The following is a 56177-nucleotide window of genomic DNA, read 5'->3' as shown; positions in this document are numbered from 1 at the left end:
ATATCCGGCTCGACGACGAGATCATCGAACGGGGCTGGGCGCTGAACGAGGCCAGTATCGAGAACGCGGCCCGGATGGGTGTTCTCGAGGTGGTGCTCGAAGTCGACGGGCGACCGGTCTCGTCCTACGGTTGTGACGGGATCCTTGTCGCGACCCCTACCGGATCGACGGCGTACGCTTTCTCCGCGGGCGGGCCGGTGGTGTGGCCGGAACTGGAAGCGCTACTGGTGATTCCGAGCAATGCGCACGCTCTGTTCGCTCGCCCCCTGGTCACCAGCCCGGATTCATTGATCGCGGTCGAATCCGTTGCCACCGGACACGATGCGATAGTTTTCCTGGATGGCAGGCGCACCCTCGCACTGCCGCGGGGCGGCCGGGTCGAAGCGGTCCGGGGTGCCGAGCCGGTGCGGTGGGTGCGGCTGGATTCCGCGCCGTTCGCGGATCGGATGGTGCGCAAGTTCGAGCTGCCGGTCACGGGTTGGCGGGGCCGGCGGCGAACGGAGGGCACACGTGCTGACAGAGATAAGAATTGACGGACTGGGCGTCATCTCGACGGCCACCGCGCAATTCCACGAAGGGCTGACTGTGCTCACCGGGGAAACCGGAGCGGGCAAGACGATGGTGGTCACCAGTCTGCACCTGCTGAGCGGTGCGCGCGCCGACGCCGGCCGGGTCCGGCTGGGCGCGAATCGCGCGGTGGTGGAGGGCCGGTTCACGCTCGACGAGGTGAACGAGTCCGCGCGTGCCGAAGCGGAGCGGGTGCTGGAATCGGCGGCGGCCGTTGCCGACGACGACGGTACGGTGATCGCGATTCGTACGGTCGGTAGCGACGGACGGTCCCGGGCGCATCTGGGCGGTCGTGGCGTACCGGCCTCGGTGCTGGCCGATTTCACCGCGCCGATGCTCACCGTGCACGGCCAGAACGACCAGTTGCGATTACAGCGTCCCGAACAGCAGTTGCACGCGCTGGACCAGTTCGCCGACGCGACGGTGGGGCCGCTGCTGCGGGACTACATCGAATACCGCCGTGCCTGGCTGGATGCCCGGACGACGCTGCTGGAACGCACCGCGCGCGGCCGGGAGATGGCGGCCGAGGCCGAACGGCTCACCCAGTCGCTGGCCGAAATCGACGCCGTCGCACCGGAGCCGGGAGAGGACGAGCGCCTGGTCGCGGAGATCCGGCGGCTCAGCGATCTGGATTCGCTGCGAGAGGCGGCGGCGACCGCGCACGAGGCGCTCGCCGGTCCGGCCGACAACCCCGGCGAAGGGGTCGGGGCACTGGACGCACTCGGCGTGGCCCGCTCCCGGGTGGAGGGCGCCGAGGATCCGGCACTGGCGGCGCTGTCGCCGCGGCTGGCGGAGGCGATCGCGGTGGTGGTGGATCTGACCACCGAACTGAGCGGCTACCTGTCGGGTCTGCCGTCGGACCCCGGCGCGCTGGAATCCATGCTGTCGCGGCAGGCGGAGTTGAAATCGCTGACCCGTAAATACGCACCCGATATCGACGGCGTGATCGCGTGGGCGGACGAGGCGCGGACCCGGCTGGATTCGCTGGATGTCTCGGAGGAGACCCTCGCGGCGCTCACCGTCGAGGTCGAGGCGGGTGCGGAACGGGTGCGGTCCGCGGCGGTGAAACTGTCGCAGGCGCGGACCGCCGCCGCGGGCGATCTGGCGGCGGCGGTGACCGAGGAGCTGAGCGGGCTCGCCATGGGCAAGGCGCGGCTGGAGGTCGAGGTGCGGCCGCTGCCGGCCGGTGCGCAGGATTCCGCGCCGCTGCTGATCGACGGCGCCGAACTACACGCGGGTCCGGCCGGGGTGGACGAGGTGGAGTTCCGGCTGGCCGCGCATTCCGGTGCGCAGTCGCTGCCGTTGAGCAAGAGCGCGTCCGGCGGTGAGCTGTCCCGGGTGATGCTGGCCCTGGAAGTGGTGCTGGCCGGTGCCGAGCATGGGGCCACGATGGTGTTCGACGAGGTGGACGCCGGTGTCGGTGGCCGGGCGGCGGTGGAGATCGGGCGGCGGCTGGCCCGGCTGGCACGTACCCATCAGGTCATCGTGGTGACGCATCTGGCGCAGGTGGCGGCATTCGCCGATACGCATCTGGTGGTCAACAAATCAGATGACGGCGAGGGCGCCGTGAATTCGGGGGTCCGGGCGCTGACCCAGGACGAACGGATCGTGGAGTTGGCCCGGATGCTGGCCGGGCTCGACGATACCGAGACCGGTCGTGCGCACGCCTGGGAGTTGCTGAACACCGCCCGCGCCGAGCGGATGGCGGCGTACTGACCGGTGGTCGGCCCGGTACGCGGTGCCGAGGGGTGCTGAGCACGCTTCGGCGGAATCCGGGGTCACCACCCGGTTCACCGGCTTCCGGGGACCCGGGTTCTCCGGCAGGCGGACCGGGTCACGGTGAGCCGCGGCAGTGGTCCGCTGCCGGCAGCAGATCAGGTCCCGGACGCGGATGCTCGTCCATCACGCGTTCGGTACCGGCGCCGGCGACCACAGCAACGATGTCGCACGCTGAAGCGACCGAAAAATCGGCCCGGCGGCGGCACTCACGCCAGGAGTACCGCTGCCGCGTCCGTCCGAAGCCGGTGACGAACCCGTCGTCGACGCCGGGGCGCTGATCGGTACCGGCTGCCGACCTGCCGGAGGGAGCCCGGCCGTCGGCCGAGCACCCCCCCCCGGAGAGCGGCCCCGGGGCGCGGCAGCGCGGGTCCGATCTGGGGTGCCGGCAGGTCAGCCGACGGCTTTGCGTGCGGCGGAGATGAACTGGTTGATCAAGCCTTTGAGGCCGACCTCGAGTACCTTGGCCGGAACGGGGAGGGTGGGGTCGGAGGTCATTGTGTAGGTGACCCGGGTGCCGTTGTCGGCGTCGGCGAAGGTGATGACGCCGGTATGGCTCTTCACCGGGGCGCCTTTGACGATCTTGTACTCCATCCGCTCGTTCGGCACCAGCGCGGTGATCTCCTCGACCACCCCGACCGGGCCGATACCGATCTTGTGCCGGGCGCCGACGCCTTCTCGTTCGGTGGTGCCGGGTGTGACGAGCGTGACGTTCACCGCAAGGAACGGATCGATGCTCTCGCGGTCGGCGAACAGCCGGTACACGGTCGCGCGCGGGGCGGCGATCACGGTATCGACGGTGGTGCTGGCCATGGAGACTCCTCTTCGTATAGCTGTCCCGGGCAGCTTACGGCGTACGGCAGCGGGTTGCCGTGCCGCGGCGAGGCCGCCCGGCGTGCCCGGTAACCGATCCATAGCCGTTGCGTATCGGATCGCGGCGTGTCTCCACCAATGGTTGAGGGTTTGCGGCGATCATCGCTGCATGAGGATGCTGGCGCTGCTGTCGAAGAATTCGGAGACGCTGCCCGGCCGGACCGGCACCGCCCGGGTCGACCGCGATACCCGGCGGCTGCTCGAACGCGTGGAACCCGGTGATATCGCGGTCCTCGACGAAATGGACCTGGACCAGATCATCGCCGACCGGCTGCTCGCGGCCGGGGTGGCAGCGGTGGTGAACACCTCGCCCTCGATCTCCGGGCGCTATCCCAACCCGGGACCCGAACTGCTGGTGGCCGGCGGCGTGCTGCTGCTGGATACGGTCACCTCCGACGCCTTCGGCCGGATCAAGGACGGCGCGAAGGTGCGGATCGAGAACGGTGTCGTCTACGCCGACCGGCTCACCCGCCGGGAACCCGAGGTGCTGGTCGAATGCCTCGAACTCGACGAAACCGCGGTGGCCGACCGGCTGTCGGAAGCGCGCAACGGTCTCGCCGGCCATCTCGAGGCCTTCGCCGGTGGCACTCTCGATTTCATCCGGACCGAATCGTCGCTGCTCATGGATGGTATCGGGGTGCCGGATCCGGATCTGGACCTGAACGGCCGGCAGGTGGTGGTGGTGGGTGACGGGCCCGGACATGCCGAGGACCTGAAGAAGCTCAAACCCTTCATCAAGGAGTACGCCCCGATCATGATCGGGGTGGGGCAGGGCGCGGAGACCGTCCGGCGCGCGGGCTACCGGCTGGATCTGATCGTCGCCAACCCCGAGTTGCTCCCCGCGAAAATTCTCACCGGCAGCGCGGAGCTGATCGTGCCGGCGGAATTGGACGGTTATGCCGAGGGGCTGGATCGGGTCAAGGAGCTGGGGATCGGCGCGATCACTTTCCCATGCTCCGGGACGCCCGCGGACCTGGCGCTGCTGCTCGCGCATCACCGCGGCGCCGCGCTCATCGTCACGGCGGGTGCGCCCGCCTCCCTGGAAGAATTCTTCGACCGGTGCCGCCGGGACAGCAACCCCGCGACATTCCTGACGCGTCTGAAGGTCGGGGGCGCGATCATGGACGCCACCGCGGTGGCCACGCTGTACCGGAGCCGGGTGCCGGGGACACTGATGGCGCTCCTGGTCCTGGCCGCGCTCGTCGTGCTGATCGTGGCGGTGCTGGCCGCGGGTCACGGGAGCGAGGTGCTCGCGCCGGTGCAGGACCTGCTGCACCGCGCCGATCTGTGGGTGCGGGAGACGCTGAGCCGGCCCGGATAGAGCTGGGCACCGCGCCCGGCGCCCGGAGGCGACGCAGTATCCGGGCGGCTCGCGCAATCACGCAGCATCGCGCGGAACGGGCGGTCCCACACCGCCTGTGCGCAGAAGTGTGAGAGAAGTGGCCGGTGGTGCCTCCCGGGGCGGGGGTGACCGGTATCTGCTCCCCGCCCCGACAGCGGCGCCGGGCGGATACGGCGATCGGATGGTTAACCGGGGGTGGCGGTCGATCGTCGCCCGGGTTTCGTGTTACCGTGAAGACCCGTGGGTCATACACGGATTCAGGCGCGGACAGCCACCAAGCATATTTTCGTCAGCGGTGGCGTGGCCTCCTCACTCGGTAAGGGTCTCACCGCCTCCAGCCTCGGTCAGTTGCTGACCGCGCGGGGGCTACGGGTCACCATGCAGAAACTCGACCCCTATTTGAACGTCGATCCCGGCACCATGAATCCGTTCCAGCACGGCGAGGTGTTCGTGACGGAGGACGGGGCCGAGACCGACCTCGACGTGGGGCACTACGAACGTTTCCTCGACCGGGACCTCTCTCGGGATGCCAACGTCACCACCGGCCAGGTGTACTCGTCGGTGATCGCCAAGGAACGGCGCGGCGAGTACCTCGGCGATACCGTGCAGGTCATCCCGCACATCACCGATGAGATCAAGGCGCGCATCCTGGCCATGCGCGGCCCGGACCTGCAGGGGCAGGAACCGGATGTGGTGATCACCGAGATCGGTGGCACGGTGGGCGATATCGAATCGCAGCCGTTCCTCGAGGCAGCCCGGCAGATACGCCACGATGTCGGCCGGGACAATGTCTTCTTCCTGCACGTGTCGCTGGTTCCGTATCTGGCCCCCTCGGGCGAGCTCAAGACCAAACCCACCCAGCACTCGGTGGCCGCGCTGCGCAGTATCGGTATCCAGCCCGACGCGCTGATCCTGCGCTGTGACCGCGAGGTACCGGCCGGTCTGAAGAACAAGATCGCGCTGATGTGCGACGTGGACGTCGACGCCTGTATCTCCACCCCCGATGCGCCGTCGATCTACGACATCCCCAAGGTGCTGCACCGGGAGGCCCTGGACGCCTACGTCGTACGCACACTCGGACTGCCGTTCCGGGACGTGGACTGGACGATCTGGGGTGATCTCCTCGACCGTGTCCATGCACCGCGGGAGACGGTGGAGGTCGCGCTGGTCGGCAAGTACGTGGATCTGCCCGACGCCTATCTGTCGGTGACCGAGGCGCTGCGGGCCGGTGGTTTCGCACACCGGGCCAAGGTGAAACTGCGCTGGGTCCGGTCCGACGATTGCGAGACCCCGGCCGGCGCGCAGGCCGCCCTGCGCGATGTGGACGCGGTCCTCATCCCCGGTGGATTCGGGATCCGGGGGATCGAAGGCAAGGTCGGCGCCATCCACTACGCCCGTACCCGGGGGCTGCCGCTGCTCGGGCTGTGCCTGGGCCTGCAGTGCATGGTCATCGAGGCCGCGCGGTCGGTGGGCCTCACCGACGCCAACTCCGCCGAGTTCGAACCGGAGACCGAGCACCCGGTGATCTCCACCATGGCCGACCAGGAACAGGCCGTGGCCGGCGAGGCCGATCTGGGCGGCACCATGCGGCTCGGCGCCTATCCGGCGGTCCTGGAGAAGGGATCGGTGGTGGCCCGGGCCTATCACGCCACCGAGGTCTCCGAACGGCACCGGCACCGCTACGAGGTGAACAACGCCTACCGCGACAAGATCGCCGCCAGCGGGTTGCGGTTCAGCGGCACCTCCCCGGACGGGCATCTGGTGGAGTTCGTCGAACTGCCCGCCGATATCCACCCCTTCTTCGTCGGCACCCAGGCCCATCCGGAGCTGAAGAGCCGGCCGACCCGGCCGCATCCGCTGTTCGCCGAACTGATCGCCGCCGCGCTGCGGTACAAATTGGCCGAACGGCTGCCGGTCGATATTCCCGGTGAAGAAGAGCTGGCCGGTACCTCCGAGCGGGTGTCGTGACTTCCGCGAACCCGGCGCCCGGCAGTCACGCCTTCGTGACGGTCGACAGCCGGGTCGTGTACTCGGGGGCGATCCTGGCGCTGCGGGTGGACCGGGTGGAGATGCCGGACGGGCGGGTCGTGGAACGCGAGGTCGTCGAACACCACGGTGCGGTCGCCGTGGTCGCGCTCGACGACGACGGCCGGGTGGTACTGATCCGCCAGTACCGTCATCCGCTCGGCGAGCGGCTGCTCGAACTCCCGGCGGGCCTGATCGATATTCAAGGCGAGGATCCGCTGGAAGCCGCCCGCCGTGAACTCGCCGAGGAAACCGGGCTGGCCGCCCGGGACTGGTCGGTGCTGGTCGATGTCGCGCTGTCGCCGGGTTTCACCGACGAAGCGCTGCGGGTGTATCTGGCGCGCGGGCTCAGCGACACCGAACGACCGGCGCCCGAACACGAGGAAGCCGACCTGGAGTTGGTGCGGATGCCGGTCGCCGAGGCGGTCCGCGCGGCGCTGGCCGGGACGATCGTGAACGCCACCGCCGTCGCCGGTCTGCTGGCGTTGAGCGCGGCCGACGCCGCCGGCCTGCCACTGCGGCCGGCCGACGCGCCGTGGCCGGGCCGGTCGGACGCACTGCTGCGCCGCCAGGCCGCGCAGCGGGACACGGACTGACCGGGGGCCGGCGGTGCGGGAGGTCGATATCTTCCTGGACCATCTGGCCGTGGAACGGGGTGCCGCGCGCAGCACCCTCTCCGCGTACCGCCGGGACCTGTCCCGGTATCGGGAGTTCTTGAGCGAACGTGGTCGCGCCGACCTGGCCTCCGTCGCGGAACGCGATATCACCGAGTTCGCAGTCGCCTTGCGGGCCGGTGGCGCGCAGCATCCCCCGCTGGCACCGGGCTCGGTGGCGCGGGCATTGATCGCGGTGCGGGGATTGCACCGGTTCGCCGCTGCCGAAGGGCTGACCAGCGCCGATGTCGCGCATGCTGTCAAACCACCGATGGTGGGCCAGCGGCTGCCCAAAGCGCTCCCGGTGGATCAGGTGTTGCGGCTGCTGGACGCGGCGGATGCGGGCGCCGGGACCGGGGGCGAAGCCGCGGCGCGCGGATTGCGTGACCGGGCGCTGCTGGAACTGCTCTACTCGACCGGCGCGCGGATCTCCGAGACCGTTGGACTCGATATCGACGACCTCGATATCGACAACCGGGCTGTCGTCCTGCGCGGTAAGGGCGGTAAACAGCGGATCGTGCCCATCGGCCGCCCCGCGCTGGCCGCGGTGGACGCCTACCTGGTGCGCGGCCGGCTCGCTCTCGCGGCCCGCGCCCGCCGGCATACACCCGGCGCGGCGGCCGCGGTGTTCCTGAATGTGCGCGGCGGCCGGCTGTCCCGGCAGAGTGCCTGGCAGGTGCTCCAGCGTGCCGCCGAGCACGCTGGGATCACCGCCGCGGTGTCCCCGCACACCCTCCGGCATTCCTTCGCCACTCATCTGCTCGACGGCGGCGCCGATGTGCGGGTCGTCCAGGAACTACTGGGCCACGCGTCGGTGACCACCACCCAGATCTACACATTGGTCACGGTGGGGACGCTGCGCGAGGTCTGGGCGACGGCCCACCCGCGCGCGCGGTGAGTAGGTGTGTTCTCGGCGCAACGCCGCAGGCCGCGCAGTGAACACCAACACGCCGCGGATACACGCGGCGCTCGAGTGGGGTCAACCGGTAGCGTCTAGGACTAGCCGGACCGTGGCGAAAGCGAGACCGTGCCTTGATCGGCCTCGTTACGCTCTACGAGGTGACGGACGGGTAGGAACGTATAAGGAGCAGCGGATCGTGACGACAGCCGGATCGGCGGACTCGCCCAAGGGCGCCGAGAGCGACGATCGCGCCGCGTCTGTGTGGGGCGCGGGCCCCGAACCCGTTTCTGCCGACGCTGCGCTCGGGCCGACGGGTCGGCCCCTGCGCGCGGTCCCGGATCCGCCCGCGCCGTCGCACGAGGGCAACGCGCTCATCGTGGCGATGTGCAATCAGAAAGGCGGAGTGGGTAAGACCACCTCGACCATCAATCTGGGTGCGGCGCTGGCCGAATACGGCCGCCGGGTACTGCTGGTGGATCTCGATCCGCAGGGCGCGCTGTCGGCGGGTCTGGGTGTGGCACATCACGATCTCGATCTGACCGTGCACAATTTGCTCATCGGCGCGCCGGTGAGCGTCGACGACGTGCTCATGCAGACCAAGGTGGAGAATCTGGATCTGCTCCCCAGCAATATCGACCTGTCGGCGGCCGAGATCCAGTTGGTGAACGAGGTCGGCCGCGAGCAGTCGCTGGGTCGTGCGCTGGAACCGATCCGCGACCGCTACGACTACATCCTCATCGATTGCCAGCCGTCGCTCGGTCTGCTCACCGTGAACGCGCTCGCCTGCTCCGACGGGGTGATCATCCCGATGGAATGTGAGTACTTCTCGCTGCGCGGGCTGGCCCTGCTCAACGACACCGTGGAGAAGGTCCGCGATCGGCTGAATCCGCGACTGAGCCTGTACGGCATCGTGGTGACCATGTTCGACGCCCGGTTGCTGCATTCCCGCCAGGTGATGGCGCGGGTGGTGGAGGTGTTCGGCGAACTGGTCTACGACACCGCGATCGCGCGGACGGTCCGGTTCCCGGATGCCAGCGTCGCCGGTGAACCGATCACCACATGGGCGCCGAAATCCAGTGGTGCCGAGGCGTATCGGGCGATGGCACGGGAAGTCATCCACCGGTCCGGTCGGTGAGCGGGCCGTCCCGGCCGGCATCGTCGACGATCAGCGAACCCGCAGCGCCCGCGGATCCGGCGGGCGAGGCAGCGGAGAAGTCCGGTTTCCATCTGCGGTTGAGCAATTTCGAGGGCCCGTTCGACCTGCTGCTCCAGCTGATCTCGCAACGCCGTCTCGATGTGACCGAGGTGGCGCTGCACAAGGTCACCGACGAGTTCATCGCCTACACCAAGGCGTTGACCGCCGCGTTGAACCAATCGGGCAATACGCTGCGCACGGACAAGATACTGGATCAGACCACCGAGTTCTTGGTGGTGGCGGCGACCCTGCTGGATCTGAAGGCGGCACGGCTGCTGCCGTCGGGTGAGGTGACCGACCCGGACGATCTGGAGTTGCTCGATGCCCGGGATCTGCTGTTCGCCCGGCTGTTGCAGTATCGGGCGTTCAAGCAGGTCGCCGAGTTGCTCGGGGAACTGGAGGCGGCCGCGCTGCGCCGGTATCCGCGCAGTGTCGGTGTGGAGGAGCGGTTCGCGAGTCTGCTGCCGGAGGTCGACCTCGGGGTGGACGCGGCCGGTTTCGCCGAGATCGCGGCGGCGGCGTTCCGGCCGCGGCCGGTGCCGACCGTGGGCCTGGACCATCTGCACGCGCATACGATATCGGTGGCGGAGCAGGCGACGCTCGTGCTGGCACGGCTGCGCGCCCGGGGCGTGGGGGTATGGACCACGTTCGCCGAGCTGGTGGCCGATTGCGCGGCGCCGATCCAGATCGTGGCGCGGTTCCTGGCGTTGCTCGAGCTGTATCGGGGTAAGACGATCGAGTTCGACCAGCCCGACCCGCTGGGCCCGCTCGCCGTGCGCTGGATCGGTGACGACGGGGACGGCGGCGCCGAGCCGGTGGCCATAGAAGAGGACTACGGGTGAGCGAGCCGGCCCGGAGGCGGACGTGCGGAACGGCCGCGCGGGAGTCCGCACGCATCCGCGGGAGGACAGAGCATGAGCGGGTCGGGACCGAAAGGCGGGAGCGCAGCGTGACCACATCGGGTTCCCGCGCATACGCGGAGGACAGAGCATGACCGAGGCTGTGACCGATATCGCGCCCGAGCCGTTGGACGACGACGAATTCCGGGCGGCGCTCGAGGCGTTGCTGCTCGTGGTGGACACTCCGGCGCCGGTGGAGCAGCTGGCCACCGCTCTGGACGAGGCCCCACAGCGGGTGGAGCGCACCCTGCGGGAGATGTCGGCGGAACTGGCCGCCCGGCGCAGCGGAATCGATCTGCGTTTCGCCGGGGACGGGTGGCGCTTCTATACTCGCAGCGAGTACGCACCATATGTGGAGCGTATGTTGCTCGACGGCGCCCGGTCTAAGTTGACCCGGGCGGCTCTGGAGACGCTGGCGGTGGTGGCATACCGTCAGCCGGTGACCCGGGCTCGGGTCAGCGCGGTGCGCGGTGTCAACGTCGACGGTGTGATGCGCACCCTGCTGGCCAGGGGATTGATCACCGAGGCGGGCACCGACCCGGAAACCAACGGCACGCTGTACGGCACCACCGAACTGTTCCTGGAACGGATCGGATTGGCGTCGCTGAGCGATCTGCCGCCATTGGCGCCCCTGTTGCCGGGGGTGGACCTGATCGATGAGATCAACGACAGTCTGGAGACGGACCCCCGCTACACCAGGCTGCGAAAACCCGCCGAGGAGAATCTGAACCTCGGCGCCGAGGATTGACAGGAAAACGTGAAGACACCCGCTCGCCGTGATGGCATACCGGATCGTAGGAAAAGTGGCGACCAGGCCGGCCGGGCCGGTCGCGGCCGCGGCGCCCCCCGTACCGGGGACGCTCGCCGCGGTGACAGTGATACACCCCGTACCGGCCGTGCCGGGGGACCGCGCAGTACCGAACGGGGCGCCCGCAGTGACCAGCTGCCGCGTTCCGGGCGTCCCGCAAGTGCGGAATCGTCGTCCGGCGGACGCGGCGCCCGCACCGCCGGTGGTCGCGGTGACTTCGCGACCCCGGGCCGGGCGGGTTCGGCCGGGACGGGCCGCGGCGGCCCCGCGGGATCGGCCCGGACCGGATCGGCAGGCGCGGGCCGCGGTGGTTCCGCGGGGACGGGCCGTGGCGGCTCGACGGCGGGCCGAAGTGGCGCCGCCGGATCGCGGGCCGGTGGCCGCCCGGGCGGCGGTACGGCCCGTAAGACCCAGAGCGCCCGTTCCGGGAGCGGCGCCCCGCAGCTGAACAATGCGAAACCGGCCCGGCATCAGCATGTGGAATCGGGTGAATCCGGTCACGAGAAGTTGCCCTGGGGCGAGGGCGAACGGCTGCAGAAGGTGCTGGCCAAGGCCGGGGTCGCCTCGCGCCGGGCGGCCGAGGAGATGATCGAGCAGGGTCGCGTCGAGGTCAACGGCCTCATCGTGCGTGAGCAGGGCCTGCGCATCGATCCGGAGAACGCCGTGGTGCGGGTGGACGGGACCCGGGTGGTGGTGCGCGAGGAACTGGTGCACCTGGCCCTGAACAAGCCCAAGGGCTGGCAGTCCACCATGTCCGACGATCTGGGCCGGCCCTGTGTCGGCGATATCGTCGCCGAGCGGGTCGCGGCCGGACAGCGGCTGTTCCATGTCGGCCGGTTGGACGCCGATACCGAGGGGTTGCTGCTGCTCACCAATGACGGTGACCTCGCGCACCGGCTGATGCACCCCTCCTACGAGGTGTCCAAGACCTACCTGGCGACCGTGCAGGGCGAAGTGCACCGTTCGATCGGCAAGATCCTGCGCGAGGGCGTGGAACTCGACGACGGACCGGCCAAGGTGGACCGCTTTCAGGTGCTCGAGGTCGACGCGGGACGTTCCCTGGTGAAATTGGTGTTGCACGAGGGGCGCAAACATATCGTGCGGCGGCTGCTGGACGCGGTCGGGCATCCGGTGACCAGGCTCGTCCGCACCCATATCGGCCCGGTCGTCCTGAACGACCAACGTCCGGGCACGCTGCGCGTGCTGGGGCGCGATGAAATCGGCAAACTCTACGAGGCGGTGTCTTTGTGAACGGTGTGGAAGCTCCGGTGGGGGTCGTCGTGGATCCGGCCCGCGACCGGTCCCTGGTCGTCGCGATGGACGGTCCCTCGGGGACCGGGAAGTCCAGTGTGTCGCGGCGACTGGCGGTACGGCTTTCGGCCCGCTACCTCGATACCGGCGCCATGTACCGGGTCGCCACGCTGCAGGTGCTGCGTGCGGGGGTCGACCCGGCGGATCCCGCCGCGGTGGCCGCGACGGTCACCGATATGCCGTTGCGGATCGGTACCGATCCCGAACGGGAACTGATCGAACTCGACGGCGTCGATGTGCGTACCGAAATCCGCGGAGCCGAGGTCACCGCGGCGGTTTCGGCCGTTTCGGCGGTGCCGGAGGTCCGGGAGCAACTGGTGGCGCTGCAGCGGGAGATCGCGGTGAGTGCGGGCCGGATCGTGGTCGAGGGCCGCGATATCGGTACCACCGTCCTGCCCGACGCCGACGCCAAGATCTATCTGACCGCGTCCGCGCAGGCGCGCGCCCATCGCCGTAATCAGCAGAACATCGCCGAGGGCCGTGGGGACGACTATGCCGGGGTGCTCGCCGATGTGGAACGCCGTGACCGCCTCGATTCGACGCGCGCGGTGTCGCCGCTGCGGCGGGCCGAGGACGCGGTGCAGGTCGACACCAGCGAACTGACCATGGACGAAACCATCGAGGAGCTGTACCGCGAGGTCGGCCGGCAGTTGGACCGGCCGCGGGATCGTGCCGCGGCGCGCAGCCGGGGAGTCGCCAGATGAGCGAGGACACCGTGAGTGACGTACTCGCCGGCGACGGCGTCTGGAGCGACGAATCGGATTGGGAGCTCACCGATCTCGCCGGTGACGCCGAGGCCGCCGAGCATGTGCCGATGCCCACCCTGGCCGTGGTCGGACGCCCGAATGTCGGTAAATCGACGCTGGTCAACCGCATTCTGGGCCGCCGCGAAGCCGTGGTCGAGGATGTGCCCGGGGTGACCCGGGACCGGGTCTCCTACGAGGCCAACTGGGCGGGCCGCCGTTTCTGGGTGCAGGACACCGGCGGCTGGGAACCGGATGCCAAGGGACTGCAGCAGTCGGTGGCGCGGCAGGCCGAACTCGCCATGAACACCGCCGATGCCATTGTGCTGGTGGTCGACGCGGTGGTCGGCGCGACCGCCACCGACGAGGCCGCGGTGAAGGTGCTGCGGCGGGCGAAGACGCCGGTCATCCTGGTCGCCAACAAGGTCGACGACCAGCGTCTGGAGGCCGATGCGGCCGCGCTGTGGTCGCTGGGGCTGGGGGAGCCGCGAATGGTCTCCGCCGCGCACGGCCGCGGGACCGGTGACCTGCTCGACGATGTGCTCGACGTGCTGCCGGAGACACCGCGGGAACTCGGCGGGCCCGGTGGCGGGCCGCGCCGGGTGGCGCTGGTCGGGAAACCGAACGTCGGTAAATCGAGCCTGCTGAACAAGCTGAGCGGTGATGAGCGGTCGGTGGTGCACGATATCGCCGGCACCACGGTCGATCCGGTCGATTCGCTGGTGGAACTGGGCGGCAAGGTCTGGCGTTTCGTCGATACCGCGGGGCTGCGGCGCAAGGTCGCCAATGCCAGCGGTACCGAGTTCTACGCCTCGTTGCGCACCAAATCGGCGCTGGAGGCTTCCGAGGTGGCGATCATGCTGATCGACGCCGCACAGCCCATCACCGAACAGGACCTGCGGGTGATCAGCCTGGTCGCCGACTCCGGGCGGGCCCTGGTGCTGGCGTTCAACAAATGGGATCTGGTGGACGAGGACCGCCGCCTCCAACTCGAGCGCGAGGTGGATCGCGATCTGGTGCGGGTGCCGTGGGCGCAGCGGGTCAATATCTCCGCGCAGACGGGCCGGGCGGTGCAGAAGCTCGTCCCGGCCATGGAGACCGCGCTGGAATCCTGGGACAAACGGATTTCGACGGGCCGCTTGAACACCTGGTTGAAAGAGGTGGTCGCCGCGACACCGCCGCCCATGCGTGGTGGGCGGCTGCCCCGGGTGCTGTTCGCCACCCAGGCCACCACCAGGCCACCGACCTTCGTCCTGTTCACCACCGGGTTCCTGGAGGCCGGCTATCGCCGGTTCCTGGAGCGGCGGCTGCGGGAGGAGTTCGGGTTCGACGGGTCGCCGGTGCGGATCTCGATCCGGATCCGGGAGAAGCGCGCCAAGAAGTGAACTCCGGTGCTCACCCGCCGCCACGGCGGGTGAGCACCGGAGTTTCCGGCCGGTGCCGTAGGTCCGGCCACTACCGCGGGGATGCGCGCCAGCGGTCGCGCCGGGAGAGGGTGTCGGCCAGTGGTAGCTCGTGCCGCGCTGCGTATCCGCGGCGGGCCCGGAGTGCGGCGCGGGTGCGTGGACGGAACTTCCGTTTCCGGCCGTAGCCGTCGTATCGCTTACCGGCGCTCACGACTGCCGCGACCACCGACCGCGTAGCGCGGTCGTTCCATCCGGATATGGCGAAGTCCGGTCCGGCACAATACATTTCTAATCCACAACGCGGGCAACCGTACCGCACGGCCGAACGCGGATCTGTCCCGGGCCGCCGACTCCGGCGTTTCTGCGATATCCGGCACGCGGGGCAGCCGTAGTGCGTCCGGTACCGGTACGACCTGTCGTCGCACATCCGACGAAGGTAGCGCGCCCGCGCCGGTGGACGCATCGGAATATGCTCCGGGAAGCCGGGCGGGTCCGGTTCCGTCCCGGGGCGGATACAGAGGGAGACATTCATGGTCAGTCGCCGCGCCCGGGCGCTGTCGGTGTTCCTGCGGCTCACCCGCCAACGCGGTATGGCGACCGCGGAGAAGGCCCGGGTCGCCATGGCCGAACCCGCCGGCCCCCACACCCCGCCGCGGCGGCTGCGGCGCCGGCACCGGGTCGAAAACCGCCTCGTCGACGGCTTCCCCTGCTACCGCGTGACGCCCCGGACGGCGCCGGAATCCGGGAAAGTCGTGCTCTATCTGCACGGCGGTAGCTTCTTCCGGGAGATCAGCTGGTGGCATTGGCGGTTCATCGATCGGCTCGTCACGGCCGGGCACCGGGTCGAGGTGCCGATCTATCCGCTGGCGCCGCGGTACACCTACCGGTCGGCGCGGCCGTATCTGCTCGCGGTGTATCGGGAGGTGATCGGTGCGGTGGAGCCCGGGCGGGTGGTACTCGCCGGAGATTCCGCCGGTGGCACCCTGGCGCTGCTGCTCGCCCAGGCACTGCCGGACGCCGGACTGCCCGGCCCGGCGCGGCTGATCCTGTTCGCGCCGTGTCTCGATATGCGCTTGTCCGCACCGGAGATCGACCGGGTGCAGGCGGACGACCCGTGGCTGGCGCGCCCCGGTCTGCTCGAGGCGGGACGCGTCTGGGCCGGCGGGGACGATCTCGGGCTGCCGGAGCTCAGCCCGATCAACGGTCCGGTGGACGGGCTACCGGAAACGAATCTCTTCGTCGGTACGCACGACATCCTGTACCCCGACGCGCGCGCGTTCGCCGAACGCGCCGGCGCGCGCGTGCGTCTCATCGCCGAACGCGGCCTCTTCCATGTGTATCCGCTCGCTCCGGTCCCCGAGGCGCGTCCCGTGGTGAAAGCGGTCCTGACCACCCTGGACGACCTGTGAGCGATCGTTCCGGAAGCCGTCGCCGGGGCGTGACGCGGCGCCCGCGGACGCGGAAACACCGGGCCGCCCGGGGAACTCGTGAACAGCCTGTGAACGCCCACGGAATTCGGTTGATTCGACCGTGACGATGCATCGCGGAGCAAAGGCCGGTACCGTACCCGGGCGTGACTACTTGTCTGCCATCGAATCACCCGAGGCGGGAGCCGTAATGACTGTCGAACCGCCACTCGAGGACGATGTCACGCAACTGGCTCAGCGCGTCGAACACGCCCGGGGCCGGCTGGCCTACCAGTTCGACCCCGCCCTCACCGAGGCACTGTCGGAAACGGAGCTACGCGCCGAACGTGATCTCGCCGAGCGCATCCGCGAACAGGAGCGCGGGCAGCGCTGGAAGGAGATCCAAGCGGTCGCCTCGGCCAACGATCGGGCCAGGCAGACCACCGAGCAGATCGAGAAGGCGGATATGCGCGACCTCTTGCTCGCCCGTAAAGCCATCGCCGCTCAGCGCCGGGAGTCCAGCCCGCACGCCAAACTCGCGTCGCTGTACCGGCATCGATCCTGGTCGTTGCGTGCGCTGGCCGGGGTGGTCGGTGCGGGGATGCTCTGGTCGGCCGTCAACGTGCAGCAGAACATCGCCCCCACCGGTGCGTCCGATCCGCTGTTCTGGTTCAGCTATCTGCTGGAAGCGATGATCAGTGTCTGTCTGATCATCATCATGATCGGCACCAACAAGGTCGCCGAGTGGGGGGTGATCAACAACCGGAAACAGGTGGCCGCCGCCGAGATCGCGCTGCTCGCGCTGACCGTCGGACTGAACACCTACCCCTATCTGAGAGTCGGTGAATGGTACGACGCCGCCGTGCACGCGGTCGCCCCGGTGATGATCGGTGTCGCGCTGCTCATCCACGACGCGGCGAGCAGTCGCTACGGTATGGCGATCCTGCGGGCCACCGAACAGGTCCGGGTGCTGCCCGACCCCGCGGATCAGATCCGCAACAGCCTGCCCCGGGTGAGCCTGCGCCTCGATCACGCGAAGCTGGCGACCGAACTCCCGGCGGTCCAGTCCGAGCCGAAACCGGCTGCGCTGGAGCCGGGCGGTACGAAGACAGCGGGTTCCGCATCGAGTGGTTCGGCCTTCCGGCCGGACGGCAAGGGCGGTGATACGGGAAAACGCCGGTCGGGGGATCTGGCGGAGGTCACTTCCGGGTTGATCGGGCGGACCAGTTCGCTGCTCGATGAGATGGCCGCCAATTCGCCCCTGTTCGAAGGGGACTCGGCCACGCCGAAAACCGCCGATACCACCGACAAACTTCCGGTGACCAAACCCAAGAAACTCTCGGGGTTGAAGGGTTCCTCCGACGGCGCCAAGAACGGTTCCGGGGAGAGCAAGGGCAAGATGTCCGGGGACAAGGAGACCGACGAGTTCCTCGACGTCGTCCGCTCCTCGGACGGCTACGACACCGGACAGTTCCGGGTCGCCGATATCCTCGAGCAGGAGCTCGCCGACCTCCAGGCGGAGCGCCGCCGCGCCCGTTCCGGCCGCGCCCGCAGCACCACAACCAACGGGGCCTGAGCCCGGCGGTGACCCGTGGTGGCACGGGTCACCGCCGGCGCCGCTGCCGGAGCGCAGCGTGACCGTGGTGGAGACGGTGCCGAGCCCAACCGGCGCATCGTCGACCGGTTGCGGATGCCCACCGGGCCGCAGGTGCCGGTCGCGCCGGTCGACGCGGTCGTCCGGGAATGGCGGAAGCAGGCCGACCGGGTAAACACTCCCGTGGCCCGGCGCCTGGATATCGCCCGGCCCCGCCCCGCGCCGATGGCGTCTTCGCGGCCGCTGAGGCAGAACCCGCCCGGACACCGTGGCGGTGCGGTTGTATGGAGGGATGGATTCAGCGACCCTCGCCGATCGGCTCGAGATCACCGATCTGCTCACCCGCTACGCCACCGCCGTCGACAGCAAGGACTGGGCGCTGTACCGCACAGTGTTCACTGCCGATGCGCAGATCGACTACAGCACGGCCGGTGGCCCGGTCGGCGATCTCGACACCGTGGTGGCCCGGCTGACCGAACAGCTGAACCTGTTCTCCCGCACCCAGCATTTCATCTCCAATATCGCGGTCGACCTCGACGGCGACACCGCGAAGGTGCGGGCGATGTTCTTCAACCCGATGATCGTGTCCCCGGGCAAACAGTTCACCTGCGGCGGCTGGTACAACCACGATCTGATCCGGACTTCCGACGGCTGGCGCAGCACCCGGCTGCTCGAGGAAGCGGCCTGGTTCGACGGTATCGAGGCCGCGTTCGCGCAGTAGGCGGCCCGGTCATCCGGTCAACGCGGTTTCGCTGCGCTCGCGCACGCGCGTCTGCCGCGGATGCAGTTCGTATACCGCGAAGGCCGAGCGGATAACCGGTTGGGCGACATTGCGGACGCGGATACCGCCGGGTGTGGTGCCGCGTTCGCACCCGGCGTGGGCGTGCCCGTGCAGCGCCAGATCCGCCCGGTGGGTGTCGATGGGCTCACCGAGCAGGTAGGAACCCAGAAACGGGTAGATCTCCCGCGGTTCACCGTGCAGGGTGTCGCTGACGGGGGAGTAGTGGGTGAGGACCGCCGTGACATCGGTGTCCAGCTCGGCCAGCGCGGTATCGAGCCGGGTGGCCAACTCCACGGTGTGCCCGGCGAACTCGCGCATCAGGTGTTCGCCGAACACGCTGGCGCATTTCCCGGCGAACCCGCCGCCGAAGCCCTTCGTTCCCGCGACGCCCAGCGTGCGATCGCCGATCGTGACCGTGGTGGCGCTGCCCTCCAGGACCGTAATCCCGGCCGCGGCCAGCATCTCGGTGATCTCGTCGGAGAGATCGCTGTGATAATCGTGGTTGCCGAGGACCGCGATGACCGGGACGCCGACATCGGCGAATTCCGTGGCCACCACCTCGGCTTCGGGCAGGGTCCCGTGATTGGTCAGATCACCGGCCAACAGCAGAACATCGGCGTGGTCCGGTAGGCCGCGTAGCGCGGGACGCATCAGGCCCCGCGAATCGGTCCCCAGATGGACATCCCCCACAGCGGCGATCCGCATCGGTGCACTCCCTTCCGCCCGGTGTCAGTCACCGAGGTCCTCGCATTCGCCCGGTCCGGGCGTCGCGGTCACGTGTACGTCGTTGTGGATCTGTGCGTCCGGGGCGATCTCGTGCACCACGTCCTCGAGTCGGCGACGCCGCTCCGCGGTACCCACTTCGCCGTCGAGTACCACCACATCGCCCCGGATCCGCACCCGCACACCCTGTTCGGCGCAGCGCGGATCCTCGGTCAACGCCCGGTGTAGTTCGGCGGCCAGGTACTCCGGTGGCCGGCCGGGCGGACGGTTCTGGGTTTCCGACATCTATCCGGCCTTTCCTGAGGTTCGATCATCGGTCCGGGTGTCGGCGATGCCGAGATCGTCGATCAACCCGAGGAACGCCCGCGCGTAGGGCGAATGTTCGGTCTGGGCGCGCACCGACGGCCAGTCCACCTGTTCGCGCAGATCGCGGGAGATACGCAAGAGCGGGCTCAGGTCCAGCCGATGGGCGTCGAAGACCAGCAGTTTGTCGACCAGCAGATCGGTGCCGTGCACCACCGGCGCCATCGTCGGCCCGACCCGCATGATCTCCGCCCGGGCCAGCAGGGCGTCGTCGACCTCGCGGTTGTTGGGCCGGTGGATGATGTCGATGAGGGTGTCCCCGTCGTAGGCCTTGGTGAGCCAATCCTCGGCCGCGTCGGCGATACGCAGGCCCGCCCGGGCCAGTTCGCTGCGCGCCCGGCCGCTGTCGGCGGGTTTGACGAAGAGATCGACATCGTGGTCCGAGGGTGGTCCGCCCCGGGCGTAGACCGCGCAACCACCCGCCACGGCGAAGGGGACGTCGTGGTGCGTCAGCGCATTCGCGGCTCGCGTCAGCGCATGCAGCAACTGCTGATGGGTCGGAGCCATGCGGGGCGGCTACCCGGAAACGGCACCGCCAATCAGCTCACGATTGTGATCACCAGGCCCACCGCCACCACCACGAACACGGCGACCAGGGCGATTGCCAGTACCACCGCCAGGATTCCGGTCGGGGGGAAGTGATGCCGCGTGGCCGGCTCCTCCGCCGACAACCCGGAGGTCTGCGGAGTATCGGGCGGTGTGGAGCCCGGGGGGACTCCGCCGCCCGGTTCCAGATCAGGGGTTTCGGCGGGGTCGGGATCCATGGACGCCATACCCTCTACCTCCCTTCTCGATCATTTGCGGAGCGCCGGGCCCGGCGGCGATGGCTCGTATCGCACAGCGGGTAGCTCCCGGAACGTTTGCAGGTACACAGCGCGACCAGGAAGCGGTCGGCGAGCAGGTGGTCACCGTCCGGGGTGATCACCTCCAGCGGGCCCTCGACCAGAGCCGGACCTTCGGCGGTGAAGGTGATCCGGCGTACCGGATTCGCCGCGTCCGATGGGACGGGGGCCGGTTCGGGCCGGGGGCCGGAGGCGCCGTCCGCCGCCGCCTCGTCGTCCGCGGCGGCGGGGTCGGCGTGGCGGATCGCGGCGAGCAACTCGTCGGGACCGGCCGGTGCGTCAGCGGGTTCGGTCGGCACGGATCACCACCAGTTCCTCGTGCTCTTGTTCGGGCTGGATCAGGCCGCGTTCCCGCAGCCACTCCACCCGGCTGCGCATCACCGGCCCGAACGGGATGACGGTGCGGGCCACCACCGTCGCCTTCAGTCCACCCGCACGCAACCGGGTGAGCGTGGCGGCGATACCCGAGACCGCGGAGTGCACGATCAGCGCGGTACCGCCGATGGCGAGCGACTGCGGCATCATCTCGCACAAGGGGTCCAGCAGATGGCGGCCGTGCCAGCCGGCGTCCCAGGCGCGCGCGGGGCCGTCCTCGGGCGGATGGGTTTCGCTGGGTACATACGGTGGATTGGCGACCACCACGTCGAATGTGCGGCCCTCCACCACCCGGGTGACGTCTCCGCACAGCAGCTCCAGCCGCACCCCGTACAGCCGGCTGTTGAACCAGGCCGAAGCGAGCGCGGCGCGCGACAGGTCCACCGCGGTGACGGCCCCCGCCCCCGACCGGGCAGCGTGGATCGCCAGCGCACCGGTTCCGGTGCACGCGTCGAGTACCTGCGCGCCGCGCGGCAGGGCCGCGTCGGTCATCGCCCGGGCGAGTAGCCGGGTATCCGGCTGGGGACGGTAGACGCCGGGAACACTGACGAACACCGGACTCACCGCGCCGTCGTCCGCAGCGAGCTCTCGCCCGCGCGCCAGCGGTCGAGCATCTGGTCCGCGCACCGGTCCTCGAGCAGATCGGTCGCCTGGATTCCGAAGACCACCGACTCGGCCAGTCCGGGCTCGCGGGCCAGCAGGTCGTCGAGTACCTCGCGGCGCACGACCTGTTCGTGGACGGCGTCGGCGGTCACGTGCTCGCTGTAGAACCGGACGCAGTCCGGGTGGGCGGAGAACCGCCGCAGCGCCTCGACCATCAGTTTCGAGGCCGGTGAGGAGGTGATCTCCACCGCCGCGAAATGGCCCACCACCGCGCCCCGCAGCGAACGATGCAGGCCGAACAGCGACATCATGTCGACCAGGGCGAGCATGGAGGCGGGGACGATGTCCAGATAGTGCAGGTAGCCGTCGGCCAGACCCGCGCCGCGCAGCAGATCGGCGTAGAGCCGGGCGTGAATGCGATCCCCGTGGCCGCCGCCGAACTCGTCGAACTCGATCGCCACCAATCCGGCCTTCGCCCGGCCGCGCAGGCGGGGGATCACCCAGGCGACCGGATCGGCCTCCTTGTGGTGGTAGATCGAGCGCTGGACGAAATACTCGCGCATCTCCCACCAGGAACCGTCGTCGCGGAGCCGGCCCGGGACACCGCCGGCCACGGGCACGGTGAGCAATCGATCCAGTTCCGCGGTGACATCGGCACCTCCGGGCACCTCGGCGCGCAGGGTGGCGAGGAACCGGCGCTCGAGTTCCGCGCGCATCCGCAACAGTCCCGGATCCCACTCCCAATCGGCGTCCACGCCACGGAAGCCCTGATAGTGCAGCTCATAGCAGGTATGCAGGGTCAGCTGGAAATCGTCACCGTAAGGATCGAGATCGTCGGGGACCTCGGGTACCGGCCGTCCGGGTGGGTCCCGCAGCAGCGTCAGCACGGCCGCCGACAGCGGGCCGCGGGCCACGGGGATCGGGGGCGCGCCGACGGCGGTTTCGCGCGGGGTGAGTGTTTCGACCATGGTTCGCCTTTCGCAGGCATCATCGAACTTCGAATCCCTGGGAGGGCAGCGGGACGCGCTGCGCGTTACTCGGCCGGATAGGGCGCTCCGCGCAGTGCTCGGGCGAGATGCGCCGCATTCCGGGCGGCAGTCGCGTTGGTGGAGGCGACCGCGCGGGGGACCTCGTCCAGATCCAGATAGTCGACGCCGCTCATGGCCGCACCGTTCCAGTAGGTGCCGCCCTGCGCGGGCAGGGTGTAGCCGATATCGTTCAGGCCCTGGAACAGGTCGGCGGTGATCTTGTGGGCGCCGTCCTCGTTGCCGACCACCGCCGTCAGCGCGACCTTGCCGAACATGGCGGGCCGCCCCGCGTCGTCGGTTTCCGACAGCTCGGCATCCAGTCTTTCCAGCACGCGCTGCGCCACCGACGACATATGGCCCACCCAGGTCGGGGTCGCGAAGAGCAGAATGTCCGCACCGGTGACGCGGGCCCGGACCGCGGGCCATTCGTCGCCGTCGCCCTCGTCGGCGCTGACGCCCGGACGGATATCGTGGTCGACGACCCGGATCACTTCGCCCGTCACATCGTGCTTCGCGAGTTCGTCGAGCACCTGCCGGGCCAGCAGATCGCTACTGGATTCGGCAGGCGAGCTCTTCAGCGAGCACACCAGTGCCACCGCGGTCAGAGAAGCCATTCCGGAAACCTCCGCCCCTGTTCGGTCGACCGGTCCGATCCGGCCCTGTGCCTGTGCGCAATAGCCGGTGGCACGGGGGATAAACATCTCCATCCGGCCGCGCGGCGGCGCCGGCGACCGGATATGCCCGGGCCGACGGCGGTGTACACCGCCGGCCGACCGTGCCAAAATAGTCGACAGGTTGAAAACATGCAGCCGATCCCGGTACCGCGTATCTCTCGGTGCCCGGGCTCGATGAGCGGGACCGGCTCCCGTTCCGATATCCGCCCGTAGCGCGTACGCCAACCGGAAATCCCCACCAGCAAGGGATGGGATTGATATGTCGGTTACCACCGCCCGGTGCCAGGTCGATCAGCAACGCAAGCGCGACCCGCGACCGGTGACCACCGGCCGTATGTGGTCGCGACGCAGCACCGAGCACCCCGAATGCGTGATCGCCCGCGTCGAAGGCGAGTTGGATGCCGTACTACACGAAGAACTGCGCGCCCTGCTCGAACGGTGCCGGGGCGGTCTGTGCCGCGCCGTGGTGCTGGACCTGCGCGCCACCACCTTCATGAGCATTCGCGCGGCCGTCATCCTCGCCGAAGCCAAGGCCGCCGCGTGGCGGGCCGGGGTCGAACTGCGGGTGGTCAGCGGCCGGAAGGAAGTGGAGCGGGCACTCGAGGTCGCCGGTGTGCGGCCGCAGTTCCAGTTTTTCCCGAGTCTGAACAGCGCGCTCACGAGCTGACCCACAGCCCGCGCTCACTCCCCGCCCCGGCCGCTCGAGCGGCCGGGGCGGTCGCTTTCCGGGCGGGAGCGGTCGATACTCGAGCCGTGTCGCGAGAAGACGGCGTTGTCGCCGAAGGATTACTGGACTCGATCGGGAGCGTTTCGCAGTGTGCGGGCGCCTTCCGGTTCTGGTTCGCCGACCAACGCTGGGAGTGGTCGGAAGCCGTCGCCGAGATGCACGGTTACCCGTCGGCGCCGATGATGCCCAGCACCGAGCTGCTGCTCGGCCACAAGCATCCCGACGACCGCGCCCAGGTGGCGAACGCTCTCGCGAAATCGGTGGCCGAGGGGGCACCGTTCTGCAGCAGGCACCGCATCGTCGACCTCGCCGGGGAGACCAAGCACGTCATCGTGGTGGCCGATGTGATGACCGACGAACAGGGTGCCGTGATCGGTTCCGCGGGCTACTACATCGACCTCACCGAAACTTTGGCCGAGGAGCGGGAGGAGGCTTTGCAGGACACGCTGCCGGGCCTTTACGCGGCACGAGCGGTGATCGAGCAGGCCAAGGGCGCGTTGATGGTGGTGTACGGGCTCAGCGCCGACCAGGCGTTCCGGGTGCTGATCTGGCGCTCCCAGGAGACCAACACCAAACTCCGGGAGCTGGCCGCGCGGTTGGTCGCCGAGCTGCCCACGGTGAACTACGCCGCGCCTGCACTGCGCACCGAATTCGATCATCTGCTGCTGACCGTCCACGAGCGGATCGACCGCACGTGAACTGGGCGGGGTTTCGGCGATTCCGGCCGGGGTATGCGCGCATGTGACAATCAGGCCGACATCCGAGGAAAGAGAACCGCGGCGTCACCGACGGTCACGGGCACCGACGGGGCCCGGCGGGCGCCCCCCGCCCGCCGGGGCGCGGGCGGTAGGAACGAGGTGGTGATGCGCATGGGGGAGAGTGTCTCCGATTCCGTGTATACGACATCGGCGGATACGACGGTGGGCGTTCGGATTCCGGCCCGGCAGGAGCAGCTGGTGATGTTGCGCGCGCTGGCCGAGACCGTATCGCTGATCGCCGATTTCGGTCTGGACGAGGTGACCGATATCCGGCTCGCCCTCGATGAGGTGGCTACGTCGTTGATTGCGGCAGCTGTTCCCGATTCGAGTCTGACCTGCGATTTCGATTACGACGAGCATCGCATGACAGTGCGCGTAACCTCGATCTCGGAGGTCGACTCGCTCCGCGATCAGGAGGGATTCGGCTGGCATATCGTGCGGACGCTGACCCGCTCGGTCAGCGTGGAACAGCATCCCTACGACGTGGCGAGTGGTGGTTACCCGACCGATGTCGAGTTCAGCTGGTTCCGAGGAGGCGCCGATGGCGCGTGAAGGTATACGGGCGGACCCCGGGCCTTCGCGCCGCCACCGCGGCCATGACAGTTACGACAATATCGAGCCGTTGTTCGGCAAAGCGGTCGCCCTCGCCGAGGGCGACCCTGCCCGTGCGGAGCTGCGCGTGGAGATCATGCGACGGTGTCTGCCGCTGGCCGAGCACATCGCCCGGAAGTTCTCCGGGCGCGGTGAGAACTACGACGATCTGCTCCAGGTGGCCCGGCTGGGCCTGGTGAACGCGGTGGACCGCTTCGACGTCTCGCGTGGTTCGTCGTTCCTGTCCTTCGCCGTCCCGACCATCATGGGCGAGGTCCGCCGGCATTTCCGCGACAACACCTGGTCGGTCCGGGTGCCGCGGCGAGTGAAGGAACTGCAGCTCAACCTGGGCCCCACCATCGAGATCCTCGCGCAGCGGCTGGGGCGGGTGCCGCGGGCCAAGGAGATCGCCGCCGAACTCGAGATCGATGTGGTGGAGGTGACCCAGGCCCTCATCGCCGGTAACGCCTACCAGGCGTCCTCGCTGGACGCGCCCGCCACGGGGGATGACGGCGACAGTTCGGCATTGCCGCTGGTGGAATCGCTGGGTGCCGATGAGCCGTCCTACGGCTGGCTGGAGGACTATCTGGCGATCGAACCCCTGCTCGACGAGTTGTCCGAGCGGGAGCGCCAAGTGCTGCGGATGCGGTTCTTCGAATCCCGCACCCAGTCGCAGATCGCGGAGGAACTGGGAGTGTCACAGATGCACATCTCGCGGATACTCTCGCGCACTCTCGGCTGGCTGCGGGAGCAGGCGCTGCGCGACTGACCGGCGCGCCCGGCCCGGTGGCCGGAGCGGATCAGTGGGTTGCCGCCGGATCCGTCCGGCCGGCGGGAGCGCGGGAGAGGAGGCCGCGGACGAAAGCGGCCTGGCCCGCGTGCTGGAGGTCGTCGGCGATCACACTGACCAGGCGTACGCCCATGGTGACCGGCGGATCCCAGTTCGTATCCACGATCGCGTCGAGGTCCCGGTCGTCCAGCGCGGCCACGAACCGGGCCGTGCGCGTGTGCACGGCGTCGTGGTATCCGGTGAGCAGTTCGGGCGGGGCGCTGATCAGCGCCACCTCGGCGGGAGTGTCGCCGTACCCGGTGGCGTCCCGGTCGATCGGCAGGTCGAAGCGCTCGAACCAGCCGCGGCCCGTCCACAGCGATTCGGTGCCCTGCAATTCCGCCAGGTGCTCGTCCTGTACCCGCGTGAGATGCCAGACCAGCCACGCGATGGAATTGGCCGCCGGATCGAGACGGTGCGTCAGGGCCTGCTCGTCGAGTCCGTCCACCGCTTCGTGGACCACCTCGCGGATTCGATCGAAGGCATCGGTGAGTAGATCGGCACTGTTCATTGCTGTCTCCGTCGCTACTGGATAGCGCGGCAACGCCGGCGCGGCGGGCCGGGTACCGCGAGCTGTCGTCCGGTATCGGCGCAGTACCACGATCCGGGCCGCGCAAACGGGAGGCCGGCGTGGCGAGAAAGTAGAACATGTTCTTGCCGCGCTCGGGTCGCCGTGCCATGGTGACTCCATGGATCTGCAGGCACTCGAACTTCTCCGCGGCCTCAAGTATCGGTACTTCCGCACTCTGGATCTGAAGCAGTGGGACGATTTCGCCGCCACGCTGGATCCGGAGATCGAAGCCCGCTACGGCACCCACGCCATGGGCAAGGAGCTCACCCTCGACGGACGCGACGCGGTGGTCGGGTTCATGCGCGAGAACATGGGCCCCGGCATCGTCACCACCCATGTGGCCAATCATCCGGAGATCACCGTCGACGGCGACACCGCGACCGGTAGCTGGCTGTTCGAGGACACGGTGCTGGCCACGGATTTCGGTGTGCTGATCCGCGGCGCCGGGTACTACACCGATCGTTATCGGCGCGGCGCCGACGGGATCTGGCGTATCCACGCCACATCCTACGTGCGGATCTACGAATCCTCGCAGTCGCTGGCCGATACCCCCAGCCATACGTTGCTCAGCAATATGTGGGCGACCGGCACGAACTGAGCCCGGTCAGGGCACCAGGACCGCGCGGCCCCGGATCCTGCCCTGTTCGAGCAGTTCGTAGGCGTGCGCGCCCTCCTCGAGCGGGAACTGCCGGGTGCGCGCGGCGATCCGGCCTTCCCGGGCCAGCGCGATACTGTCGATGAGATCGCGTTTGGTGCCGCCGTAGGATTTGCGCACCGTCGCGCCCCACGGCAGCCCCGGGCCGCCCGCGGGGCCCGCGGTGATACCGGGATCGCCCTCGCCCAACCCGATCATCCGGTAGGCCCCGTTGGGCCCGACCGATTCGACCGAGAGCTTCGCCGTCGCGTCCACGCCGACGAAGTCGAATACCGCTTCCGCGCCGCGGCCGCCGGTCATGGCGAGGATCCGGGCCGCGGTGTCCGCGTCGGCCGCGAGGCCCTCGTGCGCGCCGCATTCCGCCGCCAGCTCGAGTTTGTCCGGATCGGTGTCCACCGCGATCACCCGCACCGGGGTGATCGCCCGCAGGATCTGGATGCCGACATGGCCGAGCCCGCCGGCTCCGATCACCACCGCCGTGGCCCCGGGGTAGAGCTGATCGCGGGCGCCGCGGATGGCGTGGTAGCTGGTGAGCGCGGCGTCGGCCAGCGGTGCCGCGGCGACGAAGTCCATATCGCCGATGGGTACGAAGGAGTTGGCCGGAACGGCCACGTACTCGGCCATACCGCCGTCGGGTCCGAGTCCGGGACAGGGCGGCATGGCGACCCGCCCGGCCGCCCGGCACACATTCTCGTTACCGCTCGCGCACTCCGCGCAGTGCCCACACGACCAGCACAGATACACCACACCGCGTTCGCCGGTCGTCCGCCCGGCCACCTGTTCGCCGACCGCGGCGATGGTGCCGGCGATCTCGTGGCCGAGGGTCAGCGGGTCCGCACGAACCTTGAAGGGGAGATGGAGGACATGCAGGTCGGAGTGGCAGATCCCGGAGGCGCCCACCCGGATCAGCAGCTCGCCCGGACCCGGTTCAGGGGTCGGGACCTCACGTATCTCCAGGGTGCCGGGTTCGGTGAGTTGCAGCGCTCTCATGGGGTGTCCTCCCGCTCCGGCCGACTATGGCGTGCCTCACAAACTAGGCCGCTGCGCGGCGGGCTGACAAGAGTTGATTTTTATTGACACCTGTCAAATTCGTGCCTAGGGTCCCTGTGACCGGTATCACCCGGCGCGTCGGCCACTGCGCCGGCGTTGTGCTCGAGGAGGTCGTATGCCCGAACCCACCGTCGCCGTCATCGGAGCGGGTATCAGCGGTTTGACCACCGGAAAGATGCTGGGCGACTACGGTGTTCCGTACACCTGCTTCGAAGCCTCCGACCGCATCGGCGGAAACTGGGCGTTCGGCAATCCGAACGGACACTCCAGCGCATACCGCTCGCTGCATATCGACACCTCGAAGTACCAGCTCTCCTTCCGGGACTATCCGATGCCGGAGTCCTACCCCGACTTCCCGCACCACACCCTCATCAAGGAGTACCTGGAGGGCTATGCCGCGGCCTTCGACCTGAAGCGCGCCATCGAATTCGGCACCGCCGTCGAGCACGCCCGCCCGGCCGCGGGCGGCGGCTGGGATATCGAGACCGGGGCCGGTGACACCCGCCGGTTCGATCTGCTCGTGGTCGCCAACGGGCACCACTGGGATCCGCGTTTCCCGGACTTCCCCGGTGAGTTCACCGGAGAATCCATCCACTCCCACTCCTATATCGATCCGCGTACCCCGCTGGATCTGTACGGCAAGCGCATCCTGATCGTCGGTATCGGTAACAGTGCCGCCGATATCGCGGTCGAGTTGTCCTCGCGCAGTACGGAGAACGAGGTGTGGCTGTCGACCCGGTCGAGCGCGTGGGTGGTGCCCAAGTATTTCGCCGGTACGCCGGCCGACCGCTATTTCCGCACCGTGCCCTATGTGCCGCTGTCCTGGCAGCGCAAGATCACCCAGATCTTCACGCCGCTCGTCTCCGGCGATCCGGTGAAATACGGTCTGCCCGCGCCGAACCACAAATTCTTCGAGGCCCATCCCACCCAATCGGTGGAACTGCCGCTGCGGCTCGGCTCCGGTGATGTGGTCGCCAAACCCGATGTGAGCCGGTTGGACGGTGCCACGGTGCATTTCGAGGACGGGACGGCGAAGGATTTCGACGTCATCATCTACTGCACCGGCTACAACATCACCTTCCCGTTCTTCGACCCGGAATTCCTCAGCGCTCCGGGCAATCGGATCTCCCTGTACAAGCGCATATTCAAACCAGGTATCGACGATCTCGCCTTCGTGGGGTTCGCGCAGCCGTTTCCCACGCTGTTCCCGTTCGTCGAATGCCAGGCGCGGCTGGTGGCCGCATACGCGGCCGGACACTACCGCCCGCCGCCGGTGGCGATGATGCACCGGGTCATCGAAACCGATCGGCAGCGGTTCACCGGTCATGTGGTGGACCGGCCCCGGCATACCCAGCAGCTGGACTACTTCGTCTACGAACGGGACGTGCGGCTCACCGAACTACCCGCCGGCCTGCGCCGGGCCCGGGCGCGGGGTCCGGTTCCGCTGGGCCGGGCAGGATGACCACGCGGTCGCGCACCGACCGCCGGGCCCCGCAACGCGGCGATCGGCGGCGCAGCGCACTGCTGGCGGCCCTCGACGAGCTGTTGCGCGATAACGGTGGGCAGCTCGAAACCGTCAATATCGCCGAGATCTCCCGGCGTGCCGGGCTCACCAGATCCGCCTTCTACTTCTATTTCGAGAACAAGGCCGCGGCCGTGGCGGCCGCGCTGGAGGAAACCTACGAGGAAGTCTTCGCGCTCAACGATATTCTCGTCGGCCCGGGAGCACCGGCCGAGCGTATCGAGCGGGCCATCCGCGGACTCGTCGAGTTCTGGGATCGCCACCGCCATCTCTACGGCGCGGTGCTGGCCGCGCGTAATGCCCCGGGCGTGCGCGAGCTGTGGGAGTCCGACCGCCAGGCCTTCATCCCGTCCATCGCGGCCATGATCGACGCCGAACGCGCCGCCGGTCGCGCCCCGGCCGGCGGTGACGCCACCGCTGTCGCCGATGTGCTGCTCCTGCTCAACGAGCGCCTGCTCGAACGATTGACCTTCGATGTGGAACTGGACCGGGAACGCTACATCGAGTCGGTGGTCACCGTCTGGCTGCGGTCGATCTACGGCACCGGTCCCGCCGCACCCCTCACAGCGAGGAACGATTCATGACTCTGCGCGATACCCCGGGCCCGGCCGATACCACCGTGGCGGCCACCCTGACCTTCCGCTCCGGCGGCGCGGACTGTCACGCCTGGCATTTCCCCGCCACGTCCGCCGAGTTCGACGGCCCGTCCGGTCGCCCGGTCGCGGTCATGGCGCACGGTTTCGGCGGGACCAAGGATTCCGGACTCGAACCGTTCGCGCGGGCCTACGCCGCGGCCGGGATCGACGTCCTCGCCTTCGACTTCCGCTGTTTCGGCGCGAGTGGCGGACGGCCGCGCCAGCGGGTGCGGATGTCGGAGCAGCTGGCCGACTACCGGGCCGCGGTGCTGGCCGCCGCGCAACTACCGGGCGTGGACCCACGCCGGGTAGTGCTGTGGGGCGTGTCGCTGTCCGGCGGTCACGTATTCGCCGCCGGTGCCGCCGCGAGCGCCACACCTGCCGACTCGACCGCCGTCCGGGCCGCCCTCGCGGCGATCGTCTCGGTCACTCCGCTGGTAGACGGCCGGGCGGCGGGAGTCCTGGCGGCGCGGGAGAGCGGTATCGCGGGAGTACTGCGGGGAACGGCCGGCGGTGCCCGGGCCGGGCTGGCCGCGGCGTTCGGCAGTTCCGGGCTCATCCCGCTCGTCGGCCGGCCCGGGGAGCTCGCCGCGCTGACGTCGGACGGCTACTACGACTCCTACACCGCCCTCGCCGGACCCACCTGGCGCAATGAGATCGACGCGGGTGTGCTGTGGCAGCTCCCCGGGTATCGGCCCGCGCGGGCGGCTGCCGGGCTGAACCTGCCCGTCCTCGTGCAGATCGCCGATTTCGATCGCGGCGCACCGCCGCACGCCGCGGCACGGGCGGCGTTCGCGGCACGGGCCGAGGTACGCCATTACCCCTGCGACCACTTCGGTATCTGGCCGGGCAATCCGTTCTTCGAGTCCGCCGTGGCCCACCAGCTGCTGTTCCTGCGCCGGCATCTGGCGGCGGCGGCCGCATCCGACGATCGGCCCGCCGGGCCGGGGACCGGCCTGCGGTAGCGTTCGCGGCACCCCGGCGGTGTGCCACAGCACAAATTGCAGGCAGATAACACCAGTTGTGAATGCCCTTACGTTCACGACGATTCGGCATATCGTCGGGCGGGTAATACCCGGTGTCGGCGGTGGTTGTCGCGGCTGCCGGCCCCTGATCGATACACAGGAGCAGAATGAGTGCCAAAACCGAACTCGTCCGCGAACTGAACGGACCCACTGCCGCGTCGGAAATGCTCTCCGACTCCGAGATCGAGGATCTGCTCGGATTGTTCCGCAGTGCCCAGCAGCAGGAGAAGGACCTGCTCATCGAAGCTGTCAACGGAATGATCCGGTTCTTCCCCCCGCCGTTCCGGACGATCACCCGCCGGATCATGTTCGGGGACAAACTCGAAGGATGAGCGATCTGGTCACTCGCGCGCAGATGATCCTGCTCGCGCGCACGCTACACGTGCCTGTCGAACGTATCGCCTACCTCGAACGACTGGGCGCCGAACATCTGCACGAACTCGAGCAGCGGATGTCGGGCCGCATTTTCGAATACCACGGCGACATGTTCAAACGGATCGGGCGCCTGATCCCGATCATCCCGCTCACGGTGTCCCTGCCCCTGGTCCAGCGGATCGTGCCGCCCATGATGACCGGCCGCGCGGCCGGAGCGGTCGGCGTCGAATACCCTGATGCGGCCGCCGAGACGCTCACCATGCTCAAAACGGAGTATGCCGCGGACTGTACCCCGTACGTGGATCCCAAGGCACTCGGCGAACTGGGCGACATCATGGCCTCCGAGCCGTTGGTCGCCATCGTGAACGAGGTCCTGCGCCGTAAGGACCACATCACCGTCGGGCCGTTTCTCGAGTATGCCAAACCGAAATTCGTCGAGGCGGTCGAACACGGGACGCTCGACGACGAGGGCATCATCTTCTCCGCCGCCTACGCGTACTCCGCGCCCGCGATCAGCAATATACTGCGCCAGTTGCTGGACGGCCGGTCGAAACGGATTCCGCGAATGATGGAAACGGTGCTGGCCGGTTCGCCGGAATTGAAGGAGGCGGCGATCTCGGTGATGTCGCGGGCTTCCCGCGACGTGGTGTCCGAGATCGGGGATATCCTGCTCGCGATCGCCAGTCCGGAAGCGCTGGGCAAACTCGCCGCCCACGTCATCCAGAAGGGCGCGGCGCCGGAACTGATGACCTTCGTCTCGAAGCTCGGCCACCCGGCTCTGCAGCGGATGGCGATGAACCCGATCTTCGCCAATACCGCCGCGCTCACCGCGATCGTCGAATCCCTGGTCATCGCGTTCTACCCCGGGCCGTGGCGGGGTCTGCTGCTGCTGGCCGAACGCAGCCATCCCGATGTTCAGCGCTATATCGTCGGCCTGCTGGTGCGGATGCCGGTGGAACGGATCGCCGAGCTGCCGGAGATAGCCAACGCCGACGACCTCTGGCCGGAACTGCTCAGGCTGGTGGCCCTCGCCGATCACCCCTCGCAACGCCGGATCGGCGCGATCTGGGCGGGGTTGGCGGGGGAACGGCGTGCCGGGCTGCATCGGCGGATCGCCGAGCTCCGGCTGGACGCGCGACTGGCCGGGATCGTCGAGGAAGTGCCCAACATATCGGTGGAGGAGGTGTTCTACCAGCGTCGGCGACGTGGGCGGCGACGCGGCTCGACACCCGATAGCTGGAGCGTCGCCTGAGTGAGTGAGGGTTGCTGGGGCAATCGCCGGACCGCGCCTGGTTTCGGCGCGTCTACGGTGATTGTTACCCACGGCCCGGCATATTCGGTTACCTTCGTGTAGGTCTCTGATTTCGCTCGGAATTTGCTATCCCTCGCCGGATGCGGCGGCAAATCGACGAAAAGAGGTCGGCACGAGATGAGCAACGGACAGTTCCTCCATCGGATATGCCGTACGGCTGTACTCGCCGGTATCGCGGCGGCCGCGCTGGCGCCCACAGCGCCCGCGCTGGCCGATCCACTCTGGCCGAACGGGCCGGATGTGCCCGGTGCACCGGCCGTCATCCCGGCCCAGGCGCCCTGCTCACCGGCGGCCCGGGCCTGCCTGCGGCTGTCCAGCAACGAGGTCTGGTTGATGGACGACGGCGACGTCGTCTACGGGCCGACGCCGATGTCGCACGGTATGCAGGGCTACGAGACCCCGCCCGGTGTCTTCCACGTGGCGTTCAAGGAGCTGTACCACTGGAGCACCATGCACAACGCCCCGATGCACTACGCGGTCTTCTTCAACGGCGATATCGCGTTCCACATCGGGCCGGTGGAACACAAATCGCACGGGTGCATCCGGCTGACCGAACCCGGTGCCGTCGCGGTCTACCACTACCTGAACCCGGGTGATGTGGTAGAGGTCGTACCCTGATTGCCGGCTGAGCCGGTCCGGGCCGTGGTGCCCGGACCGGCGACCCGGTACCCGGGTCGCGCGTCCGGTTTCGTACGCTTTCCCCCATGTGGATCATCGTGGCTGTCGCCGTCATCAGTTGTGTGCTCATCGCGATCGGTTTCGCGCTGGGTCTGCCGGACTGAGCTGCCGCCGATCCGCGTAACAGCCCGCCCGCTCCGCAGCGGACGGGCTCTCCGGGTTGCCCGGCGTCCGCCGGATCAGTCGGCGCCGGCCGCGGTGCTGTCCTCCGCCGATTCCCGGTCGGGCCGGTCGACCGCCACCGGGCGCAATAGCGCCCAGGTCACGAAGGCCGCGGCGACCACCACCAGGCCCAGGCCGGCCCACAGGTTCACATTGATACCGCCGGTCTTGGCCTCCTCGTCGACTGTGTCGTGAACGAGTCCGGTGATCACCAGGATGATGCCGTAGAGGCCGAGCAGGCTGCCCACAATGGTGCGGATATCGAAGAGCACGATAGTTGTCCTATCCGGTGACGATATTGAGGACGATCACGAGCGCCAGCGCGATACCCGCCAGCAGGACCGGGCGCTGATACCAGGGCAGGGTGGCGGCCTCGGGGTCCGTGCGCAGCTCGCGCGGTGTCTCCGAGTAGACCAGTCCGACCAGCTCGGCGGCCGGTTTCGGCGCGGTCACCAGCGTCACGGCCACGCTGACCAGGATATCCACCACGAAGGCCGCGCCGGCGGCGACGAAGCTGACGCCCTGGCCCGAGAGCGAGAACACCTCCATCTTGTTCAGCACGAAGATGGTCACCGCCACCGTGGTACCCGCCACCAGACCGGTCCAACCGGCCGTGGGCGTCATGCGTTTCCAGAACATGCCCAGAATGAAGGTGGCGAACAGGGGCGCGTTGAAGAAACTGAACAGCGTCTGCAGGTAGTCCATGATGTTGCTGAACCCGCCGGCGATGAACGCGGTGAAGATGGCGGCGATGGTGGCGCCCACCGTGGCCAGCCGGCCCACCCGCAGGTAGTAGCCGTCGGGTTTGTCCTTGACCACGTACTGCTGCCACAGGTCGATACTGAACACCGTGTTGAACGCCGAGACGTTGGCCGCCATACCGGCCATGAACGCGGCCAGCAGACCGGCCAGGCCCACCCCGAGCAAACCGTTGGGCAGCACGTCCTTCATCAGGTAGAGCAGCGCCTGGTTGTAGGTGACGTCGCTTTCCACATCCGGGTTCGCGGTGACCGCCGCTTTGTACTGGGCCATCTGCGGGACCAGCACCGCGCTGATCATGCCGGGGATGATGACGATCAGCGGAATGAGGATCTTCGGGTACGCGCCGATGATCGGGGTGCGGCGCGCGGCGGCGATGGAATGGGTGGCCAGGGCGCGCTGCACTTCGACGAAGTTGGTGGTCCAGTACCCGAACGAGAGTACGAATCCGAGGCCGAACACGATGCCGAGGATGGACAGGAAATCGTTGGCGAAGCCCGACAGCGCGTTACCCGGCCAGGAGTCCAGCTGTTCGGGGCCGCCGGGGGAAGCGGCAACTTTGTCCTGCAATCCGTCCCAGCCGCCGACCCGGTGCAGGCCGATCAGGGTGAGTGGGAGCAGGGCGGCCACGATGACGAAGAACTGCAGCACCTCGTTGTAGATCGCCGCCGACAATCCGCCCAGGGTGATGTAGGAGAGCACGATGATCGCCGCCGCGATCACCGCGACCCACAGCGGCCAGCCCAGCAGGACATTGAGGATGGTGCCGAGCAGATAGAGGTTGACCCCGGCGATGAGGACCTGGGCCACCGCGAAACTGAGTGCGTTCACCAGATGCGCGCCGGTGCCGAAGCGGCGGCGCATGAACTCCGGCACGCTGCGCACCTTGGAGCCGTAGTAGAACGGCATCATCACCACACCCAGGAAGAGCATGGCCGGGACGGCGCCGATCCAGAAGTAGTGGAAGGCGGGGAAACCGTATTCGGCGCCGTTGGCCGACATGCCCATGATCTCTACCGCGCCGAGGTTGGCCGAGATGAACGCGAGCCCGGTGACCCAGGCCGGTAAGGACCGGCCGGAGAGGAAGAAGTCCATACTCGACGACACCCGTTGCCGGGCGAGTAGCCCGATACCGAGGACGAAGACGAAATAGAGGGCGACGATCGCGTAGTCGACGGGCTGGGCGTCGAGCCGCAGTACCTCGCCTTCCGCGAACAATGAAACGACCTCGTGGGATAGCTCGTGCTGCGACATACGACGTTCTCCTCGAAGCGGTCCCGGACAACCGCGCGCAGCTCGCGTCATCGCTACTACCGATGGCTGGCCGCACTACCAGACCGGCTCTGGTGGATAAAACGTACCGCGCTGGACGGCCGTCCGGGTGCTGTCCGGCGGAATCGGGCGTGTTCGTGGCTACGAGTCCCGGTGGCCGGTCTTCGCCCGACCGCGAGCACAGTGGTGCGGGCGCAGGACTCTCGTGCGCCGTCCCGGGTGTTGCTACCATGGACGGCGGCGCATCCAATCGCACTGTGCGCCAGGGAATTTCAGATGTCTCTGGCGCCGCTGTGGTGTGCGCGGGTTTCGTGGTCACCGAAGTAGGGGTTGCCGTGATTATACGCGTGCAGAGCACCGAATTGTCGGGCGTTCAACGTTTTGTCCGGCGACTCATATCCGATTGGGGCCCGGGCGCCGAGCGGATAGGCGGTGTGGCACTGCTCGGCTCGCCGCAACCGCGTTCGCGCCGCCGGGCCGCGCCGGACACCGACCTGCTGGTCTGGACACCGTACGCCTGCACGCTGGTGGTACTGGCCGATTTCGGTTCGGTCCAGCACGGGGTGCTCACCACCGGGCCCACCGGGCGCTGGCAGATCGGTGACGGCGTCGCGGATCTGCGCACCGGGAAGGCCACGCCGAATCCGATACTGCGCGGGCGCAAAGTGCGCAACGAGCTGGCCGCGCTCTTCCGGCGGCACGGACTGTCCGAACATATCGATGTTCTCGTGGTGCTGATCCCCAAGACCGGCTCCCGGATCAGCTGGACGCCGCCTCCGCCGGAGGACGGTATCGAGACCGTTCTGGTCCGGATCGGGCGATCCGCGGGGTTGGCGGAGTATTTCGAGCGTGCGGCCACCGGACCGGGGCGCTGGCGCGGCGAGGACCTCGCGCGGGCCTTCGAAATCTTGGGAGCAGCACGGTATCTGCCCGATCCGGACGCACTCGACGAGGAGGGGTTCTTCTTCGCGCCCGGCAGCGCCGCCGGTATCCGGGCCGCGGCGGGCGGATCGTCGGAGCCGGTGGCCTCGGGCGCACCGCGCTCTGTCGCGGCGATATCCGCGGCGTCCGCCCTGCTCCGAGCACGAGGCGTCACCGGAGACTTCGTGGCTTCGCCGCGGGGTGCGTCCGCGGAACAGGGTCACCGCTCCGCCCCGCCGATCCGGCATTCGGACGCCCCGCCCGCACCGGGTACGTATCCGGAGCGTGGCGACGTCATCCGGGGAACCGGCGAGGGCTCCGCTGATTCCGGGGAGCCGCCGATCGGAGACGAGTACCGGCCGGAGAGCGATGCGGCGAGCTCGGCCGGTACGCGGGCCACGAGTATCCCGATCCGCGGTCGGACCGACTCGGATCAACGGGTTCCCGGCACGGATGCCGGGGCGGAGGATGGTCTCGGACGCCCGGCCGCGATCTCGGCGGCGGTCGCCTCGTCGGCGGCGCGAGAGTCCGCTGGGAGATTCTCGGATGTCAGGGGCACCGTCACCGGCCGAGGTCGGGGCGACGGTGTATCCGGTGGCGCGCCGGCGGAACCGCGGCAGCGGCACGGAATCCTGGATCGAGAGACCGGTCCGGAGCCGATGGTGCAGACCGGCTCGGCGCCGGTACCGGGCGAACACGGTGGCTCGGCGGCTGCCACGGCCGAGCACGGTGGTCCGGCGGCCGCCACGGCGGAGTACCGGAGCGCGATGCCCGAGCCCGCGGTACCGGAGGCGGGGCCGATACGAGAGGGCGGGGAAGTCAACGACTCCGGCGCAGGTCCGGGCCGTACCCCGGTTCGCTCGGCGCTACGCCGCCGGTTGCACGCCGGGGACAGCGGCCGGGTGCAGCGTTCGGCCGGATTCGCGTCGCCTCCGGGCCGATTCGGCGGCAGTGCGGCGGCGCCCGGGGAACAGGCTGTGCCGGACCCGGCGGTGGCGCGCGAAGTCGTCGGTGTGCAAGAGGACCACGAGCCGGACGGCCCCGCCCCTGTCGAGTCCCGCTCGGCCGGGCACGGCGGCCGGGATTTCGCCGATCCGGCGGCCGCCCCCGGGTTCGATCGCGGCCACCGGATCGGCGACCGTGTCCCGGCGCCGGTGCGGCGGGGTCTCGCCGGGCTCCAAGAGATTCCGGCGCGAGCGCGGCGGGCGGCGGCCGGTCCGCGCCCGGCTGCCCGGCCACCGCGGGAGCCCTGGGAGGGGCGCGGCTACGGCGAACCCGCGCGCCGCGGAAGGGACCTGCGGTATCCGGCGGCACTGGGGTTGGCCGGGGTGGTGCTCGCGGCCGTGACGGCGACGGTTTTCGCGGCGTCCGGTTTCGCCCGGTTCGATGTCACCGAATACGGTGCGCTGTGCGCGGGCGGTGAAGGGAACTCCGCCGCCGCACCGTATTCGGCGTCCGGCCCCAGCCCGGTGTATCTCGGCGGGGAACTGGCCGAGTACACGGCGTTCGGGCCTTCCACGGTATGGCGTCCGATCGATTCCGGTGCGGTGCAACTCGTCGCGTGTGCGGGTCAGGAACGGCGTGGGGACCTCGTGCACACCTGCCAGTACCCGCCCGCACCCGGGCAGCCGGTGGGCCGGACCCTCAACCTCTTCACGGCGGTCTATCGCCTCACCGTGTACGAAGCCCGCACCGGTAGCCGGCTGGCCGCGATGGAGATCACCGGTGACGAGTTCGGCACAAACCCTGCTGCCGCGGAACCGGATCCGTGTCGTGCGGCCACCGGCGCGCCCGAGGACGGACTGCCGGGACGCCGGTACAGCCGGCCCTCGCACCAGCAGATCGAACAGGCCCTCACCCCATTTGTGGCACCGGCCGCGCAACGGATCCGGGCCGCACGCTGAGTCGGTACCAGCGGCCGGGCCAGTCGTCGAGGGAGAGGTCGGCGAGGGTGCCGGGCCGGGATATCCCGGCGCAGTCGACGATGGTGTCGAGGGGCCCCGGCGTCCGGCCGCCTGGTGCACCGCGCCGCCTGTCTGCGCCCGAACCGACGGGTGGGCGTTCCTGCAGCCGTTAGGCTCGGGGCACCGCCTAACAACGCCGCACCCGGCACCGGTGCCGGCCCGACCGCAGGAGACGCAGCACAGTGGTCAAAGGTTCGATCCTCATCACCGGCGCGAGTTCGGGCCTGGGCGCCGAAATGGCGCGGCAGTTCGCCGCTGTCGGCTACGACCTGGCCCTGTGCGCTCGGCGCATGGAGCGGCTCGACGAGTTGGCCCGAGAGATCGACGCGGCGCATCCCGGGACCCGGGTGCGGGTCGCCGAACTGGATGTCACCGATTTCGATGCGGTGCCGAAGGTTTTCGACGGTTTCGCGGCCGATCTCGGCCGGATCGACCGGGTGATCGTCAATGCCGGACTCGGCAAGGGGGTGCCGTTCGGGAAGGGCGGCGACCGCCCCAACCGGCAGACCGTCCAGACCAATTTCCTCGGCGCCATGGCCCAGCTGGAGGCGGCCATGCGGATTTTCCGCGCGCAGGGCGGCGGTCATCTCGTGGTGATCTCGTCGATCTCCGCGATCCGCGGTATGCCCAAGACGATGACCGCCTATGCCGCGAGCAAGGCCGGGGTGGCGGCGCTGGCCGAGGGTATCGCGGCCGAACGGGTCCCCGGCGTGGATGTGTCGATCATCTTCCCGGGCTATATCTCCTCGGAGATGAACGACAAAGCCGCACATCCGCCCACCTTCCTGGTCGATACGCGCACCGGGGTGCGTTCCATGGTGTCGGCGATCGAGAAGCGGCGGTTCAAGGCATACTGCCCGGCGTGGCCGTGGGTACCGCTGGCCTACGCGATGAAGGTGCTGCCGCTGTCCATCGTGCGCCGGCTCGCCGGGATCTGAGCGGTTCCGTACGCGGGCCGGCTCATTCCGGCAGCTCGAGTACTGCCACGGCCGCGGAGAGGTCGGTGAGCGCGGCCACGATCTCGGTCAGGCGCTCGATACCGAGTTCGGCGGTGAGCCGGGCGGCGAACTCCGCGTGCCGGGGCGTGATCCGCGCCACGGCGGCATGCCCGGCGGCGGTGATCGCGACCAGTTTGGCGCGGCGGTGCGCCGGATTCGGCCGGTATTCCGCCAGGCCGCGTTCCACCAGCAGGTCGGCGATCCGCTGCACACCCTGCCGGGTGACGCCCATCGCCCGGGCGATGCCGGCCACCGGGAGCGGTTCGTGCAGCACGGCACCCAGCACCTGCCACCAGGCGGCGGTGAGGCCGGCCGGTCCGGCCAGGTTCTCGGCGATCGCGAGAAATTGGCCGTTGAGCCGGAACGAGGTGATGGCAGCCGTGCTGAACAGCTGCTGTTCGGAATTCTGCACGGTACGCCGACCTCAGATCGCCGCCTGCCGCGCCTCGTATTCCGCCAGGACCGCGTAACCCGCCGGATCTCCCGCGCTGAAGAGGCGGTACCAGCCGTCGAGCACCTCGGGTTCGTAGATTTCCAGGGCGGCCAGCACTTCGCGCGCGAACTCGAAGGGCGCGGTGGAATTCGCCGTGATCACCCCGCGGTCGGTGACCGCTGGTTCGTCGATGTAGTGGTCACCGCCCGCATACCCGCTGGCGGCCAGGAATTCGGCGATATTGCTGGTGTGCCGCCGATCGTCGAGCAGGCCCGCCCGCGCGAGGCCGAAGGTGGCGCCGCAGATCGCGGCGACCGGGACGCCGGCCGCGGCGAATTCGCGGGCCTTCTGAGCGAAGGGATCCAGTTCGCCGAGCTCCCAGCCGGTGGCGCCCGGCAGGATGAGCATGGCGCTGTCGGCCGGGGTGAGCTCGGCCAGCGCGATATCGGGCACGATCCGCATGCCGCCCATCGTGGTGACCGGCTCGGTGCTCACGCCGACGGTACGGGTGCGGTAGGCGCCCGGTTCGCGGTGCCAGGCGTCGTTGTTGATATGCGCGGTGGCGGCGCCCACTTCCCAGTCGGCGAGAGTGTCGAAGACGGCCACGTGCACGATTTTCGGAGTCATGACAACATCCTGTCAATACGACATCATATTGTCAATATGGATCAGACGCGCGGCCTACCGCCCACCACCCCGTCGCGTTCCAGAGCCGCCACCTCCGCCGTGCTGTAGCCGAGTTCGGCCAGGACCGCGTGGTTGTCCTGGCCGAGTAGCGGGGCGTGGGCACGGTGGTAGCGACCGGGACCGGCGGAATAGCGAGCGGGGACCGTGCTGTGCCGCGCGGTCGGATTCACCGGATGCGCGACGGGTTCGAAGAACTCGCGGTGGCGCAACTGGGGGATCTCCGACTGGCGGTGTGGCTGTAGCACTTCGGCCACCGGTATTCCGGCGTCCCAGAGCCGGGCGACGACCGCACCGGCTTCCTGACCGGCGAACCACTCCGCGAGGTGGTCGTCGATCGCGTCGTGGTGGGCCCGGCGGCCCGCGGCCGTGCGCAGTCCGGGGTCGGTCGCCCAGGCGGGCCGCCCCAGGACGTCCACGAGCGCGGCCCACTGCTCGTCGGTGGCGACGGCGAGGGCGATCCAGTTGTCCGGCCGGCCGAATTCGTCGAATCCGGCGGCCCGGTAGAGGTTCTGCGGGGCGGCGTGCGGACCCCGGTTGCCGGCGCGTTCCAGCAGCGCACCGTAAGCGGAGTATTCGATGACCTGCTCGGCGGTGATGTTCAGGGCGGCGTCGACCATGGCCGCCTCCACCAGCACTCCTTCACCGGTGCGGCGCCGGTGTTCCAGGGCCAGCAGCAGGGCGACGAGGGCGTGTACGCCGGCGTTCGGGTCGCCGAGACTGTAGGGCTCGACCGGGTTCTGGTCCGGGTATCCGGTACGCGCGGTGAGCCCGGAGGCGTCCTCGATCACGTAGGCGAAGGCCGGATTGTCGCGCCAGGGACCGTCGAGACCGAACCCCGGCATCCGGACCATGACGGCATCGGGGCGCAACGCCCGCACGGCGTCCCAGTCGAGACCGATCTGCTCGATCACCCGCGGCGTGTAGTTCTCCACGAGCACCTCGCAGGAGGCGACCAGCCTGCGCAGGATCTCGCGCCCGGCCGGCTCCCGGAAATCGACGGTGATCCCGCGCTTTCCGGTGTTGAGGCCGGTGAAGATACCCGACTTCTCCCACCACCGGTCCTCGTCGACCGGCACTCCGGCGATGAGCCTGGTCCCGTCCGGACGCTGGGCCGATTCGACATGGATCACCTCCGCACCCTGCATCGCCAGGAAATGGGTGCACGACGGTCCCGCCCAGAACGTGGTCATATCGAGTACCCGCAGACCCTGGAACGGCAGCGGTTTCGCGGTGGCGGCGCCGGCCGGGACCGCGCGGGTGGGTGATCCGGCGCGGCGGTACCGCTCGGTGTGCTCGCCCAGCCGCGGCGCCGCCGCCGGTTCGCGCAACAGCGCCGGCCGGAACCGGAACGGCGGCCCGGGGCGGACGAATCCGCCGCCCGGGTGCACCGTGAAGAAGTCGCGGGCGCGGTGCTGATCCAGCTCGGTGACGGTGGCGCCGTCGGCCACCGGACTGTTCGGGATCCGGAACGCCGTGGCCAGCTCCTGGATCTCGTCGACCTTGTGCGCCGCGAACCAGGCGGCGATCTCGGCCGCTTTCTCGTTGGTGCGTTCGGTGATGGCGGGAGTCGGGTCCTCCTCGATCCATTCGGGATGCCCGACCATGACACACAGATCGAACCATTGCTGCGCGGTACCGCATCCCACCGCGATCAGGCCGTCGGCGGCGGTGGCCACCCCGGGCCGGCTCAGCCGGCGCTGGGTGCGGAACGGGCGGTTCAGCGTCTCGTAGAAGGACACCGGATAGTAGGAGAGCCCGAGGATCTGGGTTTCCAGCATCGACAGGTCGACCAGTTCACCGGTGCCCGTGGCGAGGGCGCGCTGCCGGGCGGTGAGGAGGGCGGCCGCCGCGTGCGCGCCGGCGAACCATTCGCCGACATCGCCGCCGATGTGCAGCGGGGCCCGCTCGGGCGCGCCGCGGCCGAGGCCGACGATACCGCCCGACCAGGCCTGCAGCGTGAACTCCGTGGCGGGCCGCCCGGCCCACGGGCCGTCCAGGCCGAACGGCGTGATCGTGGTGACGACGAGATGGGGATGGCGGTCGCGCAGTGCGGCGGGAACGTGCTCGCGCCGGTCGGCGGTGCCGGGCCCGGGGGACCAGACGACCGCGTCGGCCCCCGCGAGCAGCCGGTCGAGCAGGTCGCCGTCCGCGGCGCTGCGCGGATCGGCCACCACGCTGTGGGAGTGACCGGCGAGGAATGCGAAGAGCGCGCCGTCGGCGCCGTCGTCGAGGGCCGCCCCGGAGATCGTCCGGCGGCGCAGCGGGTTGCCCTCCGGTGGTTCGACCGCGATCACCCGGGCCCCGGCGTCGGCGAGGAGTTTGGTGCAGTACGCGCCGGCGATCCCGCTCGACAGATCGACCACGCCGTAACCCGCCAGCGGTGACATTTCCGGGGGGCCGTATCGGCCCGGTGCCCGATTCGCTGTCATAACTCTCTCGATTCCTGAGCCGGGACTGCGACGTGGCGAACCCCGGAGACCACGCTGCACCCGCACTGTGGTGCGGGTGCAGCACACCGGCACGCCCGGGCCGGTGCGGTCGATCCCCCGGGAATGCGGACGCGGTCCGCTATTCCTTCTTCAAGCGACCCGATTTGCTCAACCGGAATTCCGGCGGGAATCGGCTGTCGTTGTCCTTCACCGAGTTGTTCAGGCCGCCGTCGAACGCGTTGTCCAGCATCAGATCGTTGTCGTCGGCGTGGATATGGCCGCCCATGGATTCGAAGAATCCGCTGAGCAGGCTGCCCATGTACTCACCCTGCTGCTGTTTCATGATCTCGAAGAAGACCTTCTGCATGAACACCGTGTCCGTGGGCCGGTTGCGCGCGCAGGCCAGTGCGTACTTGTCGGTCTCCGCCTCGAGGTCCGCCCGCGGCACGACACTGTTGAGGAAATTGCATTCGGCCATCTCCGCGGCGGAGAAGGCCCGGCCGGTGAACACCATTTCCTGGAACTTGCGCAGGCCCATGGTCTGCGCCCAGGTCCACATCCGCGGACCCCAGCCGTAGTAGCGGAACGATGGATGCCCGAACAGCGCGTCGTCGGCGGAGATCACCAGATCGGCGTCGGCGGCCTGGTAGAAGTGCCAGCCGTAGCAGTAGCCCTTGACCTCGACAATGCTGATCTTCTTGAACTCCTGCAGGCTCCGGCAGCCCGCCTGGGCATTGGCGTACCACTGACTGATGCTGGCGCCGTGCCGGAACGATTCCTTGGGCGGATACCTGACCTCGTCGGGCCCGATCTTGTATTCGCTGAGCCGCGGTCCCTGGTTCGGGTCGTTCTGCACCGCCATGAACTCGCCGAGATCGGCACCGGACCCGAAATCGTCACCCGCGCCCCGGATAACCAGCACCTTGACCTCGTCGTCGATGCTCGCCCGGTGGATCAGGTCGCCGTAGCGGAGGCGGGCGGCCATGGTCGGGGCATTGAGTTGATCGGGCCGGTCGAAGGTGATGGTCGCGATGCGGGTCGCGGGGTCCTTCGCGTACCGGATGATCTCCTCGGCGGTGGGCTGCGCGGGGCCGGTCGCCCGGGCGCCCCCGTCGTCGTCGGCGTGGATTTCGTTGCCGGGGGTACGGATGGTCATCGCGGCTCCCAGTGCGGGCTCGAGGTCAGGATCTGCGGGCCGTCCGCGCCGACGAGTACGGCGTCGCGGCCGAATACCGCGCCCACTCCCTCGGCCCAGACATAACCGGTCACGGCGAGCACCATGCCGGGTTCGAGGATCTCGGCCTCCGCCGTGCGCCGCAGGGCCGGCGCGACGACCGGCGGGTCGAAACCCATACCGAGACCGCGGGCCACGGGCAGGACCGGGAGCGGTTCGCCGGCGGAGAGATAGGCGTCGAGCAGCCCGGCCGCGGGAGCGCCCGGCCGGCAGGCCGCGACGAGACCGTCCCACAGCCGGTGCCAGCGGCCGTAGAGTTTCGCCGTCGCCGGAGTCACCGGCCCGACCGGCCAGGTGCGCCCGACCTCCCCGATATATCCATCGGCGAGGACACCGGAGGAGAAGGCGACCAGATCGCCCTCCTGGACTCGCCGGTCCGCGGTGGCCCGCCGCCACGGATGATCCCGGGCGGTCACCCACGTCGCGTCCTGCGTGGCGGGGGTGCTCACCCCGCCCGCCGCACACGCTTCGAGCAGGACCCCGGCCAGCCCCTGTTCGGTGACCCCGGGCGCGAGTTCGGCCAGTCCGGCGGCGAGCCCCTGCTCGGCGACCCGCAGTCCGGCGCGCAGGGTATCGATCTCATCCGCGGTCTTGATCCGCCGGGCCGCCCGGAAGGCCAGCTCACCGTCGACGATCTCGGCGTTCGGGAACGCGGTGGGCAGCAGCTCGGCGAAACCGGGGGACAGTGCATCGGTCCCGACGCGCCGGGCGTCGGCCGCACCGTCGATATCTCGCAGCACCGCGACGAGATTGCGGGGATCCCAGAGGGTCTCGTAGAGGTTCTCGTGCGGAATATCCTCGGGGATCCCCTCGTCCCAGGTGCTGTGCAGATGGACCGCGCCGGTACGCCGTACGAGCAGGGCCACCGGCCCGAACGGCCGGGTGCCCGCCACCCACAGCTGGGGCGCGCCGGAGAGGTAGCGGGCATTGGCCTGCCGTCCGGCGATGAGTACATCGAGGTCGTGGGCGTGCATCTGTGCCAGCACGCGCTCGCGGCGTCCCACCCGCAGCGCGCGATCGTCCGGCAGGATCTCAATCGCCATAGGGGGCATAGGTGTAGTCGGTGAGAGGCGCGAAGCCTCCGTCGGTAACCACCACGATCTCCTCACTGCGGTAGCCGCCGGTGCCGTCCTCCCACACCACGGGTTCGAGGACCAGCACCATGCCGGATCGGAGCACGAAGTTCTCGTCGAATTCGGCGCCGAGATCGGTGCCGATCATCGGCACCTCGGCGGCGCTCACGCCGATACCGTGCGATATGTAGAAATGGGGGAGCCAGGGGCGGTGCCCCCCGGCCGCCGCGGTGGCCGCAGCACCGAGTTCGGCCGCGGCCGCGCCGGGCCGGATCTGCGCGAGTACCGCGTCCAGAATCTCCCGCCAGCTCCGGAATTGCGCCTGCTGGCGCGGTGTCGGATCCCGGCCGACGATCCAGGTGCGGCCGAAATCCGAGCAGTAACCGTTGTAGGTGATGCTGACATCGGTCCACAGCACGTCACCGGCCGCGAGTTCCCGCTCGGTGGTGAGCAGCGGCAACGCGAGATCACCGTGCTTGGTCCAGACACCGTCGGCCTTGGTTTCCGGCATGACCTGCCAGATGGCGTCGAGCATGGTGGCGGTGGCGCCGAGCTCGAACGCGCGTCGCACGAACACCGCGGACAGGTCGATCTGGCGCTGCCCGGGCGCGAGTCCGGTGTGGATATCGACGATCGCTTCCTCGGTGATCCGGCAGGCCTTGCGGATACAGGACAGCTCGTCGGCGGTTTTGATCAGTTTCGCCGGCCCGATGACCGTGGCGGCGTCCACCGGTTTCCCACCCGGGAAGAGCCGGTCGCGCGCCCGCAGCATGGCGCCGGTGTACTCGTCCACCGCGAAGGTGGACCCGGCGGGCACCAGTTCGGCCAGTTTCCGTGCGAAATCCGTGACGCCCTCATCGAATTCGAGATACACCGGCGGATGCAGATGGTCCTCGGGCAGTTCGGTTTCGGCCGCGGCGCCGGCCCGGAAGGGCAGGAACAGATGTGGCCATTCGTCGTGCACCGTGACCACGGCGACCGGTCGCTCGACGTGGGCGAGGCCGGCGTCGCCGAGCGGCCAGTTGGCGCCGGTCGCGTAGACGACATTGTTGTTCAGCAGCAGGATCGCCGCGTCCACTCCGCGTTCGGCCATGGCCGAACGCAGGCGGGCCCCGGTCTCCCGGCGCATCCGGGCACGATCCGGGAGGTCGGGTATGTCGATCGCCGCGCTGGTCGCGGCGGGGAATGCGGTCATCGAAATTGGTCCTTCTCGCCCTCGGCGCTGCGGCCCGGTCTAGATACCCAGGAATTCCTTGATGTTCCCGCTCACGATGCGCGCGGCGTCCCCGGGACCGACCGCCTCGACGACCGCGGCCAGCGACTGCTCGGAGTAGCCGAAGGTGCTCTCGTTGTGCGGATAGTCCGAGGACCACATCACCCGGTCGACACCGATCTGGTCGATGACGGCCAGACCCAGCGGGTCCACCATGAACGAGGCCCGCATATGGTTCTGCCAGTAGTGGCGGACCTCGTGTTCCACCGGGCGGTTGTACATGTGCCGGTAGGACGCGTTCATATGCTCGGCGTCCTGGAGGGCCGAGGCGACCCAGTTGATCCCGCCCTCGAACCAGCCGATCTGCAGACCCGGGTGGCGGTCGATGATCCCGCTGAAGAGGTACTTGGAGAACAGCTCCCGGAAGGGGGCCACATTGTGCATCATGCCGACCACGACACTGTTCACCTCGCACGGGGCGGACAGCGGGGATTCGCCGATATGGTGCGATACCGGTACCTCGGATTCCTCGATGGCGTCCCAGACGCCGATCATCGAGGTGCTGCCGTAGTCGATGACATTGCCGTCGTCGTCTTTGCCGGCCGACAGCGGCAGCAGGAACGTTGTGAGGCCCAGCGCCTTCAACTCGGTCAGGGTGCGGCGCGCTCCGTCGGCGTCCCACCAGTTGATCAGGCCGACGCCGTACAGCGTGCCGCCGGAGCGCTCCTGCACCTCGGCGATGTACTCGTTGTAGATACGGAAACAGCGCTCCCGCACCGCCTTGTCGGGATAGAAGAGCAGCGCCAGCAGCGAATTGGGGAAGGCCAGTTCCTTGTCGATCCCGTCGGCGCGCAGATCCGCCGCCCGGGCTTCGAGGTTGGTGCTCCCGGAGCCGTCGAGGGGGTCGTACTGCATCAGCACCCGGCTGAAATCGCCCGGCAGGAACGACTTTCCCTTGCGCCCGATCTGGTACGCCCCGTCCTCGTACCACACCCGGGGCGCCTTGTCCCGGAGCTCCTCGGGGAACCGTTCGTAGAAGATGTCGTCCGCGAGGGAGATGTGATTGTCGGCGGAGAAGACCTGGGTGCCGGCGGGGAGTCCGAGTGTGCCCTCGGCATGGCCCCGGCGATCCTTCGGCGGGCCGAAACCCTGCGGCGGGTAGAGCTGGGCACTGCTGGGCGAAGTCGGCATCGTGACCCTCCAATGGATCGTTTGATTCGCGAATCTGCCGTCGGCGGTCGTGATCCCGGGCTGCCGTTGCCGTCGCGATGTCATGCCGATTCCGTATAGCCGGTCGACTTCGGGGGATCGGTACTGTGCGCGGCCGGGTTCCGGTGGTCACCCGTCAAGCTGAAAACGACATTATCACAATAGGAGAGTGGCGTTCTACGGGTGGCCCTGGATTCGCCGGTTCCGCTGCGGCTAGTCAGGGAGAATGCTATTTTCATCAAGGGTCCACGCCGGGCCGCGCAATAGTTGCGCTCGGTGGATTCCGGATCGGTCGCGACCGCGATTCGCCTGTGAAGACCCATTGCCGGGGCAACTTCCCTGTAACTCTTGTCACAGGCCCGAAACCAACCTACTGTGTGTTCACTAGGTTTGTCAGATCGGGGTTCGGGCCATGACAGCTCCTCGTCCTTACGCCTCACTTCTCGCCAAGGGAGAAGACCGCAGGCAACGCATCCTCGCCGTCGCGCAGCGACTGCTCACCCGAAACGGCTGGCGCGGTACCACGCTCGCGCAGATCGCCGGAGAGGCCGGCGTGACCTCCGCGGGGTTGTTGCACCACTTCTCCTCGAAAGAGCAATTACTGCATGCCGTTCTGGATGCCCGCGACGCCCAGGATCTCGAGGACGCCGATATCAGCGGTGACCTCGTGGTCGAGATCCGCAAGGTGGTCACCCGGATGGAACGCCATCCGGAACTGGTCGGCACCTTCGTGGTGCTGCTCGTCGAAAACCTGATGCCCGAGGCGCCGCTGCACGATCGGATGCTCGATCGCTGGCATACGGCTGTCGAACTCGTCGTCGAGGCGATCCGGAGAGGCCAGGACAGTGGCCGGTACCGGCGCGATATCGATCCACGGATGCGTGCCGTGGAAATCGTGGCCTTCTTGAACGGAATGGAGATCTCATGGCTGCTCGATCGTTCGATCCCGCTGGCCGACGTATTCAACGGTTACACCGAGTCGCTGGCCCGCGACTTGGCGGCGAAGGAGATGTGATGAGGTACCGGCTCGATGTGGTGGCGGCGACCGTGGCCGATGCGGTCCAGTTCGCCGGGGGGTGGCTGTTCGATCGATCGGTGGCCGGCTGGGATGTGACCGTCCTGCTCGCACAGCCCTCCGATATCCGCCCGTTGAAGATTCTCGGCGCCGAGGTGCGTGAACTCGACGCCGTCCTGGCGACGGAGGTACCCGGGCGGCTGCCGCAGGCGCTGGCCGTCAATGCCGATGTCTGTAGCCGGGACGGTCGGGCCCGCAAGGGAGTGCTGCGGGCGCTCGAGGATCGCGGGATCGAGGTCGTCGTCTGGGGTGACGGCTGGCCGGCCGGTCAGGATCACGGCGTGGATCCGGTGCTGCACCGGCTCAGCTACGCGGCGCGGGCGTTCAAAGCGCAGGCGATGGTAGCCGCCGGGCTGTCGCCCACCGCGGTGACGCCGAGCGAGATCTTCCGCAGCGGTGCCATGGAGTACGCGCCGTTCTGCGCGGATCTGGTGCCCGCGGTCTGAGGCGGTGTCGAGCCATTCCGCGGTGGGAGATCCCGTAGGGGTGCGGGAGTAACCGGCCGGGTCGGTGCGGTATCGCGCCGACCCGGACAGTGGTGCGGCGGCCGGTCGTGCGAGAGGTGGGGTGGCGCCGCTGATTTCCCGTTCGTGGTTCGGTGTCGTGTCCGCGTGGGTTATCGAGCGTTTCGGACGCATTCGTGCGAATTCCATCCGAGGCCGAAGCCACCGGGAATTTTGAAACGTAGATTTTCACAACTCGGGAGTCGCCCGGGGTTGACGCGCGGGTTTCGCCGGCCGTGTGGTGGGGGGATCATGCCTGTTCGAGGCGGTTTCGCTGCGGTCGCGCGACTGTTTGCCCGATCTGCCTGGGTGTTCCGGGCAACTTGCCGACAAGTATTGAATTCTCCCAATGCGGATGCCATCCTATTGGAAATCGAGAATGACATTTCCGTACCGAGATATGCGACAGCATGCCGACTGAGACGGCCGCAGCCATCGGATCCTGATCCGTAGCCGTCCCCCCGGGACCGCTCGTCGCGCCGCGGCTCGTCCGGAGCCGCCCCGTCCCGGTGGGCGCACGCCGTCCGGCATACCCACCGAGCCGTCGATCGTTCGACAGGAGCACTTCGATGCCGAAATCCTCGTTGCCCGGGCAAACCCCGGGCCGGCCGGGGGACCGCCCGAACGACCCGGCGGCTTCGACTCCCGGCACCGCGAGGCGCGGATGACCACCCGCACTCCGGTCTGGATCCGTGCCAAGGATCGTGTCGCCGGACCTATCCAGACTGTGGGCGGACTGTTCGCCATGACCGCCGACGCGGTGAAATTCGCCTTCCGCCGGCCCTTTCAGACCCGAGAGTTCCTCGAGCAGGCGTGGTTCATCGTCCGGGTCTCCCTGGTTCCGACGCTGCTGGTGGCGATCCCGTTCACCGTGCTGGTCAGCTTCACGCTGAATATCCTGCTGCGTGAACTGGGCGCCGCCGACCTCTCCGGGGCGGGTGCGGCCTTCGGCGCGGTGACCCAGGTGGGCCCGATGGTGACGGTGCTGATCGTGGCCGGCTCCGGCGCCACCGCCATGTGCGCCGACCTGGGCTCCCGGACCATCCGGGAGGAGATCGCGGCCATGGAGGTGCTCGGAATCGACCCGGTCCAGCGGCTGGTCACCCCGCGCATGCTGGCCTCCGGCCTGGTCGCGCTCCTGCTGAACAACCTGGTCTGCATCATCGGGGTGCTCGGCGGATACGTTTTCTCGGTCTATGTACAGGATGTGAACCCGGGCGCTTTCGTCGCCGGGATCACCCTGCTCACCGGTATCAACGAGGTCATCATCTCGTCGGTGAAAGCCCTGCTGTTCGGGCTGGTCGCCGGGATCGTCGCCTGCTATCGGGGGCTGATCGTCACCGGCGGCGCCAAAGCGGTCGGCAATGCGGTCAACGAGACCGTCGTCTACGCGTTCATGTCGCTGTTCGTCATCAATGTGATGGTGACGGCGATCGGTATCCAGTTGACGACCGGATGAGAGGAGGTATCCGATGACAGCCTCCGAGGTCCTGACGGCTCGGTATCCGGTCTTGTTCCGCCGCCTGCGCAAACCGGTGGACGTCCTGGGCCGGGTCGGTGACCATGCCATCTTCTATGTGAAGGCCTTGGCGTTCGCGCCACTGGCGGCCTGGCGGTACAAGCGCGAAACCATCCGGCTGATCGCCGAGATCAGTATGGGCGCGGGCACGCTGGCCGCCTTCGGCGGCACGGTGGTGATCGTCAGTTTCCTGACCCTGGCCACCGGCGGCACCCTCGCGGTACAGGGGTACAGCTCCCTCGGCGATATCGGAATCGAGGCGCTCACGGGCTTTTTGTCCGCGTTCATCAATGTCCGGATCTCGGCGCCGGTGGTGGCCGGTATCGGGTTGGCGGCGACCTTCGGCGCCGGGGTGACGGCGCAGCTGGGCGCCATGCGTATCAACGAGGAGATCGACGCACTGGAATCCATTGCGATCGAGCCGATTTCTTACCTGGTCGGCACCCGGATCATGGCCGGGATGATCGCCATCACCCCGCTGTACGCGATCGCGGTGATCGCCTCGTTCCTGGCCAGCCGGTTCACCACCGTGGTGATCCTCGGACAGTCCTCCGGACTCTACGACCACTATTTCGCCACCTTCCTGAACCCGATCGACCTGATCTGGTCGTTCCTGCAGGCGATCCTCATGGCGATCACCATCCTGCTGATCCACACCTACTTCGGCTTCTTCGCCGCCGGCGGTCCGTCCGGTGTCGGGACCGCGGTCGGCAATGCGGTGCGCACCTCGCTCATCGCGGTGGTGTCGGTGACGCTGCTCGTCTCACTGGCCGTGTACGGGTCCAACGGAAACTTCGAGCTGTCGGGGTAGGGATGGCGCTGGTGGCAACCGAAACTCAGTCGTGGCCGGACCGGCCACCGGCGGGACCGCAACCGCCGGCTCCCGCCGCCGGGCGACGCTGGCGGGAGCGGCTCCGGCCGCTGTCGGCCGCGGGCCGGCCCGCCGCGGGTCTACTGGCGGTCGCCGCGGGAACGGCCGTCGTGGTCCTCGCGGTCGCCCTCTTCCAGGGTGCGTTCGCCGATACCGTCGGCGTGACGGTGCGGTCGCCACGGGCCGGTCTGGTGATGTACCCGGATGCCGAGGTCAAACTGCGCGGGGTGACCGTCGGCGCGGTGCAGTCGATCGCCGAACGCCCGGACGGTACCGCCGAGATCGAGCTGGCCATCGACCGCGGCCAACTCGACCGCATTCCCGCCGATGTCACCGTGGATATCGCCTCCACCACCGTGTTCGGCGCCAAGTACATCCAGCTGGTGCCGCCCGACCAGCCCTCGGACCGACATCTCGAACCCGGCCAGGTGTTCGCCGCCGACAGTGTGACGGTCGAGATCAATACGGTGTTCCAGCAGCTCACCGAGGTACTCGGCGGGATCCAGCCGGAGAAACTCAACGAGACGCTCGGTGCGCTGGCCAACGCGATGCGCGGACGCGGTGACCGGGTGGGCCAGATGATGGTCGATCTGGAGGCGTTCCTGGCGAAACTCGAGCCCGGATTGCCCGCGCTGCGCGCCGATCTCGCGATGGCGCCGCAGGTCACCGGGGTGTACGCCGATTCGGCGCCCGCCCTCGTACAGACCGTCGGCAACGCCACCGCGCTCAGCGATACCGTAGTGGCCGAACAGCAGCAGCTCGACGTCCTGCTCATGAGCCTCATCGGTCTGGCCGATACCGGGAACCGGGTGATCGGCGACAACGGGCCGGCGCTGGCAAGCACCCTCGAAGTCCTGGTCCCGACCACCGACCTCACCAACCGCTACCGGCAGGCCCTGACCTGCGCGCTGGACGGCCTCGGCTATCTGGCGTCGGTGGATCCGGTGAAGGTGCCCGGTATCGGCCTGTCGGCGAACTTCCTCTGGGGCGTGGAGCCCTACCGTTATCCGGATCATCTGCCGAAGGTCGCGGCCTCGGGCGGGCCGCAGTGTTCGATGCTGCCGGTCGGCTACGAGGATTTCCCGCCGTACGTGGTCACCGATATCGGCGCCAATCCGCACGCCGGGCCGTTCCGGTCCGGGCTGACCGTGAACACCGAATCGCTGGCGCGGGCGCTGTTCGGTCCGGCCGCCGCCGGGAAGGGAGCCCCGCGATGAGCAACCGGAACACCCCCCTGGTGAAATTCGGCATTTTCGCCGCGGTGATGGTGGTGCTCTCCGCCTGCCTGATCATCGTGTTCGGGGAGTACCGCAGCGGATCCACCACCGAGTACTCGGCGATATTCGCCGATTCGTCGGGCCTGCGCGACGGCGACACCGTCCGGGTCTCGGGTGTGGTCGTGGGCTCGGTGCGCGGTGTCACGCTGGAGCGGGACCAGCGGGTGCGGGTGGATTTCGACGCCGACCGCGCGCTGCCGCTGACCACCGGCACGCAGGTGGCCGTGCGCTACCTCAACCTCGTCGGCGACCGCTATCTCGAACTCGACGACAAACCCGGCAACGCCCTGCCCGCCGGTGGACAGCTGCCGGTCGAGAACACCGTCGGCGCCCTCGATCTGGACCTGTTGCTCGGCGGGCTGAAACCGGTGATCCAGGGACTCAACGCCCGGGATGTGAACGCGCTGACCTGGTCGCTGCTCGAAATCGTGCAGGGCAAGGAGGGCACCGTGCACTCCATTCTCGGCCGGACCGCGTCGTTCTCCGCGGCGCTCGCCGACAACAACGAGGTCATCGAGCAGTTGATCGACAATCTCCACACCGTGATGACGACGCTGTCCGCGGAGGGCGGCCGGTTCACGAATCTGGTGGACCGGCTCGAACAGCTCATCACCCAGCTCAGCAACGACCGTGACCCCATTGCCGCGGCCATCGACTCGCTGGAGGCGGGCACCGCCACCGTCGCCGATCTGCTCACCCAGGGCAGGCCGCCGCTGGCCGGCGCGATCGCGCGGGTCAACCAGCTCGCCGCGAATATCGACGGCGACAGTCAAACCCTCGACACCGCACTACAGAAGGCGCCGGAAAACTTTCGCAAACTCGTGCGCACCGGGGCCTACGGCAACTTCATCCAGTACTACCTGTGCGATTTGACGCTACGGGTCAACGATCTGTCCGGACAGGTCGTGGAGATCCCGGCCGCCGTACAGACCGACGGAAGGTGCGCTCCCTGAGATGTTTCGATATCGCGGAAGACATCTGCTGCGGCACGGTCTGGTGGGGATCGTGCTCATCCTCTGTGTCATCTCCCTCGGGCTGCAGTCGCAGCAGGTGATCGCCTGGGGCACCACGGTGCGCTATCAGGCCGTTTTCCAGGAGGCCGGTGGGTTGGAGGCCGGGGACGAGGTGATCGTGTCGGGGGTGCGGGTCGGTTCGGTGACCGAGGTCGGTCTCGACCACGGGGACGCGCGGGTGGTGTTCACCGTGCGCAGCTCGGTTCCGGTCGGTGCGGAGAGCTCGGTACAGATCAAGACGGGTTCGCTGCTGGGGAAGCGGATCATGACCCTGGTCTCGCGCGGTACGGAACAGCTGCGCCCGCTGGACACCATTCCGGTAGAGCGGACCTCGTCGCCCTATTCGCTGACCGACGCGCTGGGCGACCTCACCACCACTGCCGGTGCCATGGATACCGATTCGCTGAACAACTCGCTGAATATGCTGTCGTCCACGCTGGATCAGATCGCACCGCAGCTCGGCCCCGCGTTCGACGGCCTGTCGGAGCTGTCGAAATCCATCAACAGCCGCAATACCGCGTTGCGTGATCTGCTCACCGCGGCCCGGGACGTCACCGTGATCCTCGCCGACCGCAGTCAGCAGGTGAACACCATGCTGCTCAATGCCAATACGCTGGTCGGGGTCCTCGACGATCGCCGGCAGGCGATCGCGACGCTGCTGGCCAATACGGCGGCCGTGGCCGATCAGCTCACCAAACTGGTGGCCGACAACGAAGCCCAACTGGGGCCCGCCCTGGACCGGTTGAACTCGGTGGCCGCACTACTGCAGCGCAACCGGGACAATATCGCCGCGGCCATCCCCGGTCTGGCGAAAGCATCGCTCACCCAGGGTGAAGCGGTATCGGGTGGTCCCTTCTACAACGCCTATGTCGCCAACCTGATCCCGGCCCAGTGGATCCGGCCGTTCGTGGACGCCGCGTTCGGCGGCTCGGTGCCGCAGCCACCGGCCGCACCGCAACCCGGGGCGCCGCAACCGGGGGCGCCGCGATGAACCGGGCACTGATCACACGGATTGTGGCGGGCGTCCTGGCGGTCGCGGTGGTGGCCGCCGCGTTCGTCGTCGTGAACCGTACGTTTCTCGCGCCCAGCACTATTCGCGCCGTCTTCGGGACCGCCACCGCCATCTACCCCGGCGACGATGTGCGGGTGTCCGGGGTGACGGTCGGCACGATTGCGGGTATCGAACCGCACGGCACCACCGTGGAAATGGAACTGCGCATCGACCGGGACGTGGACATCCCGGCCGAGGCAGGGGCGGTGATCGTCGCGCAAAGTCTGGTGGACTCCCGCTACGTCCAGCTCACCCCCGCCTATCGCGGCGAGGGCGAGACCATGCCCGACGGTGCCGTGATCCCCCTGGAACGCACCGCGGTGCCGGTGGAATGGGACGAGATCAAAACCCAGCTCACCCGGCTGGCAACCGAACTGGGACCCGACGGCGACAAATCCTCCGGGCCCGCGGGCCGCTTCATCGGCAGCGCCGCCGACGCCCTCGCCGGTAACGGCGACAAGTTGCGCCAGGTGCTGGCACAGCTGTCCGGGGTCGGCCGGATCCTGGCGAACGGTAGCGGCGATATCGCCGACACGATAAAGAACCTGCAGATCTTCGTCACCGCGCTGCGCGACAGCAATGTGCAGATCGTGCAGTTCCAGAACCGGCTGGCCACGCTGACCAGCGTGCTGGACAGCAGCCGCTCCGATCTCGACGCGGCGCTGAACAATCTCGCCGTCGCGGTGGGCGAGGTGCAGCGGTTCGTCTCGGAGAACCGGGACAGGGCAAGCGAACAGGTGGGCCGGCTGGCCGACGTCACCCAGAACCTGGTGGACAACCGGGGTGAGCTCGAGGAGTTGCTGCACATCTTCCCCACCAGCCTGGCCAACTTCTACAACATCTACAACCCTGATACCGGCACCGAGGCAGGGGTTTTCGTGCTGAACAACTTCTCCAA

The 56177-nt window shown here is 68.6% G+C and carries 57 protein-coding genes (2 of these 57 running past the window's edge); 36 read left to right on the top strand and 21 right to left on the bottom strand.

Features of this window, described 5'->3' with window-relative positions; genetic code table 11:
• Nucleotides 1-533 carry the 3' portion of an NAD kinase gene (locus tag AB0H42_RS17050; protein ID WP_063130731.1) on the top strand. Its footprint begins 442 nt before the window's first position, so only the last 533 of its 975 coding nucleotides appear in the window; its start codon lies off the left edge, out of view; it ends in the stop codon at nucleotides 531-533.
• Nucleotides 511-2283 (top strand): DNA repair protein RecN, encoded by a 1773-nt coding sequence (gene recN, locus AB0H42_RS17045; protein ID WP_357056468.1) that lies wholly within the window; start codon nucleotides 511-513, stop codon nucleotides 2281-2283. Before AB0H42_RS17050 ends, recN begins: the two co-directional genes overlap by 23 nt.
• 453 nt (nucleotides 2284-2736) lie before the next feature.
• Here recN and AB0H42_RS17040 read toward each other — a convergent pair whose 3' ends face one another.
• A complete protein-coding gene (locus tag AB0H42_RS17040; protein WP_357056466.1) occupies nucleotides 2737-3156 on the bottom strand; it encodes an SRPBCC family protein in 420 nt (139 codons plus the stop codon).
• A 169-nt stretch (nucleotides 3157-3325) separates the two neighbouring features.
• Between AB0H42_RS17040 and steA the strand changes: the two genes are divergently transcribed.
• The 13 genes from steA (at nucleotide 3326) to AB0H42_RS16975 (ending at nucleotide 18220) form a co-directional block, all read left to right on the top strand.
• Nucleotides 3326-4537 carry a putative cytokinetic ring protein SteA gene (gene steA, locus AB0H42_RS17035; RefSeq protein WP_357056463.1) on the top strand — a complete coding sequence of 404 codons (1212 nt, stop codon included), beginning with the start codon at nucleotides 3326-3328 and terminating at the stop codon, nucleotides 4535-4537.
• 261 nt (nucleotides 4538-4798) lie between these two features.
• On the top strand, nucleotides 4799-6526 hold the full coding sequence (locus AB0H42_RS17030; RefSeq protein ID WP_357056460.1) for a CTP synthase: 1728 nt from the start codon (nucleotides 4799-4801) through the stop codon (nucleotides 6524-6526).
• Nucleotides 6523-7179 carry an NUDIX hydrolase gene (locus AB0H42_RS17025; protein ID WP_357056457.1) on the top strand — a complete coding sequence of 219 codons (657 nt, stop codon included), beginning with the start codon at nucleotides 6523-6525 and terminating at the stop codon, nucleotides 7177-7179. Before AB0H42_RS17030 ends, AB0H42_RS17025 begins: the two co-directional genes overlap by 4 nt.
• A 13-nt stretch (nucleotides 7180-7192) precedes the next feature.
• Nucleotides 7193-8134: a site-specific tyrosine recombinase XerD gene (gene xerD, locus AB0H42_RS17020; RefSeq protein WP_357056454.1), complete on the top strand. Its 942-nt coding sequence runs from the start codon at nucleotides 7193-7195 to the stop codon at nucleotides 8132-8134.
• 262 nt (nucleotides 8135-8396) lie between these two features.
• On the top strand, nucleotides 8397-9272 hold the full coding sequence (locus AB0H42_RS17015; RefSeq protein ID WP_357056519.1) for a ParA family protein: 876 nt from the start codon (nucleotides 8397-8399) through the stop codon (nucleotides 9270-9272).
• Nucleotides 9273-9301: 29 nt separating this feature from the next.
• Nucleotides 9302-10174 (top strand): segregation/condensation protein A, encoded by an 873-nt coding sequence (locus AB0H42_RS17010; protein ID WP_357056517.1) that lies wholly within the window; start codon nucleotides 9302-9304, stop codon nucleotides 10172-10174.
• Nucleotides 10175-10322: 148 nt separating this feature from the next.
• Nucleotides 10323-10979: an SMC-Scp complex subunit ScpB gene (gene scpB / locus AB0H42_RS17005; RefSeq protein ID WP_357056451.1), complete on the top strand. Its 657-nt coding sequence runs from the start codon at nucleotides 10323-10325 to the stop codon at nucleotides 10977-10979.
• 9 nt (nucleotides 10980-10988) lie between these two features.
• Nucleotides 10989-12290, top strand: a complete 1302-nt coding sequence (locus AB0H42_RS17000; protein WP_357056448.1) for a pseudouridine synthase — start codon at nucleotides 10989-10991, stop codon at nucleotides 12288-12290.
• 65 nt (nucleotides 12291-12355) lie between these two features.
• Nucleotides 12356-13054 carry a (d)CMP kinase gene (gene cmk, locus AB0H42_RS16995; protein WP_357056514.1) on the top strand — a complete coding sequence of 233 codons (699 nt, stop codon included), beginning with the start codon at nucleotides 12356-12358 and terminating at the stop codon, nucleotides 13052-13054.
• Nucleotides 13051-14478, top strand: coding sequence for a ribosome biogenesis GTPase Der (gene der / locus AB0H42_RS16990; protein WP_357056445.1), 1428 nt, complete (start codon nucleotides 13051-13053; stop codon nucleotides 14476-14478). Before cmk ends, der begins: the two co-directional genes overlap by 4 nt.
• Nucleotides 14479-15029: 551 nt before the next feature.
• Nucleotides 15030-15908: an alpha/beta hydrolase gene (locus AB0H42_RS16985; RefSeq protein WP_357056442.1), complete on the top strand. Its 879-nt coding sequence runs from the start codon at nucleotides 15030-15032 to the stop codon at nucleotides 15906-15908.
• Between the two features lie 208 nt (nucleotides 15909-16116).
• Nucleotides 16117-17481 carry a hypothetical protein gene (locus tag AB0H42_RS16980; RefSeq protein ID WP_357056439.1) on the top strand — a complete coding sequence of 455 codons (1365 nt, stop codon included), beginning with the start codon at nucleotides 16117-16119 and terminating at the stop codon, nucleotides 17479-17481.
• Nucleotides 17482-17791: 310 nt separating this feature from the next.
• Complete coding sequence (locus AB0H42_RS16975; RefSeq protein WP_357056436.1) at nucleotides 17792-18220, top strand: nuclear transport factor 2 family protein; 429 nt, start codon at nucleotides 17792-17794, stop codon at nucleotides 18218-18220.
• Nucleotides 18221-18229: 9 nt separating this feature from the next.
• Here the strand turns inward: AB0H42_RS16975 and AB0H42_RS16970 are convergent, their stop codons facing one another.
• From AB0H42_RS16970 to AB0H42_RS16935, 8 genes are all read right to left on the bottom strand, one after another.
• A complete protein-coding gene (locus AB0H42_RS16970) occupies nucleotides 18230-18985 on the bottom strand; it encodes a metallophosphoesterase (protein WP_357056433.1) in 756 nt (251 codons plus the stop codon).
• Between the two features lie 24 nt (nucleotides 18986-19009).
• The gene (locus tag AB0H42_RS16965; protein ID WP_030521240.1) at nucleotides 19010-19288 is read right to left on the bottom strand and encodes a BON domain-containing protein; all 279 of its coding nucleotides are present in this window, start codon (nucleotides 19286-19288) and stop codon (nucleotides 19010-19012) included.
• A complete protein-coding gene (locus tag AB0H42_RS16960; RefSeq protein WP_030521239.1) occupies nucleotides 19289-19873 on the bottom strand; it encodes a hypothetical protein in 585 nt (194 codons plus the stop codon).
• A gap of 32 nt (nucleotides 19874-19905) precedes the next feature.
• Nucleotides 19906-20139 carry a DUF6480 family protein gene (locus AB0H42_RS16955; RefSeq protein ID WP_357056430.1) on the bottom strand — a complete coding sequence of 78 codons (234 nt, stop codon included), beginning with the start codon at nucleotides 20137-20139 and terminating at the stop codon, nucleotides 19906-19908.
• A gap of 5 nt (nucleotides 20140-20144) precedes the next feature.
• Nucleotides 20145-20507 carry a CDGSH iron-sulfur domain-containing protein gene (locus AB0H42_RS16950; protein WP_357056427.1) on the bottom strand — a complete coding sequence of 121 codons (363 nt, stop codon included), beginning with the start codon at nucleotides 20505-20507 and terminating at the stop codon, nucleotides 20145-20147.
• A complete protein-coding gene (locus AB0H42_RS16945) occupies nucleotides 20488-21138 on the bottom strand; it encodes a HemK2/MTQ2 family protein methyltransferase (protein ID WP_357056424.1) in 651 nt (216 codons plus the stop codon). Before AB0H42_RS16945 ends, AB0H42_RS16950 begins: the two co-directional genes overlap by 20 nt.
• A gap of 5 nt (nucleotides 21139-21143) precedes the next feature.
• Entirely contained in the window at nucleotides 21144-22154 is a 1011-nt protein-coding gene (locus AB0H42_RS16940) for an iron-containing redox enzyme family protein (RefSeq protein ID WP_357056421.1), read from the bottom strand.
• A 65-nt stretch (nucleotides 22155-22219) separates the two neighbouring features.
• Complete coding sequence (locus AB0H42_RS16935; RefSeq protein ID WP_357056418.1) at nucleotides 22220-22828, bottom strand: NAD(P)H-dependent oxidoreductase; 609 nt, start codon at nucleotides 22826-22828, stop codon at nucleotides 22220-22222.
• Nucleotides 22829-23147: 319 nt separating this feature from the next.
• On the opposite strand from AB0H42_RS16935, the gene AB0H42_RS16930 reads away from it, so the two are divergent.
• Nucleotides 23148-23555 carry an STAS domain-containing protein gene (locus tag AB0H42_RS16930; RefSeq protein ID WP_357056415.1) on the top strand — a complete coding sequence of 136 codons (408 nt, stop codon included), beginning with the start codon at nucleotides 23148-23150 and terminating at the stop codon, nucleotides 23553-23555.
• 86 nt (nucleotides 23556-23641) lie between these two features.
• A complete protein-coding gene (locus AB0H42_RS16925) occupies nucleotides 23642-24313 on the top strand; it encodes a PAS and ANTAR domain-containing protein (RefSeq protein WP_357056413.1) in 672 nt (223 codons plus the stop codon).
• 50 nt (nucleotides 24314-24363) lie between these two features.
• On the opposite strand, the gene AB0H42_RS16920 is transcribed toward AB0H42_RS16925, so the two are convergent.
• Nucleotides 24364-24486: a hypothetical protein gene (locus AB0H42_RS16920; RefSeq protein ID WP_357056411.1), complete on the bottom strand. Its 123-nt coding sequence runs from the start codon at nucleotides 24484-24486 to the stop codon at nucleotides 24364-24366.
• Between the two features lie 49 nt (nucleotides 24487-24535).
• Here AB0H42_RS16920 and AB0H42_RS16915 point away from each other — a divergent pair, with 49 nt between their 5' ends.
• On the top strand, nucleotides 24536-24925 hold the full coding sequence (locus tag AB0H42_RS16915; protein ID WP_245713293.1) for an ATP-binding protein: 390 nt from the start codon (nucleotides 24536-24538) through the stop codon (nucleotides 24923-24925).
• Entirely contained in the window at nucleotides 24915-25733 is an 819-nt protein-coding gene (locus AB0H42_RS16910; RefSeq protein ID WP_357056408.1) for an RNA polymerase sigma factor SigF, read from the top strand. Before AB0H42_RS16915 ends, AB0H42_RS16910 begins: the two co-directional genes overlap by 11 nt.
• Nucleotides 25734-25764: 31 nt before the next feature.
• Here AB0H42_RS16910 and AB0H42_RS16905 read toward each other — a convergent pair whose 3' ends face one another.
• Nucleotides 25765-26304: a DUF664 domain-containing protein gene (locus AB0H42_RS16905; RefSeq protein ID WP_357056406.1), complete on the bottom strand. Its 540-nt coding sequence runs from the start codon at nucleotides 26302-26304 to the stop codon at nucleotides 25765-25767.
• 178 nt (nucleotides 26305-26482) lie between these two features.
• Here AB0H42_RS16905 and AB0H42_RS16900 point away from each other — a divergent pair, with 178 nt between their 5' ends.
• Nucleotides 26483-26962 carry a nuclear transport factor 2 family protein gene (locus tag AB0H42_RS16900; protein ID WP_357056404.1) on the top strand — a complete coding sequence of 160 codons (480 nt, stop codon included), beginning with the start codon at nucleotides 26483-26485 and terminating at the stop codon, nucleotides 26960-26962.
• Between the two features lie 6 nt (nucleotides 26963-26968).
• Here AB0H42_RS16900 and AB0H42_RS16895 read toward each other — a convergent pair whose 3' ends face one another.
• The gene (locus tag AB0H42_RS16895) at nucleotides 26969-28009 is read right to left on the bottom strand and encodes an NAD(P)-dependent alcohol dehydrogenase (RefSeq protein WP_357056401.1); all 1041 of its coding nucleotides are present in this window, start codon (nucleotides 28007-28009) and stop codon (nucleotides 26969-26971) included.
• 175 nt (nucleotides 28010-28184) lie between these two features.
• On the opposite strand from AB0H42_RS16895, the gene AB0H42_RS16890 reads away from it, so the two are divergent.
• The 6 genes from AB0H42_RS16890 (at nucleotide 28185) to AB0H42_RS16865 (ending at nucleotide 33556) form a co-directional block, all read left to right on the top strand.
• Complete coding sequence (locus AB0H42_RS16890) at nucleotides 28185-29531, top strand: NAD(P)-binding domain-containing protein (protein WP_357056398.1); 1347 nt, start codon at nucleotides 28185-28187, stop codon at nucleotides 29529-29531.
• The gene (locus AB0H42_RS16885; protein WP_357056396.1) at nucleotides 29528-30175 is read left to right on the top strand and encodes a TetR/AcrR family transcriptional regulator; all 648 of its coding nucleotides are present in this window, start codon (nucleotides 29528-29530) and stop codon (nucleotides 30173-30175) included. Before AB0H42_RS16890 ends, AB0H42_RS16885 begins: the two co-directional genes overlap by 4 nt.
• Complete coding sequence (locus AB0H42_RS16880; protein WP_357056393.1) at nucleotides 30172-31191, top strand: alpha/beta fold hydrolase; 1020 nt, start codon at nucleotides 30172-30174, stop codon at nucleotides 31189-31191. The genes AB0H42_RS16885 and AB0H42_RS16880 overlap by 4 nt, the downstream gene beginning before the upstream one ends.
• A 167-nt stretch (nucleotides 31192-31358) precedes the next feature.
• Entirely contained in the window at nucleotides 31359-31583 is a 225-nt protein-coding gene (locus tag AB0H42_RS16875) for a hypothetical protein (protein WP_063035918.1), read from the top strand.
• On the top strand, nucleotides 31580-32878 hold the full coding sequence (locus AB0H42_RS16870; protein WP_357056390.1) for a hypothetical protein: 1299 nt from the start codon (nucleotides 31580-31582) through the stop codon (nucleotides 32876-32878). The genes AB0H42_RS16875 and AB0H42_RS16870 overlap by 4 nt, the downstream gene beginning before the upstream one ends.
• A gap of 177 nt (nucleotides 32879-33055) precedes the next feature.
• On the top strand, nucleotides 33056-33556 hold the full coding sequence (locus tag AB0H42_RS16865; RefSeq protein WP_357056388.1) for a L,D-transpeptidase: 501 nt from the start codon (nucleotides 33056-33058) through the stop codon (nucleotides 33554-33556).
• A 239-nt stretch (nucleotides 33557-33795) separates the two neighbouring features.
• Here AB0H42_RS16865 and AB0H42_RS16860 read toward each other — a convergent pair whose 3' ends face one another.
• Together AB0H42_RS16860 and AB0H42_RS16855 are read right to left on the bottom strand one after the other, a co-directional pair.
• Nucleotides 33796-34050, bottom strand: coding sequence for a hypothetical protein (locus AB0H42_RS16860; protein ID WP_357056385.1), 255 nt, complete (start codon nucleotides 34048-34050; stop codon nucleotides 33796-33798).
• A gap of 10 nt (nucleotides 34051-34060) precedes the next feature.
• The gene (locus tag AB0H42_RS16855; RefSeq protein WP_357056382.1) at nucleotides 34061-35791 is read right to left on the bottom strand and encodes a sodium:solute symporter family protein; all 1731 of its coding nucleotides are present in this window, start codon (nucleotides 35789-35791) and stop codon (nucleotides 34061-34063) included.
• A 452-nt stretch (nucleotides 35792-36243) separates the two neighbouring features.
• Between AB0H42_RS16855 and AB0H42_RS16850 the strand changes: the two genes are divergently transcribed.
• Together AB0H42_RS16850 and AB0H42_RS16845 are read left to right on the top strand one after the other, a co-directional pair.
• On the top strand, nucleotides 36244-38634 hold the full coding sequence (locus tag AB0H42_RS16850) for a hypothetical protein (protein WP_357056379.1): 2391 nt from the start codon (nucleotides 36244-36246) through the stop codon (nucleotides 38632-38634).
• Between the two features lie 242 nt (nucleotides 38635-38876).
• Complete coding sequence (locus tag AB0H42_RS16845; RefSeq protein ID WP_357056376.1) at nucleotides 38877-39632, top strand: SDR family oxidoreductase; 756 nt, start codon at nucleotides 38877-38879, stop codon at nucleotides 39630-39632.
• A 22-nt stretch (nucleotides 39633-39654) separates the two neighbouring features.
• Here the strand turns inward: AB0H42_RS16845 and AB0H42_RS16840 are convergent, their stop codons facing one another.
• From AB0H42_RS16840 to AB0H42_RS16810, 7 genes are all read right to left on the bottom strand, one after another.
• Complete coding sequence (locus AB0H42_RS16840) at nucleotides 39655-40104, bottom strand: MarR family transcriptional regulator (RefSeq protein WP_357056373.1); 450 nt, start codon at nucleotides 40102-40104, stop codon at nucleotides 39655-39657.
• A 12-nt stretch (nucleotides 40105-40116) separates the two neighbouring features.
• Nucleotides 40117-40752 (bottom strand): type 1 glutamine amidotransferase family protein, encoded by a 636-nt coding sequence (locus AB0H42_RS16835; RefSeq protein WP_357056370.1) that lies wholly within the window; start codon nucleotides 40750-40752, stop codon nucleotides 40117-40119.
• Nucleotides 40753-40793: 41 nt separating this feature from the next.
• Nucleotides 40794-43199 (bottom strand): CoA transferase, encoded by a 2406-nt coding sequence (locus AB0H42_RS16830; protein ID WP_357056511.1) that lies wholly within the window; start codon nucleotides 43197-43199, stop codon nucleotides 40794-40796.
• A gap of 181 nt (nucleotides 43200-43380) precedes the next feature.
• A complete protein-coding gene (locus AB0H42_RS16825) occupies nucleotides 43381-44397 on the bottom strand; it encodes an enoyl-CoA hydratase/isomerase family protein (RefSeq protein WP_357056367.1) in 1017 nt (338 codons plus the stop codon).
• The gene (locus AB0H42_RS16820) at nucleotides 44394-45518 is read right to left on the bottom strand and encodes a M24 family metallopeptidase (RefSeq protein ID WP_357056364.1); all 1125 of its coding nucleotides are present in this window, start codon (nucleotides 45516-45518) and stop codon (nucleotides 44394-44396) included. The genes AB0H42_RS16825 and AB0H42_RS16820 overlap by 4 nt, the downstream gene beginning before the upstream one ends.
• Nucleotides 45508-46743, bottom strand: a complete 1236-nt coding sequence (locus AB0H42_RS16815; protein WP_357056361.1) for a M24 family metallopeptidase — start codon at nucleotides 46741-46743, stop codon at nucleotides 45508-45510. Before AB0H42_RS16815 ends, AB0H42_RS16820 begins: the two co-directional genes overlap by 11 nt.
• Before the next feature lie 39 nt (nucleotides 46744-46782).
• Nucleotides 46783-47952 (bottom strand): amidohydrolase family protein, encoded by a 1170-nt coding sequence (locus tag AB0H42_RS16810; RefSeq protein ID WP_357056358.1) that lies wholly within the window; start codon nucleotides 47950-47952, stop codon nucleotides 46783-46785.
• 430 nt (nucleotides 47953-48382) lie between these two features.
• On the opposite strand from AB0H42_RS16810, the gene AB0H42_RS16805 reads away from it, so the two are divergent.
• From AB0H42_RS16805 to AB0H42_RS16770, 8 genes are all read left to right on the top strand, one after another.
• Nucleotides 48383-48985 carry a TetR family transcriptional regulator gene (locus tag AB0H42_RS16805; protein WP_357056355.1) on the top strand — a complete coding sequence of 201 codons (603 nt, stop codon included), beginning with the start codon at nucleotides 48383-48385 and terminating at the stop codon, nucleotides 48983-48985.
• A complete protein-coding gene (locus AB0H42_RS16800) occupies nucleotides 48985-49491 on the top strand; it encodes a hypothetical protein (protein ID WP_357056352.1) in 507 nt (168 codons plus the stop codon). Before AB0H42_RS16805 ends, AB0H42_RS16800 begins: the two co-directional genes overlap by 1 nt.
• A gap of 721 nt (nucleotides 49492-50212) precedes the next feature.
• Nucleotides 50213-51007 carry an ABC transporter permease gene (locus AB0H42_RS16795; RefSeq protein ID WP_357056349.1) on the top strand — a complete coding sequence of 265 codons (795 nt, stop codon included), beginning with the start codon at nucleotides 50213-50215 and terminating at the stop codon, nucleotides 51005-51007.
• A gap of 13 nt (nucleotides 51008-51020) precedes the next feature.
• Nucleotides 51021-51878: an ABC transporter permease gene (locus AB0H42_RS16790; protein WP_357056346.1), complete on the top strand. Its 858-nt coding sequence runs from the start codon at nucleotides 51021-51023 to the stop codon at nucleotides 51876-51878.
• Between the two features lie 11 nt (nucleotides 51879-51889).
• Nucleotides 51890-53155 carry an MCE family protein gene (locus tag AB0H42_RS16785; RefSeq protein WP_357056343.1) on the top strand — a complete coding sequence of 422 codons (1266 nt, stop codon included), beginning with the start codon at nucleotides 51890-51892 and terminating at the stop codon, nucleotides 53153-53155.
• Nucleotides 53152-54168 carry an MCE family protein gene (locus AB0H42_RS16780; protein ID WP_357056340.1) on the top strand — a complete coding sequence of 339 codons (1017 nt, stop codon included), beginning with the start codon at nucleotides 53152-53154 and terminating at the stop codon, nucleotides 54166-54168. The genes AB0H42_RS16785 and AB0H42_RS16780 overlap by 4 nt, the downstream gene beginning before the upstream one ends.
• Nucleotide 54169: 1 nt before the next feature.
• The gene (locus tag AB0H42_RS16775; protein ID WP_357056337.1) at nucleotides 54170-55219 is read left to right on the top strand and encodes an MCE family protein; all 1050 of its coding nucleotides are present in this window, start codon (nucleotides 54170-54172) and stop codon (nucleotides 55217-55219) included.
• Nucleotides 55216-56177 carry the 5' portion of an MCE family protein gene (locus AB0H42_RS16770; protein WP_357056334.1) on the top strand. Its footprint extends 283 nt past the window's final position, so only the first 962 of its 1245 coding nucleotides appear in the window; it begins with the start codon at nucleotides 55216-55218; its stop codon lies off the right edge, out of view. Before AB0H42_RS16775 ends, AB0H42_RS16770 begins: the two co-directional genes overlap by 4 nt.

It is taken from the genome of Nocardia sp. NPDC050799 (assembly GCF_040654015.1).
Lineage (GTDB): Bacteria > Actinomycetota > Actinomycetes > Mycobacteriales > Mycobacteriaceae > Nocardia.
Note: the sequence above shows the minus strand (reverse complement) of the source record. Positions and strands in the feature narration are given on the sequence as shown.

Bases quoted from the DNA above. Each gene is read 5' to 3' on its own strand.
- AB0H42_RS16970 (WP_357056433.1), bottom strand. From the start codon at position 18,985: ATGCGGATCGCCGCTGTGGGGGATGTCCATCTGGGGACCGATTCGCGG.
- AB0H42_RS16905 (WP_357056406.1), bottom strand. From the start codon at position 26,304: ATGAACAGTGCCGATCTACTCACCGATGCCTTCGATCGAATCCGCGAG.
- AB0H42_RS16795 (WP_357056349.1), top strand. From the start codon at position 50,213: ATGACCACCCGCACTCCGGTCTGGATCCGTGCCAAGGATCGTGTCGCC.
- steA (WP_357056463.1), top strand. From the start codon at position 3,326: ATGAGGATGCTGGCGCTGCTGTCGAAGAATTCGGAGACGCTGCCCGGC.
- AB0H42_RS16975 (WP_357056436.1), top strand. From the start codon at position 17,792: ATGGATTCAGCGACCCTCGCCGATCGGCTCGAGATCACCGATCTGCTC.
- AB0H42_RS16820 (WP_357056364.1), bottom strand. From the start codon at position 45,518: ATGGCGATTGAGATCCTGCCGGACGATCGCGCGCTGCGGGTGGGACGC.
- AB0H42_RS16900 (WP_357056404.1), top strand. From the start codon at position 26,483: ATGGATCTGCAGGCACTCGAACTTCTCCGCGGCCTCAAGTATCGGTAC.
- AB0H42_RS16870 (WP_357056390.1), top strand. From the start codon at position 31,580: ATGAGCGATCTGGTCACTCGCGCGCAGATGATCCTGCTCGCGCGCACG.
- AB0H42_RS16930 (WP_357056415.1), top strand. From the start codon at position 23,148: ATGTCGGTTACCACCGCCCGGTGCCAGGTCGATCAGCAACGCAAGCGC.
- AB0H42_RS16985 (WP_357056442.1), top strand. From the start codon at position 15,030: ATGGTCAGTCGCCGCGCCCGGGCGCTGTCGGTGTTCCTGCGGCTCACC.
- AB0H42_RS16855 (WP_357056382.1), bottom strand. From the start codon at position 35,791: ATGTCGCAGCACGAGCTATCCCACGAGGTCGTTTCATTGTTCGCGGAA.
- AB0H42_RS16780 (WP_357056340.1), top strand. From the start codon at position 53,152: ATGAGCAACCGGAACACCCCCCTGGTGAAATTCGGCATTTTCGCCGCG.
- AB0H42_RS16910 (WP_357056408.1), top strand. From the start codon at position 24,915: ATGGCGCGTGAAGGTATACGGGCGGACCCCGGGCCTTCGCGCCGCCAC.
- AB0H42_RS16960 (WP_030521239.1), bottom strand. From the start codon at position 19,873: ATGGCTCCGACCCATCAGCAGTTGCTGCATGCGCTGACGCGAGCCGCG.
- AB0H42_RS16935 (WP_357056418.1), bottom strand. From the start codon at position 22,828: ATGGCTTCTCTGACCGCGGTGGCACTGGTGTGCTCGCTGAAGAGCTCG.
- AB0H42_RS16810 (WP_357056358.1), bottom strand. From the start codon at position 47,952: ATGCCGACTTCGCCCAGCAGTGCCCAGCTCTACCCGCCGCAGGGTTTC.
- AB0H42_RS16980 (WP_357056439.1), top strand. From the start codon at position 16,117: ATGACTGTCGAACCGCCACTCGAGGACGATGTCACGCAACTGGCTCAG.
- AB0H42_RS16955 (WP_357056430.1), bottom strand. From the start codon at position 20,139: ATGGCGTCCATGGATCCCGACCCCGCCGAAACCCCTGATCTGGAACCG.
- scpB (WP_357056451.1), top strand. From the start codon at position 10,323: ATGACCGAGGCTGTGACCGATATCGCGCCCGAGCCGTTGGACGACGAC.
- AB0H42_RS16875 (WP_063035918.1), top strand. From the start codon at position 31,359: ATGAGTGCCAAAACCGAACTCGTCCGCGAACTGAACGGACCCACTGCC.
- AB0H42_RS16880 (WP_357056393.1), top strand. From the start codon at position 30,172: ATGACTCTGCGCGATACCCCGGGCCCGGCCGATACCACCGTGGCGGCC.
- AB0H42_RS16815 (WP_357056361.1), bottom strand. From the start codon at position 46,743: ATGACCGCATTCCCCGCCGCGACCAGCGCGGCGATCGACATACCCGAC.
- AB0H42_RS16890 (WP_357056398.1), top strand. From the start codon at position 28,185: ATGCCCGAACCCACCGTCGCCGTCATCGGAGCGGGTATCAGCGGTTTG.
- AB0H42_RS16940 (WP_357056421.1), bottom strand. From the start codon at position 22,154: ATGGTCGAAACACTCACCCCGCGCGAAACCGCCGTCGGCGCGCCCCCG.
- AB0H42_RS16885 (WP_357056396.1), top strand. From the start codon at position 29,528: ATGACCACGCGGTCGCGCACCGACCGCCGGGCCCCGCAACGCGGCGAT.
- AB0H42_RS16830 (WP_357056511.1), bottom strand. From the start codon at position 43,199: ATGTCACCGCTGGCGGGTTACGGCGTGGTCGATCTGTCGAGCGGGATC.
- AB0H42_RS16835 (WP_357056370.1), bottom strand. From the start codon at position 40,752: ATGACTCCGAAAATCGTGCACGTGGCCGTCTTCGACACTCTCGCCGAC.
- cmk (WP_357056514.1), top strand. From the start codon at position 12,356: ATGGACGGTCCCTCGGGGACCGGGAAGTCCAGTGTGTCGCGGCGACTG.
- AB0H42_RS16800 (WP_357056352.1), top strand. From the start codon at position 48,985: ATGAGGTACCGGCTCGATGTGGTGGCGGCGACCGTGGCCGATGCGGTC.
- AB0H42_RS17040 (WP_357056466.1), bottom strand. From the start codon at position 3,156: ATGGCCAGCACCACCGTCGATACCGTGATCGCCGCCCCGCGCGCGACC.
- AB0H42_RS16965 (WP_030521240.1), bottom strand. From the start codon at position 19,288: ATGTCGGAAACCCAGAACCGTCCGCCCGGCCGGCCACCGGAGTACCTG.
- der (WP_357056445.1), top strand. From the start codon at position 13,051: ATGAGCGAGGACACCGTGAGTGACGTACTCGCCGGCGACGGCGTCTGG.
- AB0H42_RS16790 (WP_357056346.1), top strand. From the start codon at position 51,021: ATGACAGCCTCCGAGGTCCTGACGGCTCGGTATCCGGTCTTGTTCCGC.
- AB0H42_RS16895 (WP_357056401.1), bottom strand. From the start codon at position 28,009: ATGAGAGCGCTGCAACTCACCGAACCCGGCACCCTGGAGATACGTGAG.
- AB0H42_RS16825 (WP_357056367.1), bottom strand. From the start codon at position 44,397: ATGACCATCCGTACCCCCGGCAACGAAATCCACGCCGACGACGACGGG.
- AB0H42_RS16805 (WP_357056355.1), top strand. From the start codon at position 48,383: ATGACAGCTCCTCGTCCTTACGCCTCACTTCTCGCCAAGGGAGAAGAC.
- AB0H42_RS16865 (WP_357056388.1), top strand. From the start codon at position 33,056: ATGAGCAACGGACAGTTCCTCCATCGGATATGCCGTACGGCTGTACTC.
- AB0H42_RS16920 (WP_357056411.1), bottom strand. From the start codon at position 24,486: ATGCGCATCACCACCTCGTTCCTACCGCCCGCGCCCCGGCGGGCGGGG.
- AB0H42_RS16775 (WP_357056337.1), top strand. From the start codon at position 54,170: ATGTTTCGATATCGCGGAAGACATCTGCTGCGGCACGGTCTGGTGGGG.